The organism is Campylobacter concisus, from assembly GCF_002913865.1.
Classification (GTDB): domain Bacteria; phylum Campylobacterota; class Campylobacteria; order Campylobacterales; family Campylobacteraceae; genus Campylobacter_A; species Campylobacter_A concisus_AM.
Window position 1 is genome coordinate 1 of record NZ_POYX01000152.1, and the last position, 55,092, is coordinate 55,092.

At 39.0% G+C, this 55,092-nt stretch carries 70 protein-coding genes (1 of these 70 only partly in view); 34 read left to right on the plus strand and 36 right to left on the minus strand.

What is annotated here, in order from left to right; translation table 11 throughout:
- Window positions 1-284: 284 nt before the first annotated feature.
- A complete protein-coding gene (locus tag CYP77_RS09390; protein WP_181001450.1) occupies window positions 285-1,484 on the plus strand; it encodes a tyrosine-type recombinase/integrase in 1,200 nt (399 codons plus the stop codon).
- Here CYP77_RS09390 and CYP77_RS09395 read toward each other — a convergent pair.
- The 23 genes from CYP77_RS09395 to CYP77_RS09505 all read right to left on the minus strand — a co-directional run bounded on the left by CYP77_RS09395 (window position 1,440) and on the right by CYP77_RS09505 (window position 14,219).
- Complete coding sequence (locus CYP77_RS09395; RefSeq protein WP_103567458.1) at window positions 1,440-1,649, minus strand: hypothetical protein; 210 nt, start codon at window positions 1,647-1,649, stop codon at window positions 1,440-1,442. The genes CYP77_RS09390 and CYP77_RS09395 overlap by 45 nt on opposite strands.
- 171 nt (window positions 1,650-1,820) lie before the next feature.
- On the minus strand, window positions 1,821-2,177 hold the full coding sequence (locus tag CYP77_RS09405; protein WP_103567456.1) for a YopX family protein: 357 nt from the start codon (window positions 2,175-2,177) through the stop codon (window positions 1,821-1,823).
- Window positions 2,177-2,692 carry a hypothetical protein gene (locus tag CYP77_RS09410; protein WP_103567455.1) on the minus strand — a complete coding sequence of 172 codons (516 nt, stop codon included), beginning with the start codon at window positions 2,690-2,692 and terminating at the stop codon, window positions 2,177-2,179. The genes CYP77_RS09405 and CYP77_RS09410 overlap by 1 nt, the downstream gene beginning before the upstream one ends.
- Window positions 2,683-3,174, minus strand: a complete 492-nt coding sequence (locus tag CYP77_RS09415; RefSeq protein ID WP_103567454.1) for a hypothetical protein — start codon at window positions 3,172-3,174, stop codon at window positions 2,683-2,685. Before CYP77_RS09415 ends, CYP77_RS09410 begins: the two co-directional genes overlap by 10 nt.
- A gap of 10 nt (window positions 3,175-3,184) precedes the next feature.
- Entirely contained in the window at window positions 3,185-3,679 is a 495-nt protein-coding gene (locus CYP77_RS09420; RefSeq protein WP_103567453.1) for a hypothetical protein, read from the minus strand.
- Between the two features lie 11 nt (window positions 3,680-3,690).
- Window positions 3,691-4,140, minus strand: coding sequence for a hypothetical protein (locus tag CYP77_RS09425; RefSeq protein WP_103567452.1), 450 nt, complete (start codon window positions 4,138-4,140; stop codon window positions 3,691-3,693).
- Window positions 4,127-4,375 (minus strand): hypothetical protein, encoded by a 249-nt coding sequence (locus tag CYP77_RS09430; protein WP_103567451.1) that lies wholly within the window; start codon window positions 4,373-4,375, stop codon window positions 4,127-4,129. Before CYP77_RS09430 ends, CYP77_RS09425 begins: the two co-directional genes overlap by 14 nt.
- Entirely contained in the window at window positions 4,375-4,497 is a 123-nt protein-coding gene (locus CYP77_RS10260) for a hypothetical protein (protein ID WP_258032401.1), read from the minus strand. Before CYP77_RS10260 ends, CYP77_RS09430 begins: the two co-directional genes overlap by 1 nt.
- Before the next feature lie 38 nt (window positions 4,498-4,535).
- Window positions 4,536-4,898, minus strand: coding sequence for a hypothetical protein (locus CYP77_RS09435; protein WP_103567450.1), 363 nt, complete (start codon window positions 4,896-4,898; stop codon window positions 4,536-4,538).
- Window positions 4,899-5,025: 127 nt separating this feature from the next.
- Window positions 5,026-5,493 (minus strand): single-stranded DNA-binding protein, encoded by a 468-nt coding sequence (gene ssb / locus CYP77_RS09440; protein ID WP_103567449.1) that lies wholly within the window; start codon window positions 5,491-5,493, stop codon window positions 5,026-5,028.
- Between the two features lie 58 nt (window positions 5,494-5,551).
- On the minus strand, window positions 5,552-5,851 hold the full coding sequence (locus CYP77_RS09445; RefSeq protein WP_103567448.1) for a hypothetical protein: 300 nt from the start codon (window positions 5,849-5,851) through the stop codon (window positions 5,552-5,554).
- Window positions 5,848-6,678 carry a lambda-exonuclease family protein gene (locus CYP77_RS09450; RefSeq protein WP_103567447.1) on the minus strand — a complete coding sequence of 277 codons (831 nt, stop codon included), beginning with the start codon at window positions 6,676-6,678 and terminating at the stop codon, window positions 5,848-5,850. The genes CYP77_RS09445 and CYP77_RS09450 overlap by 4 nt, the downstream gene beginning before the upstream one ends.
- 11 nt (window positions 6,679-6,689) lie before the next feature.
- On the minus strand, window positions 6,690-7,391 hold the full coding sequence (locus CYP77_RS09455; protein ID WP_103567446.1) for a phage antirepressor N-terminal domain-containing protein: 702 nt from the start codon (window positions 7,389-7,391) through the stop codon (window positions 6,690-6,692).
- A gap of 157 nt (window positions 7,392-7,548) precedes the next feature.
- A complete protein-coding gene (locus CYP77_RS09460; RefSeq protein ID WP_103567445.1) occupies window positions 7,549-7,986 on the minus strand; it encodes a hypothetical protein in 438 nt (145 codons plus the stop codon).
- A gap of 37 nt (window positions 7,987-8,023) precedes the next feature.
- Window positions 8,024-8,995, minus strand: a complete 972-nt coding sequence (locus CYP77_RS09465) for a RelA/SpoT domain-containing protein (RefSeq protein WP_103567444.1) — start codon at window positions 8,993-8,995, stop codon at window positions 8,024-8,026.
- 33 nt (window positions 8,996-9,028) lie between these two features.
- Entirely contained in the window at window positions 9,029-9,643 is a 615-nt protein-coding gene (locus CYP77_RS09470; RefSeq protein WP_181001449.1) for an ERF family protein, read from the minus strand.
- A 104-nt stretch (window positions 9,644-9,747) separates the two neighbouring features.
- Entirely contained in the window at window positions 9,748-10,095 is a 348-nt protein-coding gene (locus tag CYP77_RS09475) for a hypothetical protein (protein WP_103567443.1), read from the minus strand.
- A 103-nt stretch (window positions 10,096-10,198) separates the two neighbouring features.
- Window positions 10,199-10,435 (minus strand): hypothetical protein, encoded by a 237-nt coding sequence (locus tag CYP77_RS09480; RefSeq protein ID WP_103567442.1) that lies wholly within the window; start codon window positions 10,433-10,435, stop codon window positions 10,199-10,201.
- Window positions 10,436-10,960: 525 nt separating this feature from the next.
- Window positions 10,961-11,260, minus strand: a complete 300-nt coding sequence (locus CYP77_RS09485) for a hypothetical protein (protein WP_103567441.1) — start codon at window positions 11,258-11,260, stop codon at window positions 10,961-10,963.
- Window positions 11,261-11,328: 68 nt separating this feature from the next.
- Window positions 11,329-11,754, minus strand: a complete 426-nt coding sequence (locus tag CYP77_RS09490; RefSeq protein WP_258032400.1) for a thermonuclease family protein — start codon at window positions 11,752-11,754, stop codon at window positions 11,329-11,331.
- Window positions 11,755-11,762: 8 nt separating this feature from the next.
- Entirely contained in the window at window positions 11,763-12,272 is a 510-nt protein-coding gene (locus tag CYP77_RS09495) for a DUF4411 family protein (protein ID WP_103567440.1), read from the minus strand.
- Window positions 12,273-12,282: 10 nt separating this feature from the next.
- Window positions 12,283-13,422, minus strand: a complete 1,140-nt coding sequence (locus CYP77_RS09500) for an ImmA/IrrE family metallo-endopeptidase (protein ID WP_103567439.1) — start codon at window positions 13,420-13,422, stop codon at window positions 12,283-12,285.
- A gap of 125 nt (window positions 13,423-13,547) precedes the next feature.
- Complete coding sequence (locus CYP77_RS09505; RefSeq protein ID WP_103567438.1) at window positions 13,548-14,219, minus strand: XRE family transcriptional regulator; 672 nt, start codon at window positions 14,217-14,219, stop codon at window positions 13,548-13,550.
- 109 nt (window positions 14,220-14,328) lie between these two features.
- On the opposite strand from CYP77_RS09505, the gene CYP77_RS09510 reads away from it, so the two are divergent.
- On the plus strand, window positions 14,329-14,541 hold the full coding sequence (locus CYP77_RS09510) for a hypothetical protein (RefSeq protein WP_103567437.1): 213 nt from the start codon (window positions 14,329-14,331) through the stop codon (window positions 14,539-14,541).
- Here CYP77_RS09510 and CYP77_RS09515 read toward each other — a convergent pair whose 3' ends face one another.
- Window positions 14,542-14,862 (minus strand): hypothetical protein, encoded by a 321-nt coding sequence (locus CYP77_RS09515; protein ID WP_103567436.1) that lies wholly within the window; start codon window positions 14,860-14,862, stop codon window positions 14,542-14,544.
- 58 nt (window positions 14,863-14,920) lie between these two features.
- Between CYP77_RS09515 and CYP77_RS09520 the strand changes: the two genes are divergently transcribed.
- The 27 genes from CYP77_RS09520 (at window position 14,921) to CYP77_RS09650 (ending at window position 39,633) form a co-directional block, all read left to right on the plus strand.
- Window positions 14,921-15,190 (plus strand): hypothetical protein, encoded by a 270-nt coding sequence (locus CYP77_RS09520; RefSeq protein ID WP_103567435.1) that lies wholly within the window; start codon window positions 14,921-14,923, stop codon window positions 15,188-15,190.
- An 82-nt stretch (window positions 15,191-15,272) separates the two neighbouring features.
- Window positions 15,273-16,091 carry a helix-turn-helix domain-containing protein gene (locus CYP77_RS09525; RefSeq protein ID WP_103567434.1) on the plus strand — a complete coding sequence of 273 codons (819 nt, stop codon included), beginning with the start codon at window positions 15,273-15,275 and terminating at the stop codon, window positions 16,089-16,091.
- A complete protein-coding gene (locus CYP77_RS09530; RefSeq protein ID WP_103567433.1) occupies window positions 16,091-16,726 on the plus strand; it encodes a hypothetical protein in 636 nt (211 codons plus the stop codon). Before CYP77_RS09525 ends, CYP77_RS09530 begins: the two co-directional genes overlap by 1 nt.
- A gap of 99 nt (window positions 16,727-16,825) precedes the next feature.
- Complete coding sequence (locus tag CYP77_RS09535) at window positions 16,826-17,086, plus strand: hypothetical protein (protein WP_103567432.1); 261 nt, start codon at window positions 16,826-16,828, stop codon at window positions 17,084-17,086.
- Complete coding sequence (locus CYP77_RS09540; RefSeq protein WP_103567431.1) at window positions 17,055-17,435, plus strand: DUF1064 domain-containing protein; 381 nt, start codon at window positions 17,055-17,057, stop codon at window positions 17,433-17,435. Before CYP77_RS09535 ends, CYP77_RS09540 begins: the two co-directional genes overlap by 32 nt.
- The gene (locus CYP77_RS09545) at window positions 17,435-17,902 is read left to right on the plus strand and encodes a hypothetical protein (RefSeq protein WP_087582237.1); all 468 of its coding nucleotides are present in this window, start codon (window positions 17,435-17,437) and stop codon (window positions 17,900-17,902) included. Before CYP77_RS09540 ends, CYP77_RS09545 begins: the two co-directional genes overlap by 1 nt.
- Window positions 17,895-19,184, plus strand: a complete 1,290-nt coding sequence (locus CYP77_RS09550; RefSeq protein WP_103567430.1) for a phosphatase — start codon at window positions 17,895-17,897, stop codon at window positions 19,182-19,184. Before CYP77_RS09545 ends, CYP77_RS09550 begins: the two co-directional genes overlap by 8 nt.
- Window positions 19,181-19,480, plus strand: coding sequence for a hypothetical protein (locus CYP77_RS09555; RefSeq protein WP_141090853.1), 300 nt, complete (start codon window positions 19,181-19,183; stop codon window positions 19,478-19,480). The genes CYP77_RS09550 and CYP77_RS09555 overlap by 4 nt, the downstream gene beginning before the upstream one ends.
- Window positions 19,467-21,041, plus strand: a complete 1,575-nt coding sequence (locus CYP77_RS09560; RefSeq protein WP_181001448.1) for a portal protein — start codon at window positions 19,467-19,469, stop codon at window positions 21,039-21,041. Before CYP77_RS09555 ends, CYP77_RS09560 begins: the two co-directional genes overlap by 14 nt.
- A gap of 157 nt (window positions 21,042-21,198) precedes the next feature.
- Window positions 21,199-21,849: an HIT family hydrolase gene (locus tag CYP77_RS09565; protein WP_103567428.1), complete on the plus strand. Its 651-nt coding sequence runs from the start codon at window positions 21,199-21,201 to the stop codon at window positions 21,847-21,849.
- Window positions 21,850-21,859: 10 nt separating this feature from the next.
- A complete protein-coding gene (locus CYP77_RS09570) occupies window positions 21,860-22,216 on the plus strand; it encodes a hypothetical protein (RefSeq protein ID WP_181001447.1) in 357 nt (118 codons plus the stop codon).
- A 26-nt stretch (window positions 22,217-22,242) separates the two neighbouring features.
- Window positions 22,243-23,385, plus strand: coding sequence for a hypothetical protein (locus CYP77_RS09575; protein WP_103567427.1), 1,143 nt, complete (start codon window positions 22,243-22,245; stop codon window positions 23,383-23,385).
- A gap of 11 nt (window positions 23,386-23,396) precedes the next feature.
- On the plus strand, window positions 23,397-28,403 hold the full coding sequence (locus CYP77_RS09580) for an LPD23 domain-containing protein (protein ID WP_103567426.1): 5,007 nt from the start codon (window positions 23,397-23,399) through the stop codon (window positions 28,401-28,403).
- 131 nt (window positions 28,404-28,534) lie between these two features.
- A complete protein-coding gene (locus tag CYP77_RS09585) occupies window positions 28,535-29,518 on the plus strand; it encodes an SU10 major capsid protein (protein WP_103567425.1) in 984 nt (327 codons plus the stop codon).
- A gap of 2 nt (window positions 29,519-29,520) precedes the next feature.
- A complete protein-coding gene (locus CYP77_RS09590; RefSeq protein ID WP_103567424.1) occupies window positions 29,521-29,904 on the plus strand; it encodes a hypothetical protein in 384 nt (127 codons plus the stop codon).
- A 114-nt stretch (window positions 29,905-30,018) separates the two neighbouring features.
- A complete protein-coding gene (locus tag CYP77_RS09595; RefSeq protein WP_103567423.1) occupies window positions 30,019-31,701 on the plus strand; it encodes a hypothetical protein in 1,683 nt (560 codons plus the stop codon).
- Window positions 31,701-32,708: a hypothetical protein gene (locus tag CYP77_RS09600; RefSeq protein WP_103567422.1), complete on the plus strand. Its 1,008-nt coding sequence runs from the start codon at window positions 31,701-31,703 to the stop codon at window positions 32,706-32,708. Before CYP77_RS09595 ends, CYP77_RS09600 begins: the two co-directional genes overlap by 1 nt.
- Window positions 32,709-32,720: 12 nt before the next feature.
- Window positions 32,721-33,236 carry a hypothetical protein gene (locus tag CYP77_RS09605; RefSeq protein WP_103567421.1) on the plus strand — a complete coding sequence of 172 codons (516 nt, stop codon included), beginning with the start codon at window positions 32,721-32,723 and terminating at the stop codon, window positions 33,234-33,236.
- Complete coding sequence (locus tag CYP77_RS09610; RefSeq protein WP_103567420.1) at window positions 33,229-33,615, plus strand: DUF1353 domain-containing protein; 387 nt, start codon at window positions 33,229-33,231, stop codon at window positions 33,613-33,615. Before CYP77_RS09605 ends, CYP77_RS09610 begins: the two co-directional genes overlap by 8 nt.
- A gap of 61 nt (window positions 33,616-33,676) precedes the next feature.
- Window positions 33,677-33,955, plus strand: a complete 279-nt coding sequence (locus CYP77_RS09615) for a hypothetical protein (protein WP_103567419.1) — start codon at window positions 33,677-33,679, stop codon at window positions 33,953-33,955.
- Window positions 33,921-34,127: a hypothetical protein gene (locus tag CYP77_RS09620; protein WP_181001966.1), complete on the plus strand. Its 207-nt coding sequence runs from the start codon at window positions 33,921-33,923 to the stop codon at window positions 34,125-34,127. Before CYP77_RS09615 ends, CYP77_RS09620 begins: the two co-directional genes overlap by 35 nt.
- A gap of 143 nt (window positions 34,128-34,270) precedes the next feature.
- Window positions 34,271-34,639: a hypothetical protein gene (locus CYP77_RS09625; RefSeq protein WP_103567417.1), complete on the plus strand. Its 369-nt coding sequence runs from the start codon at window positions 34,271-34,273 to the stop codon at window positions 34,637-34,639.
- Window positions 34,636-35,196 (plus strand): putative peptidoglycan-binding domain-containing protein, encoded by a 561-nt coding sequence (locus CYP77_RS09630; protein WP_103567416.1) that lies wholly within the window; start codon window positions 34,636-34,638, stop codon window positions 35,194-35,196. The genes CYP77_RS09625 and CYP77_RS09630 overlap by 4 nt, the downstream gene beginning before the upstream one ends.
- Window positions 35,196-35,462, plus strand: coding sequence for a hypothetical protein (locus CYP77_RS09635; protein WP_103567415.1), 267 nt, complete (start codon window positions 35,196-35,198; stop codon window positions 35,460-35,462). Before CYP77_RS09630 ends, CYP77_RS09635 begins: the two co-directional genes overlap by 1 nt.
- Entirely contained in the window at window positions 35,452-36,102 is a 651-nt protein-coding gene (locus CYP77_RS09640; protein ID WP_103567414.1) for a hypothetical protein, read from the plus strand. Before CYP77_RS09635 ends, CYP77_RS09640 begins: the two co-directional genes overlap by 11 nt.
- Complete coding sequence (locus CYP77_RS09645) at window positions 36,099-37,925, plus strand: hypothetical protein (protein WP_103567413.1); 1,827 nt, start codon at window positions 36,099-36,101, stop codon at window positions 37,923-37,925. The genes CYP77_RS09640 and CYP77_RS09645 overlap by 4 nt, the downstream gene beginning before the upstream one ends.
- Before the next feature lie 367 nt (window positions 37,926-38,292).
- The gene (locus tag CYP77_RS09650; protein ID WP_103567412.1) at window positions 38,293-39,633 is read left to right on the plus strand and encodes an Ig-like domain-containing protein; all 1,341 of its coding nucleotides are present in this window, start codon (window positions 38,293-38,295) and stop codon (window positions 39,631-39,633) included.
- A gap of 45 nt (window positions 39,634-39,678) precedes the next feature.
- Here the strand turns inward: CYP77_RS09650 and CYP77_RS09655 are convergent, their stop codons facing one another.
- From CYP77_RS09655 to CYP77_RS09670, 4 genes are all read right to left on the minus strand, one after another.
- Entirely contained in the window at window positions 39,679-41,097 is a 1,419-nt protein-coding gene (locus CYP77_RS09655) for an alanine/glycine:cation symporter family protein (RefSeq protein WP_103567411.1), read from the minus strand.
- 88 nt (window positions 41,098-41,185) lie between these two features.
- Window positions 41,186-41,701 carry an ATP-dependent DNA helicase RuvA gene (locus CYP77_RS09660; protein WP_103567410.1) on the minus strand — a complete coding sequence of 172 codons (516 nt, stop codon included), beginning with the start codon at window positions 41,699-41,701 and terminating at the stop codon, window positions 41,186-41,188.
- A 40-nt stretch (window positions 41,702-41,741) separates the two neighbouring features.
- Window positions 41,742-42,908 (minus strand): replication-associated recombination protein A, encoded by a 1,167-nt coding sequence (locus tag CYP77_RS09665; RefSeq protein ID WP_258032402.1) that lies wholly within the window; start codon window positions 42,906-42,908, stop codon window positions 41,742-41,744.
- Window positions 42,909-42,928: 20 nt separating this feature from the next.
- The gene (locus CYP77_RS09670) at window positions 42,929-43,459 is read right to left on the minus strand and encodes a pyridoxamine 5'-phosphate oxidase family protein (protein WP_103567408.1); all 531 of its coding nucleotides are present in this window, start codon (window positions 43,457-43,459) and stop codon (window positions 42,929-42,931) included.
- Between the two features lie 79 nt (window positions 43,460-43,538).
- Here CYP77_RS09670 and CYP77_RS09675 point away from each other — a divergent pair, with 79 nt between their 5' ends.
- Window positions 43,539-43,832 carry a hypothetical protein gene (locus CYP77_RS09675; protein ID WP_103567407.1) on the plus strand — a complete coding sequence of 98 codons (294 nt, stop codon included), beginning with the start codon at window positions 43,539-43,541 and terminating at the stop codon, window positions 43,830-43,832.
- A 1-nt stretch (window position 43,833) separates the two neighbouring features.
- Here the strand turns inward: CYP77_RS09675 and ung are convergent, their stop codons facing one another.
- Complete coding sequence (ung, locus tag CYP77_RS09680) at window positions 43,834-44,526, minus strand: uracil-DNA glycosylase (RefSeq protein ID WP_103567406.1); 693 nt, start codon at window positions 44,524-44,526, stop codon at window positions 43,834-43,836.
- Window positions 44,527-44,589: 63 nt separating this feature from the next.
- Here ung and CYP77_RS09685 point away from each other — a divergent pair, with 63 nt between their 5' ends.
- From CYP77_RS09685 to infC, 3 genes are all read left to right on the plus strand, one after another.
- Window positions 44,590-45,165, plus strand: coding sequence for a YbaK/EbsC family protein (locus CYP77_RS09685; protein WP_103567405.1), 576 nt, complete (start codon window positions 44,590-44,592; stop codon window positions 45,163-45,165).
- Window positions 45,166-45,506: 341 nt separating this feature from the next.
- Window positions 45,507-47,327: a threonine--tRNA ligase gene (gene thrS / locus CYP77_RS09695; RefSeq protein WP_103567404.1), complete on the plus strand. Its 1,821-nt coding sequence runs from the start codon at window positions 45,507-45,509 to the stop codon at window positions 47,325-47,327.
- The gene (gene infC / locus CYP77_RS09700) at window positions 47,324-47,842 is read left to right on the plus strand and encodes a translation initiation factor IF-3 (RefSeq protein WP_009295104.1); all 519 of its coding nucleotides are present in this window, start codon (window positions 47,324-47,326) and stop codon (window positions 47,840-47,842) included. The genes thrS and infC overlap by 4 nt, the downstream gene beginning before the upstream one ends.
- 536 nt (window positions 47,843-48,378) lie before the next feature.
- Here infC and CYP77_RS10065 read toward each other — a convergent pair.
- The 4 genes from CYP77_RS10065 to CYP77_RS09715 all read right to left on the minus strand — a co-directional run bounded on the left by CYP77_RS10065 (window position 48,379) and on the right by CYP77_RS09715 (window position 51,815).
- Window positions 48,379-48,516 carry a hypothetical protein gene (locus tag CYP77_RS10065; RefSeq protein ID WP_181001446.1) on the minus strand — a complete coding sequence of 46 codons (138 nt, stop codon included), beginning with the start codon at window positions 48,514-48,516 and terminating at the stop codon, window positions 48,379-48,381.
- Window positions 48,517-49,003: 487 nt separating this feature from the next.
- Window positions 49,004-49,249 carry a hypothetical protein gene (locus CYP77_RS09705; protein ID WP_103599760.1) on the minus strand — a complete coding sequence of 82 codons (246 nt, stop codon included), beginning with the start codon at window positions 49,247-49,249 and terminating at the stop codon, window positions 49,004-49,006.
- 438 nt (window positions 49,250-49,687) lie between these two features.
- A complete protein-coding gene (gene gdhA / locus CYP77_RS09710) occupies window positions 49,688-51,046 on the minus strand; it encodes an NADP-specific glutamate dehydrogenase (RefSeq protein ID WP_103567402.1) in 1,359 nt (452 codons plus the stop codon).
- 196 nt (window positions 51,047-51,242) lie between these two features.
- Window positions 51,243-51,815, minus strand: coding sequence for an SMI1/KNR4 family protein (locus CYP77_RS09715; RefSeq protein ID WP_103567401.1), 573 nt, complete (start codon window positions 51,813-51,815; stop codon window positions 51,243-51,245).
- Window positions 51,816-51,914: 99 nt separating this feature from the next.
- On the opposite strand from CYP77_RS09715, the gene CYP77_RS09720 reads away from it, so the two are divergent.
- The gene (locus CYP77_RS09720; protein WP_103567400.1) at window positions 51,915-52,844 is read left to right on the plus strand and encodes a PQQ-binding-like beta-propeller repeat protein; all 930 of its coding nucleotides are present in this window, start codon (window positions 51,915-51,917) and stop codon (window positions 52,842-52,844) included.
- Window positions 52,845-52,884: 40 nt separating this feature from the next.
- Here the strand turns inward: CYP77_RS09720 and CYP77_RS09725 are convergent, their stop codons facing one another.
- From CYP77_RS09725 to CYP77_RS09735, 3 genes are all read right to left on the minus strand, one after another.
- Window positions 52,885-54,324 carry an acetyl-CoA carboxylase subunit A gene (locus tag CYP77_RS09725; protein ID WP_004317286.1) on the minus strand — a complete coding sequence of 480 codons (1,440 nt, stop codon included), beginning with the start codon at window positions 54,322-54,324 and terminating at the stop codon, window positions 52,885-52,887.
- A gap of 116 nt (window positions 54,325-54,440) precedes the next feature.
- The gene (locus CYP77_RS09730; RefSeq protein ID WP_021086664.1) at window positions 54,441-54,986 is read right to left on the minus strand and encodes a hypothetical protein; all 546 of its coding nucleotides are present in this window, start codon (window positions 54,984-54,986) and stop codon (window positions 54,441-54,443) included.
- 9 nt (window positions 54,987-54,995) lie between these two features.
- Window positions 54,996-55,092: the end of a CopD family protein gene (locus tag CYP77_RS09735; protein WP_004317437.1), read on the minus strand. Its footprint extends 338 nt past the window's final position; only the last 97 of its 435 coding nucleotides appear in the window; its start codon lies beyond the right edge, outside the window — the gene reads right to left on this strand; the stop codon is at window positions 54,996-54,998.

Consider the following 55,092-nt stretch of genomic DNA (forward strand, 5'->3'; position numbering starts at 1 on the left):
TAATTTTTTGTAAAATAAAAAGCGTGTTTAAAACCAAAAATGTATAAAAAAATGTATAACTAAAAAATCTAAAGTATTTATTTATAGGGCTATATAAAGATTTTTTTGGCGTCATTCGGGGCCACCACTCCTACTTTTTATATCAATTTATACTCATTTATTTTTATTTATAGAAGTCCTAAATTTAGCTTCTAAAAAGCATTTTTCAATTTATATTAATTTATAAATATTTATACTTATTTACAATCAAAGTGTATAACAAAATGTATAACCAAGGGATAAACATGCCTAAAATTTTAAACATCTCGCAGGTAAAAAAACTAACCCACGATGGCAAAAAGCTTAAAAATCACTCCATTGATAGCACTTGCTCGCTTTACCTTGCTTGTTTTGACAATGGCACTAAAATTTATAAGATGCGCACAAAAAGTGGCTACATAACGATAGGGCGGTATGAGGATATAAGCTTAGCAGAAGCAAGGGATATGGCAAAGAGCATGCGAAAAGAAAAGCTTGGCTTAGTAGTAAAGAGCAAAGCCCTTGGCGAGTGCTTTTATGAGTGGCTAGACATAAAGATACCGCACATTGATGACGAAAAGACAAGACAGAAACGTCGTAAGCAGATAAATAGGGTAAATAAGCACATTTTAAAGCCACTTGGTAGCAAAAATATCAGTGAGATAACAAAGCAGGATATTTTGGATGCGACTAAGGGTGTGAGCTTGGAGAGTTCAAAGAAAATTTTAACAACGCTAAGATATGTTTTTAAATTTGCTAGGGGAAATGGTTTTGTAAAGGATATTAGCTTTTTGCTTGAAATAATAGAGGACAAAAGAGATATTTTTGTAAATAAAAAGGTTGAGCATAGAAAGGGTATAACAAGCGAGCTTAGGTTAAAAGAGATAATCACCTGCGTCCATAAAGCAAGGATAAACCAAGTGGTTAAAAATATGTTTTTCTTTAACCTTTTAACCGCACAGCGACCCCACCAAATAAGAGAGCTTACGTGGGATAGGGTAGATTTGCAAAAAGGGCTTATCTACTTTTACGAAGAGCAAAACAAGACTGGACTAAATGTGAGACTGCCGCTATCAAAGCAAGCGATAGAAATTTTAAATTTTCAGCGTGCTATTAATGATAACGGCAAGGCAGTCTTTAAATCCCCTTTTAACTCACGTGTTAGCGGTCAAGCCTTTTGCGATGCTGTGCTTTTAAAGACGCTAAAAAGTATCGGCATAAACGACCTTCACGCACACGGCTTTCGCGCTACTTTTGCTACCTTTGCGATCCGCGCAAATGAGGGCAACAAAGCGATGTTTGAAAAAAGAGTGATAGATGAGATATTGCTTCACACGGTAGGCAGTGACGTGGATAAGGCTTATTTTAGGGATTTTAACACGAGTGAGCAACTTCGCGTTTTGCAATGGTGGGATAATTTTTTATTTGAGCTTTGCGGTTTTAAATTTTGCCAAATCAGCCTCTAACCAATCAAGCGGATAGCGGATAACGCCGTTCATCTCGATGTATCTGGGGACAAATTCATACTTATTTTTGTTTTTTGGCATACGCATAAGGGCTAAAATGTTGCTGTTTTTAGAATAACCCAAAAACTCCGTAGCCTCTTTTTGGTTTAATAGCCTTTGGTTCATTTTTTATCCTTAATATAATCTTTCAAATCTCGCAATGCGTGCCGTAAATAGCGGACATCACACTTAAATAAAAGAGCTTGTATTTGCTCAACCAAATTTATATTTTTATTGTGTGCCTCGCAAAATGCCTCTAGGCTTGCAAGGGCTGCTAAATGTTTATCTTTTTCTGGGCTACTCATCTAAAAGCTCCTTATTCTCGTGGATATTGCCAATAATAGAAGCTTCTTGGTTAAAAGCAAAAAGGTCAAACTCTTCCGTACCTTCCACGATGCACCTAAACATTGCTAAATCATCAGCCCAATAAACTTCAGCAATTACATTATTACCCCAAGTGAGAATATCACCTGCGTAAATTCTTTTGCCGTCTTTGTCTTTTAAGCCAGTATCTTGCATAACATCATAAAAGTTGGGTAAATCTAGTATTACTCCAAAAGACGATATATTAACAGGATAGTTATCATAAGTGTGCTCTGCGTCATATATCATTCTCTTTTCTTCTTTATCCCAAACTCTATATCTTGGTCTCATTAGTTCTCCTTCCTTAAGCCTTTTCTAAGAGCATCCAAAATCATATAGCTAAGGTCTAAGTTATCTTCATTAATTCCTTTCAGAGTTGAGGCTTCTACCCTAGAAAATGCCACCTCCTTAATTCTATCCCTGATGGCTTCCTCGTTCTCTTTTAGTAGCTCTTTAACTAGGTTGTTGATATATGAAGCTCTTTCATAGGTAGCTGGGTAGTAACATCTATCAAAAGATGTAGGCTCAATCTGCCACCCAAACAGCGAGTGACTAGATACAAACTCCATATCATTAACCAACTTTCTTAGTGTGTGAAGAGCTTTATCAACTGCTTCAGGGTTCTCTTGAAAGATTACCTTTAGAAACTCTCCTGATACTGAGCCATAAACAGCTTCAGAGATAAAGTCACTTATACTCTTGAAGCTACTTAGCTGTTTCATTACATAGTCTTTTACACTCTGTTCGCATATATCTTTAATATCACTCTCAGAGATATAGTCTTCTACGTTTATTGTTAGTTCCACGAGTTCTCCTTTAGCTTAAATCCAAAGCTATACACTGGCTTCCACATAAGTACATCATTATATGATGCAAGCTCCTTGTTTATATCGCTCATAGTAATCCTAGTAGGGTATAAATGAACCTCCTTAGAGATAAAGTCATATATCTCAAAGAACCATAAGACATCTCTTTCTGATATATACTCTTTCTCAACTTCTTCTATGGGACGCCTGCTTGTGTTATTAAACAAGTAATACCCTTGCTTAACCTCCGTAATCTCATAGGTAGTAATACCTGCTGTATTTACATCCCCTATGAAAACAAGGACATCTCCTACCTTAAACTTAGGTGCAGTTTCTTTAGGCTTTATTCTATATCTACCCTCTTCTAAATCCCATATATTATGTATTTTATCAAACCAGTTATTATGGAATTTACTAAAGTATTCTATGGGCTTACCCTCTGCATAAGCCTTAATAACTTCTAGTTTCTCTTCTAGTGTCATCTTATTCTCCTTATTGTTTCTTACTTAGTGCAAAACCTAGAGCATACAAAGGTCTCAAAGTGTCATGCTCACACTCATACTTAAACCTATCGCTAGCCTCAGAAAGAGCAAATCTTCTGTCTGTTATCATTCTCCACGTCTGTGCTGAAGCGTCGTATGTCTCAAAATACCATAGAACATCATCAACATAGGTATAGTACTTATGTAGTTCTTTTATTGAGACATCCCAGCAATCATCAAGCAGAGCTATTCCATCTGTAATGCTCGTTAGCTCCAACCTCATAGGGCTCTCTTTTCCCTCTGATCTTTTATCAACTAACTTATCTCCTATCTTAAACTCAGGTGTAGGAGCAGGCTTAATACGATACTGCTCTAATTCAAAGTTCCAAGCATCTACACCTACTGGTCGCCACGCTTCTACTCCATCATACTCATAAAGACGTTCTACTATCTCTTTGTTATGGTAAGCGGTAATTATCTTTATCTTTTCTTCCAGTGTCATCATCATATACCCTTTCAAATATTCTCAATATAAAAATAAGCCAGCGTTTGGCTATCCTCTGCCTCTTTGCGGTATTTTGTATCGCAACTCTTGTTCGATATGTAGGCGATTTTCTCTTTATTGCACGCATAAAAATCAGCCAGTATCGGAGCCAGCCTTTGCCCCTTGCGTTCGTTTGGTGCTAAGCGCAAATAAAGCAGATCACACGCTAATTGTGGGGCGGTTGTGCTAAAGTTTTGCTTGGTAATGCTCGCCTTGTTATCCAAAGCGTTTATTTGAGTTTCTATCCGCCTTTTAAACGCGTGATAGTGTCCGACTATCGGCGCCATCGCCTCGATCAACTCATTGATAAATTTGCTCGCTTTTTTGTTTATAAATAATCCTAGCTTCTCAGTGCTATCCATTTGCAAAAAGCTATACGCCATTACAAAAATGGCTGCGTCTTTTAGCTCAGCTGTTGTCATCGCTCACTCCATTTAGATTTTTGCCTTTGAGTATTTGTAGCACGTCTTGCTTTGAAAATTTAGAGCTTGGACTTAGCTCGATTTTACTAAGCCAATAGCGATCTAGTTTTTCGCAGTAGTATTTCATCGCTTTATTAAAGCTCATACGAGATGGTAGTCGCCCACATATCACAAAAACGCCATTTTTCATTTGCATTTTTTCTTTTTCTCTTACAATCTTTTCGCCGTAAGTCATCACACTGCCTTTAGTCCATTGATGTTAAATAGTTGTTTTAAAATCTCAACGTCATAGGTATTTACCCTGCCATATCTTGGGTCGATCACCGCACCCATAAAAGCACCCTGCTCGTCGTTCATCTTTTTAGCCTTTTGCCTAAGCTTGGGGTATGATACCACTAGACAGAATAATCAAATTCAAAAACCACCCATTGCCCGTCTTTGCGCTCATAGGCGATATACCCGTAATAACTACACTCACACATCCCGCCTCTTTGCCACACCAGGCAATCGTCTTGGCGCTCAAAAAGATACTTTTCGCCGAACAAATTTCGGCCCAGCAAGTCGCAAGTGTAAAATTCCTTGCCGTCTTTTTCAATCTTCTCAAATTCTGCTAACCCATAATAAATAGCTTCATTTCTACCTATCATATCCGTCAAGTCGTCAATAGAGTATTCGCTCATACCACGATGATTTTTGAGTAGATCACTAAAATTCTTTCTTGTTTTTCGCCTAATTTTTTCAGATATTCCCAAAAACATTATTTTCTTTTCCTTTTAATATTTTTACTCGTCAAACAAAATTAACCAGCAAAAAGCCCTAAAAATTGGCTTTTGCATGGCTGTATTAAGTTTATACTAAGCCAACTATCAAACAACCGTCAAACAATTAAAATGGTATTTCGTTAGTGCCGTCGTCTATCTCATCGCTATCATATTCAGGATATTGTGGCTCGCTATATTGCTGGCGTTGAGGCTGTTTTTGCTGTGGGCGCTGATTTAAATAGCCGCCTTGCTGATAGCCTTGATTGTTTTGTTTTGCGTCGCCAAGCATTTCCATGCTCTCAACGGCGATAGAGTGTTTTGAGCGATTTTGTCCGTTATTGTCTTGCCATTGCTCAAACTTCAAATATCCTTCAACGGCTAGCTTTGAGCCTTTGCCGAGATATTGATTGGCTATTTCCGCTTGTTTGCCGAAAAACGTTATGTCTATAAAGCAAGTTTCCTCTCTTTTTTCGCCGTTTAGTGTGTATTTTCTAGTTACAGCAATGGCAGTTTTGCCTATCGCCATTTGGCTTTGTGTATATCTTAGCTCTATATCACGAGCTAAGTGTCCTATCATTATTATTTTGTTCATTGTTTTATCCTTTATGTAGTCGTGTTTTTCAACTGTCAAATAAAATTTGACAGTTGGGCTATTTCATCTCTTTTAGGTAGTTTGCTTCGTGGTGGTTTTCGCTCATAAGGCGCTCAATAAAGGCAATATGGCTTAAAACTTCCTCATTGTTTAGTTGTGTATAGCTTAGGGGCTTGCCCTCTTTATCCTTTGGGTAGTCGGTATCAAGGCGTTTTAATACTTGTTTTAGGGTATCAAACGCCAAATAAAATGGGCGTATAGCTACGCGGAGTTCTCTAATCTCTAAATAACGCAACGCCCAAAGCTCTTTTAAAACGACGCCGTGCATAAAACGGCTAAACTCGTTTCTAATTTTCACATTCTAACCGCCCAGCTTGAGCTTTCAGGGCGGATAAACTCGCTTGGCACGTCGTAGCCCATAAACTCGCAGTAGCTCTTATAATCAGGTTGCGCTTTGCGGTTGATCTTATATACGCTTAGCCCAAAGTGCGCCTGCTCCCTGCCGTCCGCTTTTTCGATAGCTTTGGTTTTTAGTTCGGCTATCTTTGCCTCTAGCTCACTTTTTTGTGCGTTTAGCTCGCTTAGTTCGCTTGCAAGCTCAAGCCACTCATTGTTTGCCTCATCATCTTGCAAATACTCCTTTTCAAAAGTGTTCCAAGCATTTTTTAGCTCATTGATCGCCTTTTTGTTTGGCAAAATCTCACAAGTGACTGCCTCTAGCTCAAAGTCATCATTTAGGTGTCCGACGGCAAAGATGCACTTTTTAGCTTCACTCACATATAGTTGGTGTTGGACTTGATAGTAGTATTTTTTACTAGGCACTCCGCACTCTTTTACTTGTTTATATTCGGCATCACTAAATTTTATCTCGCAGATCACGTCCGCCATAATATCTAGCCCATCAAGGCTTGCAGAAAATCTTGTGTCCTTGTCGCTTTGCATTACGGCTGGTAAAAAATCATAGTGCATTGTTTTGTTTATCCATGCTCTAAGATCAGGCTCGTAGTTTTTGCCATTTTTCATAGCTTGATTTTCAAAAACGGCTTTTTGCCCTTTCTTGATCTGGGCTAATACATAGGGCTTATTAAAGCCCACGCCCATAACGTCGCCAGCCTCACTAGCGTTAAATTTACTCCTGCGGTACTCTAGCCATTCAGGCGTGTTTTGCTCGATACTAATAAACATTACTTGCTCCTTTATTTATTGTTTTTTACAAAATAATCGTCTCCGTCAGCATACGCCATAACTGCACCTATGGCTGTATAGCTTTTTTCTAACTCTTTTTGTATCTTTGCTAAATTTAATATGATCGTTTCGTCTTTGCTTTGCGAAAGCTTTTTGTATCTCTCTTTGTAGTAGTCACGCTCTGCCTTTATCTGTGCATATATAGGATCGCTTGGGCGTGGGTTACTCGCCTTTTCTAGCTCGTGCTTTAGAACAACTATCTTGTCATTATGCTGTTTTAGCTGGCTTTTGTAGCCGTTTATCTCTCTTTTGTGGCGTTTTGCGTTGTCGATCAAGACGGCGTTAAGGTCGGCAATTCTATTTACATAGTGGCTAAATTTAGTTGCATTAAAATAGTCAAACAAAACCTTAAAGCACTCATTTTTATAGATAAGTAATTTTGATTTTATTTTAGGGCTTACCTTGTTTGGGTTGATTGAAAATAGCCAACCGTTAATCTTTTCAACTGGAATACATAAGGCAACTTGAACACCGCCATTTGTTTCAATTTTAAAAGATTTTGAGCAAAAACTTTCATCGCCTAAAATTTTCTCATATTGTGTTTTAAAATCTATTCCAATATTTTTGCATAGATTTTTTACACTAACATATTGACCTTGCTCGTCAAAAACTTGTATAACATCTGTATTAAAAGAAAAATTTGTAAGTTCCATGATAAAAACCTTTTGATTTTTGTAATTTGCAAATTATTGATGAAATAATATTGTATTTTACAAAATAAGTCAAGAGATTTTTATGTAATTTAATAAAGAAATAGATTTTATATATTGTTAATTACAAAAAATAAAAGGGGTGGGGTTATCCCCATACCTATTGTTGGATAGCCTTTCGTATTGCATCTCTCAAAGATTGATAATCTGACAATTCATCCCGCAGGCACTCTATCTCATATAGCATTTTAATCGAATTAATTACTTGCTGTGTTACTTTACCTGTCGATGAGGCGGATCTTAAACTACTCTCAGCTACTCCTATTTTTTCGGCTAGCGTTTTAAAAGAGTAGCCTAAAATTTGGCAGGCGTTTTTTATGACTTCCTTACTGTCATCATTATCTGGCACCCAACTCTTATCAATATCAACAAGGCTTTCTCGCGAATGGAGAAGAGTTACTAAAACTCCCCACAAATGAATATCTACTTCAAATATTTCATCTTGATACTTTTCCAATATAGACATATTGTCGCTATTCCCTAAGGATAGCTCATTGCTTAGTTTTTCAAAAACACTCATTTCTTTTTCTTCTGCCATTATAAGTCCTTATTTTTGATACATGTTTTAAATAAAATCATTTTAACCTATCCTCTACCTCTTTTATAAAATTTTTAGCGTCCAAAAAGTAGTTTGGGTATGCTTTACGTAGCTTATTTATACTATCTACACTTACTAAAACACTTTCTTTATTTTCGTCCGTCTCTAGTGCTTGGTACATATCTTTAGCTTGATTAAGCCCGCTTTGCAAAAATGGGATAATTTTTAGTAGCCTTGAATTGTAATCAAGAGAGATAAGGTATAGAGTATCTCGTTTATCGTCTTTCAACTTGTCGGCTACTACATTAAGCCCCGCCAGTAAAGCTAAGATATTATGCTGTGCGTCAAGTTCTTTTATCTCTTTTACGTATTCGCTTTTTGGCTCGTTGTTTAAAATTTCGCCGCAAAGCCAAAAGAAGCGTTTAAAATGCTCGTCGCCATAGCCAGCCTTAATGTTGGTAGAGCTTTTTAGCGCTAATATCTCAACCGCGGTAGCCCAGTAGTGATGTAAAAGAGTTCTAAGCTGTAGTTCAACTTTATAGCCAACTATCCCCTCAATACTACCTTGGTACTCAAAAACTAAATGATAGCTGCGGTATCCATCAGCCTTAGGCTCGTTAATATAGTCAAATTCTTTGTCTTTTATTTTTAACACGCATCTTTTACTAGTATAAACTTTTTTAATATTTTTTAAAAAGTCAAAAACTTCTGCGTTGGTCTTAAAAACCGCCCTAACACCTGCAATATCTTGCATTCTATCAAGCTTAGTCTGATTTCCACTTCTTCTTAGCTTGCCCCTTATTGAGCTTAGCCTTTTAAGACGCCTAGCGATAAATAAAGGCTTTGGCATTTTTTTAGAGATAGTATTTACTAGTGTGGTCATTATCGGCACATGATTGGCTCTAAACGTAGAGATAATATTTAGGTCATCTCTTGTCTGGGTATTTTCTCGAAGCTTATCGCCAGCAGTTCTAATGCTATTTTTTGATAATGCTTTAACTTCCGCCATAATGTCTCCTTTAAAAGCTAGATTATACAAAATTTACGCCGTTTTCTTGCTTTCGGCTTTTATCTTTTCAAGCTTAGCTAGTAGCGCCGCTTTAGCCTTATTGTAAGGCACTTGCGAAAAAGATTTAACCTTATAATATGCCGTTAGCTTCTCTATATCTGAGTTTGTTACCTCGCAAAGTTGCGTTAGATCGCTTAATTGTTCTGGCGTCATATATGCACTTTTGCCTTTTTGCTCGATTTTTGGCTCGTCTGCATGTGTATTTGTAGCGTCGGCGTCTTTTGTGTCATCAATCGCAAATAAGCCGTTTAGCGCGTATTTTCTAGCGTAGCTTGATGTAGCGCCAGTTATTTGCGCTTCGTCCATACCTTTTTTTGTCAAAGGCTCTCTTGCATAGGCGCTTACACTTATTTCGCCCTTGTCACACACAAATTTAGCCGTAGCTTTTACGTATATGCGGTCAGCTACAATGGTTATCTCGTCGCTTAGTAGCGTGCAAAAATTATGCTTTGCCTCAAGCTCTTTTAGCGCCTCTAGTATATCCTCGCAAGAGCGGTATTTATACCCGCCAAACTTATTTTCTTGCGTTTTAGGGGCTTTTAACTCCGTTTGCACCTTATTTAATAGCTCTATCACTTCCTTATCCATTTTTTAACCTTTTTTAACGTATTTATCTTTTATGTTAAAAATTTCTCAATTTTTTAACAATTTCTAAAAACTCGCCTATTGTCATATTTGGCTTGCCGTAGAACTCAACAAGCCTCTTTAGTGTTGAGTAACGCATCTCTTTGGGCCTCCTCTCGTAGTTTTTTGAGTGTTTGTTTGTAAGTATTTGTGTAGCTCATAAAGCTATCTTTGCTAAATCCTGCTTCAATGCAATACACATAAATAAGCGCCGAATACGCAAAAATATCATCTTTGCAATGCTCGATAAGCAGATCAACTATTTCGCCGCTGTTTTCGCCAAGGGCATTTTTAAAGGTGTAGTGGTGGAGGTTATACACCGCCAAAATATCACTTATTAGCTCGTCGTATTCTTGCTCGAAATTTATATTTTCTACGTCGTTTTCGGCACATGCTAAGTCATAGCTCAAGCTCATTTTTAACTCCTTTTGATGTTTAAATAGGCGATATTTTTTATCTCGCCGCCATTGCTGAAAACTATGCGAAAAAATCTAATTATCTTTCTCATTTTTAAGCTCATTAAACTATCTCATAAACATACTCAGCTTTAAAGCTGGCTAGTTGTTTTTTACTTAGTTTTACTGGGTTTAGTTTTTTATCTTTTACCGCTAACAGCATAAGCGCATATTTGTGGATATAAAGCACTAGCCCCAATGTGTCAAAATAAACCTCGTAGGTGTAAAAATTTGGCTCTCTTGTAGAGTATCTAGTGCATCCGTCAAACGTTACTTTTAAATATTTTTGTCTGTTTCTCATCTCTAGCTCCTTTTTCTAATAGAAACCTTGCTCGCCACCGCCGACTGATGTTAAAAATTAATTTAGCTTGCAAAAGCAACTTTTAAAGGAAAAATTTTTATATGAAAAATTGTTGGCAGACTTTCGCCTACCCTAAGCAAGCAAGGTTTTTATTAGAAAAAGTGGTGTTTTTCGTTTTATTGATAACCCTGTGAAAAACTATCCTAAATCAGGGCTAATACCGAATAGCGACGTTTCGGCTCGCTATATCCGCTTCAGATTGAAACGTGATTAACCTGCAACTCGCAGGAGGCTCACTCTGTCAGCTTACGCTTGAAGCCTATCTTTTGTTTTGATGAGAGAATATTACCAAAGGTTATATTAAATATAACTTAATGTTATTTAAAATATTACTTAAAGTTATGTAATTTAATTATAATTATTTTTTTGAAAAGAAATAGTTGTTTTAAAAAGTAGACTGGAGAGCAAATATAAATTTGTGTGAATAGTCAGGGGGGGGGTAGTAGCGTTAGTATGGTATGGGTGCTATCTTATATCATATAGCTCGCCATCAATATACATTTTATATAAAAATGTTCCATTATATTTGGTGCCAAAGATTATAGCTTCTGGCATATAAGAGTATGTATACCCATAGTCTAAGCAAGTAACATAAGTGCCGTCTGTAAAAACTATTTTTCTATCATAATCGCAGCCTTCAAAGTTACCATTGACTGTTTTTATATCAACAATAGTATAACCTACTAATTTATGCGCAAAATCTTCAAAATCTCGCCCAATAGCAAAACAAGATATAAGTAGAACCAAAAGAAAGACTTTTTTCATTTTCAACTCCTTTTTAAAAATTATTACATTGTAATTATGGCAAATTTTAAAATAAAAGTGTGTAAAAATTAACGTTTTCTCAACTGCCATGGCGGGGTAGGGTCATTACTCTGCCAAAGCCCTCGCTTGTTTTTACGTGCTGCACTTTCGTGATCTACATACATTCTTGAGTATTTTACATAAGCCCAAGCGTAGCCATTTAGCACCATTTGAGCGTTTATATCTTGTCCTTTGAAATGGATAATGCCTAGCGTGCGTTTATATCTATCTTTGCCTTTTGGCTCTACTTCTACCACTTGTCCTGCGATCAGGCTGGCTAAAAATTGTTTTGATTTTTGTCCGTAGTCTTGCTTTTTCTCTGGAGCGTCAATGCCATATAGTCTGACCTTTGTTTGCTCTTTGCCACTTAGCACAGCTATCGTGTCGCCGTCAGATATTTTTACGACTTTGGCTGAAAAGGCAAAGAGAGGGCAGGCTATAATAAAGACAGCCAAAAATTTAGTTATTGGTGACAGAGATTTATCCCTAAATTTCTCAACATAGAAAAAGGGGTAATATATGGGATATTATAATGGTTACAAACATTAGGAATTTTTATTTTTGTTGAATTTTGCCCAGACAATGTTTCGTTGGTTACTATTGTCATCCCATGGGTTAATGCTGTTGAAATTATCCAAGAGTCCGCCACACTGGCAAAGTTGTTAATATTTTCTTGACTAAATCTATTAGGGAAATTTTGTGTATTAATATCGGTCAATATTTGCCCAAAATTCTCTTGTATTTCTCTACTATTTTCAACTATTTTGATGTTGCTTATATTATTATGAAGCCATTGTTTTAATGGATCGTCATCAGAAACCCCACTTGTTATTTCATCTACAATGCTACGTGCTACACATATACTATTATCTAAACTTTTTGTTATTAAAAATTCCCAAAAGCCTGGGCAAAAATCAAGTGGATAGTAATTTTTTGCCGCGGTTATAAAAACATTAGTGTCTAATATATACATCTTGTTTTTCTCATCTTAATATCCCAAATTCTTTGCCAACTTTTTCTATAATATCAAACTTTTTATAATCAAATAACCTCACGGCATTTGTATAACTTTCTTTATTATTTAACACCGCATCGACAACAGCAAAAGCAAAAAGATCACCATTTCTAGATCTAACCAGCTTTTGAGGTGGAGCAAACCCCTTTTCTTTATTAGAGTATATACTTATTTCATCAAATTTATTTATTTCCTCGCTGTAGAGATTAGTATAAACATCATAGGGTATTAACCCTAGTGCTCGTATTCTATTGAGGATAGCTAGGGTGCTTACTGAAAAAAAATCTGCCATATTACTTAACCCATCAATGTCACTTTTTTTAAACATACTTCTTATTTCTGGCTCAGGCATCAATACTTTTGCAGCTACCTCATTGCACTTTAATTCAACCATGGTTGCATTTTCTTGTTTTAAATCAGATATTCCGCTTTGCCCTATCCACAAATGAGCTAGTTCATGTATAAGAGTAAAAATTTGAGCCGCTTTGCTATCATTGGAGTTTATAAAAACCAGAGGGGCAATATCATCATATATAGCAAACCCCCTAAATTCAGATAAATTAAGAGATTTTTTTGTTGCCCCTAGACTTTTATTTTTCATTACAAGAATATTTAGTTTTTCAGCTTTTTTTATAAAATGTTTTAATACATCTTCTTTCTTTCTATTTTTAGCTATTACAGTATCAGCTTCTAATTTTTTTATAATGTCGAGAGCTATATCATCCGAGCTACTATCTATTGAAAACTTGCCAACGACACGATCAATATGGATGCTATTTTCTATGACATATTCTTTAAACCACTCTTGTTTAAATTTAGTGTTGCTTATAAGTGTTTTTAATTCTAAAGAATGTTCAGGGTTTGAAGTATTGCCGATTGTTCTTAAATCTGGGATTATTTCTTTCTCTTTAGGTGGTTCTTTGAGCCATAAATAGCCAAAAGGAATTTGTAGCGTTTTAGCAATATCGACAGCTTGCTTAAACGTCGGTCTTGCCTCGCCACTTATCCATTTTGCCGCTTTTTCATGTACGTTTTCTACACTAACGCCAGCTCTATTAATAGCCCATTCTAATATACTAGGAGTTATAAATGCTTCTTGTTTTCCCATTTTTCTATTCTTGCCACCAAAATATCCTAATTTCTTATTTTAGCAGAAAATAACTTTTTTTTATAATTAAAAAAAGCGCACCATTTTACTATTTGATCCCATAATCCTCAAACGTTAGACTTTTATTATATTCTCTTAGAGTTTATGGCGTAACAACCAACAACACGCCCTAAAATTTCGACGTTTAACTCTTCCTCGATAATTATTGGCTCGTAGTCCTTATTATCACTTATTAACGCCAATGTAGGACGTTTTTTTATTCTTTTTATAAAAATTTCGTTTTCATATTTACAAACATAAATAGCGCCCTCTATTTGGTTTATGTCATCACAAAAAACAACCAAGTCACTTTCTTTAATAGTCGGCTCCATTGAGTTACCGAAACAAGGAACAATGCCTAGTTTTGCGTGCGGACTAACATTAAACATAATTTTTAAATCGTTTGGATTAAAAGGCAGCAATTCAGGTTCGCCAAAATCGTCGTTTTCAGCGCCACGACCTGCAGAAACTACGCCGTCTTTATAAAAAGGGATATACACAGTTTTGGCACTGCTAGAAGAGATATTATCTGTATATTTATGGGCTTCTGTTGGTTTTTCTATGGTGTCGTCTAGCCAATAAGCGATCGGATAGCCTGAAAATTTAGCCAGTGGCAATAAATGTTTTTTTGTCCTCTTTTCTCCAGCTAACCACTGGCTAACTAAAGGCTGTGAAATGCCTAAAATATCGGCAAATTGTATAGTATTTATACCTTTTTCTTTTAGTAAATCTGACAATTTATCTTTAAATTCTTTCATTTTTTACCCCTTCGCAAGATATAACTTTGCGTAATATTTTATAACTAAAATCATTAAAAATCAAATAACCTTAAGTTATATTTTATATAACAGATAGTAATATAAGGTTATGAAACAGACAGAATATAGAAAAAAGATTAGAAAATGGCTTGGTAAATTTTACAAGTCAGCTGGGACTTGCAATACATACGCGTGTGGATCAAACAACAAAAAACCTAATGGGGATGTGAGATACGCAGCTTTGCAAGAGTTGGGACACCCCTTTTATGCTTGGGGCGACAAGCTAAATGCATACATTTTAGAGGTAGAAAAAAATGGCTAACTACAATCTTTTTTCTAACATTAAGCACTTATGGTCGCCCTTGCATTTGCTTTTTTTGAAAAAAGGACAATCAATGCGAGCTATCTTTGCATTTTTAAAAAGAACATTTACATCGACTTTAAATTTAGTGTCGTTTTCGTCTTCTAGGACACAAACAAATTCTTTTTCAGTCCAAAAAGGTTTAGTGCCAAAATGTCTATTTATCAAAACGCCACAAACAACACCTGATAAAAAAATAGAGCCAATAATAAGAACAATGGATAAGAGAGTAAAGCCATTAAGGATAAGCACTTTAAGGAGTGTATCTAGTGTTTCAAACATCAATAGTCCTTTTGGGGATTATAGCACAAACAAAGAAGCAAACGAGAAAGGATGTTGAATGGTCGCGAATAACAGCCTAGAGGCATATAACAAACTAAAACCAGAGCTAAGTGGCAAACGTAGAGCCGTATATGAAATGTTTTGTGAGCATAAAGAGGGTGCGACAAGGCAAGAAATTTCACGCTGGTATAACGTAGCGATTAATAGCGTTTGCGGCCGTGTTAATGAGTTAATAGAGCGCGGCTACCTGATAGAGGTTGGATCAAAAAAAGATGTGATAAGCGGATGTAGCACTTCAATATTAAAACCCACAGAAAGGATAGCGTGATGAGCAATCAAACGTGCCTTATACTTATTATTTTTGCGTTACTAGTGCTTGATGCATTTATCGAAACGTGGAGGGGGTTTAAATGAGTGATAATTTACAAAATGGATATGCGATTTGCTTTAACTCTTGGCTATTTGATGAAAGAATACAAAACGAGCTTAGGCTCTTGCTTTTAATCTCTTCATTATCGGCGAAAGAGGGGTACTGCTACGCCAATAATGACTACTTAGCAGGCAAACTAAATAAAACATCGGTTTGGATTTCAAGTGCTATTTCTAAATTAAAAAAATATGGCTACATTGAAGTTGAGTTACAGAAATTTGGAGCAGTGGTAACAAACAGAAAAATTAAACTACTTGCCCTAAATAACGAGGAACAACCGCCGTTAAAAAATCCTTTAACCGCCGATAAAGAAAATCTAAACGCCGTTAAAGAAAATTTTAACGGCGATGCAGAAAATTTTGAACCGCCATATAATGTTTGCGCGCGTAATAATAATACAAGCCAAGAAAATTACAAGCTATTAAAATTACAAGCTAATAATAACCCCCTACCCCCTAAGGACATTTTGCTACCTGATTTCATTGATCCAAACCTATGGCAAAAATATCTAGCCTACAAGAAAGAGCGACGAGAGAAACTAAGCACTAAGGGTATCGAGATGAAATTTAGCGAGTGGGCTAAATGGGCAAGCGAGGGCATAGACGTTAATGCCTGCATACGAGAAGCAATGGCGAACGAGTGGCAAGGGGTTTTTAAGCCAAAGCCTAGCTACAAGACACAAAACGGCTTAAGCCTAAGCGTGGAGGACGTAAGACGCTTTGGTGGCGATGTGAGCTACTACTTAGAGAGCACAAGAGAAACGAACGCCATAGCAAATCAAAACAAGGAGCCGTTTTAATGAACCGCATACAAACGATCAAAGAAGCGCTTGGCGTAAATGAAACCCAAGCACTAATTACAGCAGAGCTACTTAAACCACTAAAAGATGAGGATATTATCCCATTTTTTGCGTATAGGACAAATTTTATCCAACCGAAGCAGTCAAGCGAGCTAATCACAAAAAACGCCGTAGCAGCTTTTAGAAAACAAAGGGCACTAGAGGCGATCAGAGATGACAAATTTAGCTTTAAAAATATCGAGCAGTTGGTAGAGTTTGTAAAAACTTTTTTTCGCAATGAGAGGCTTTGCTATGGAGCAACCTACAAAGATTTTGTGATCATCGGCGTAGATGAATATGGCAACCTAATCAACCACTACCACATTAACCAAGCAGGCAAGCCAGTACAGCTAAGCAGTGATGACGAGGCAGAGGTTTATGCGTGGCTCTTTAAAAATCAAAAGCGCATCGGCGTAATCAAATACATAAGCGAAAGAGAAATAAAAGAGAAAGAGCAGGCAAAAATAGAGGCGGCGAATAATGCAAATTTACTCCCAGCTGACCCAGACGCGCCGATAAAAATGAGCGATGAGGCAAGAGCAAGGCTAAGGCTTGGACTATCTGCCATTGTGGTAAATATCGCAAAGAGAGCGTGAAATGAAAGCCGTATATATCACGATAACCGAAAGCGGAGTGTTTGAAGTAATGAGAAAGTGGAATGAGAAGCATAAGGGCGACGAAACAAGGGAGCTATTTTGAGATTAACTAAAAGCAAAAATAGAGCCTACCAACTAAGACTACTTGAAGCATACCCACTTTGTCAAATATGTGAGGAGCAACAAAGCATAGAGTGCCACCACGTAAGATATGGCAGGTTTGGAGCAGATAAGGACGACAGCAAACAAATAGCCGTTTGTAGAGAGTGTCATCAATGGTGCCACGCACACAAACACGAGAGTATAGAAAAATACGAGGAGGTAGCTGATGAGAATTGGCAACGTTTTGGTGAACGTTAGGAACAAATATGGCAACAAAAAAACCAAGGGCTTTGATAGTGCTAAGGAATGGCGCAGAAACCAAGAGCTAGAAGCCTTACAAAGAGCTGGAGAGATAAGCGAATTAAATCGCCAAGTGCCGTTTGTGCTAATGCCTAGCTACACCATAGCAGACGAAACAACAAGACAAGGTTTTAGAACCGTGCGTGAGATCAGATACATAGCAGATTTTACATACCGCTTAAAAAATGGCAAGAGGATAATAGAGGACGTAAAGGGAATGCAGACGGAAGTTTTTAAGATAAAGCGAAAACTGCTAGAGAGAAAAATAGCCCTTGGAGTAATAGAGGGCGAGTTTAGGATTTATTAATGGCAAAGATAAGCGACAAGACAAAAGAAGCGATCATAGCCGAGTATCAATTAGGGGCTAGCAAGAAAAGTTTAGCCTTCAAATATGACGTAAGTATAGGTGCAGTTTTTAAAATTTGCAACGGCATAAGCCAGGCAGATGCTGAATTAGTGAAACAACAAGTGGCGATAAATACGGCTTTAGCCAACGAAAATGAAACAAAAGTGAAAGCGTTTCACGAAATAGTAGATGAAAAGACTAAACACCTGATCTATTTTCAAAACGCAGCGCTCAGAAATCAAAAGAAAGCTGATGAGATGCTAGAGATGAGCGATAGGATAGCAGACGTTGAAGCCCATAGCAGGATCACGGCTAGAAACAAAGAGACTGTGTTAGGGCGTGAGGCTGATACGGTGATAAACAATGCAAACGTGCAAAGCGAGCAAAAGATAATCATTGAGCGAAAGGAACTAAAAGGCGATGAGTGAAACTGCGCTTTGCCTAACCTATACGCCGTGGCAAAAGGAAGTCTTTTTTGAGAATACCGCACGCTTTACTACAATAGAAAAAGGTCGGCGTGTAGGATTTACCAAGGGGATAGCAAACGCCACAATCGAGTGGCTTTTAGAGGGTAAAAAAGTGCTTTGGGTAGATACTATCACATCAAACCTACAAAGATATTATGAACGCTATTTTTTGCCTGAATTAAAAGCTCTACCAAAAGAGCTGTATAAATTTCACGCACAAGATAAAAAGCTAAGTATTGGCGAGGGCTACCTTGATATGAGAAGCGCAGAACGCCCAGAAAATATCGAGGGCTTTGGCTACGACATAGTGATCCTAAACGAAGCTGGCATTATCTTAAAAGATGCCTATCTTTGGGATAACGCCATAAGGGCAATGTTGCTAGATAACCCAAAATCAAGAGCGTTTATAGGCGGCGTGCCAAAAGGGAAAAACCGCTTTTATGACCTTGCCAAACGTGGAATGAGTGGCGAGAAAGACTGGGTAAATTTTCAAATATCAAGTTTTAATAATCCGCTACTAAAAAAAGAGCAGATAGATGAAATGGTGGCGGAGCTTGGCGGTATAGATAGCGACGTAGTACGCCAAGAGATATACGGCGAGTTTTTAGATACTACCTCAAACGTGCTTTTTAATCTTGCCCTAATTGAAAACGCATTTAGCACGCAGATGCCAAATGAAAAAGTCAGCATTGTTTGGGGGCTAGACGTGGCACGTGAGGGTGACGATGAAAGCGTGCTTTGTATTAGACAAGGATATGGTGTTACAAACTTTTACACATTTAGGCTTGATAGCGTGACGGCTTTAGCAAGAGAGATTTTTGGCATTTATGAGAGAAGTGAAGAGAAGCCAGACGCTATTTTTATTGATAGTGTTGGTGTGGGTGCTGGGGTATTTGATACCTTAGTGGATTTTGGCTTGCGTGGGATAGTCAGAGAGGCAAAATTTTCATACAAGGCAACAAATGAGAAGCTTTACGCCAACAAGAGAGCGGAAGCATATTTTACACTCAAAGAGAAATTTAGGCTACTTAGCATCGTGCCAAACGACAAGCTAAAAAAACAGCTTAGTACCATTAGTTTTTACTATGACAAGAAAGAGCGCTATTTGCTCTTGCCAAAAGAGAATATCAAAAAAGAGTTTGGCTTTAGCCCTGACTTGGCGGATGCTTTAGCATTGACCTTTTTTGATCCACTACCGGCAAAGACTAACACAATCAACTACGATGACGGAGGCGTTTGGTGAAAGAGTGTCAAAATTGGGTAGATTTGAGAAAACAAATCGAGTATATTTCAGAAAATATCGACGTAAGTTTAATTAGAAAGGTGGCAACACTTGATGATGAGGCTTTGCGTCTTTGTTTTTGTGTGATGATTTGTGAGTGGCTTAAGGGGGTAAAATTTATCCCTACAAAACAAGCTAGAGTAAAACTTGCAACGGCTCTAAAAGAAAAAGGGGTTGATAAAAAACGAGTGAAAGAGCTAACAAATGTCAGCAGAAGCACAATTTACAGAGTAGGACACGAAAATGACGAACGATGAGAGAATAAGCTACCTCGAGGAGTTAGTGCAAACAGCATACAATGGCTATGCGGAATATAAGCCGTTTTTTGACAAGCTAAATGATGCGTATTTGCTTGTGTTAGAAAGCGAGCAGTATAACAGCCTCAAAGAGAGAAATAAAAGCAAAAACTACATACCAAAGCTCAACTCAAAAGCAAAAAGGATATATGACGGCCTAACCGAAACATATTTCAACAATGACACATTTGCAAAGCTAGAGCCATACATAAACTCAACGCATGATGTGATCGACAAGTGGCAAGAGGCGCTAAATTTCTATTGCGACAAGATAAATTTGTATAAGATTTTTTCGCCTATCTTTTTAAAAGCTGCTTTCTCGGCAAGCTCGGTAGTAAAAGTGTTTTGGGCAAAAGATGAAGCAAAGATAGAGGAAGTGGATATAAACGACATCTATTTTGACCCTGATGCCAAAAATACAGATGACATCCGCTATATCGTGCATAGAATTTACCTCACGACAAACGACATCAAAAAGTTAATCAAGAATAAAACTTTTAAACAAATTGATCTAAGCGAGAACAGACCTTATGAGAGAATTTGCCTAAATGAAATTTATGAACTAAATGATGAGAAATGGAGCGTTAGCACGCTTTACAATAGCGAACTACTAAGAGATAAAGTAGAACTAAAAGACGGACAGCCATTTATTTTTGGCTATATGCTGCCACAAACAAAACGCAATACTGATCAAACTTTTGTTTGTGCTTATGGTGAGCCAGCTCTTGCCTCGCTTTTGCCTTTGCAAGATGAACTAAATGCGATCAGAAATTCAATCACAGATGTAACAAGAAACCAAGCAACACCAAAGATCATTTTTGACCGAAGTGCGAGCATATCAAGAGCTGATTTAGAGCGCCCAAGCGGTGCGATTTTCGCTGATAGACCAGCAGACATCAAGATAGTACCGCCTGGCGACATCAACGCTTCAATGGCTACACTTCAAGTGATCGAGCAAGAGATGAGCGAAGTAAGCGGAGTAAGCCCACAACAAAACGGAGCACCAACAACTAGGCAGGAAACAGCGACAATGGCGTCAATTATGGCAAATGAAGGTAGCGTAAGGCTTCAAGGGTATATAAGAACCTACAATGAGACCTTTTTTGAGCCTATATTTGAGCGCCTTGCATTTCTTGTTTGGAAATATGGTGATCCAGTATTTTTTGCAGGGTTTAATCGTGGTGAAATACCGAGCTTTAACATCAATCTAAACACTGGCATAGGCGCACTAAACAAAGAGGTGCAGAAAAAAAGCCTAATGGACGCTAGCCAAGTAATAGCAGCTCAATTTGGTATGTGCTTACAACTTCAAGACGGCGAGGGTGCAAATAGAATGAAAGAAGCAAACGAGAAAATCCTATTAGAGTTATTGCCACTATATGGCATAAAAGACCCAGAGAATTTTATCGGAAAGGAGAGTGAGCTTGCTAAACAACTTAAGCCACAGGCTATTTTGCCAAGCGTGGCAAGCCTTGACGCAGAAGCAGGAGCTTTACCAGCTGACGCAATGCCAAGCGTTTAGGGGTTTTTCAGAATATCTATTAGGGCTTTATGCGGCAAGTGTGACCGCTAGCCAAAATGAAAAGAACAGCGATGAAATGAGGTTAAGGGCGATCGAGAGCATAAAAACACTTGAAAGTCTTTTAAGTTTTTTTGAAAATTACAAAGAGGAGTAATAAATGACAGAGCAAGAAGCACTAAATGAATTAGTAAGTATCGTAAATGGTGACGAGCAGGTAGAGCCTGAAACAAACGAAGTGGCGCAAGAACCACAAGAACAGCCAGCAGAGCAACCAATAGTAGCAGAAGAGCCAAAAAAAGAGGAGCTTAATATCGAGGCTATCAAGCAAGCAATGGCTGAAGCGCTAGCAGCAAAAGAGCAACCGCAAGAGCCATCACAACCACAGCTTGCCCCTGAAAAACAAGCACTACTTGACAGTTTAGGTCTTGGAAATCTTGACGCCTTAAAAGCTCAAATGGATCAAATCTCGCAAGCTCAAGCAGCGCAAGCTGAGGAAGCTAGAAGGCAAGCAGTCTTTGACAAAAACCTAGCAGAGTTTAAAAAAGACTACCCAACAATACGTCCTGATGATCTAGCCCAGTTTGCAAAAGCTCACGGCATGAGTGATCTACTTGGTGAAAATTATGTTGGCTGGAAAGCAGTCGCAATGGGAATGATCAATGTGGCAAAAAGCAAAGAAAAGCCAGACGAAATTTTAAGTGGCTCAAATGCGAGCAGTGAGCTATCGGCGTTTGATAGAGCAAAAAAAGGCGAGAACGTGAGCGATGTGGAATATGGCGCAGAACTTTTGAAGCTAGCAGGACTATAAGGAGGAAAAAATGGCAGGACTTTTTGACGACTGGGGTGGAAGCAATATAACACAAGCAATTGGGGGCGTGGCTAGCGGAAAAAATAATGGTGGCGGTAGTAGCGGTGGCTTTTTAAGTTGGCTTGGTGGTGACGCAGGTGGCACACCTAACTGGCTAACAGCATTAGGAACTGGTGGCGCGCTATGGAGCGCTTATAATCAAAACAAAGCAGCGAAACAAGCGTTTAAACTAAATAAAGATGCTTACGACTTTAACAAAATGCTTTCACAAAGGCAATTACAAAGAGAAAATCAGGCAAATCAAAATTTAGTCAATGCTTGGAACGCATCAAACTTTCATAAACAACAAGAGGATGAGGCTTATTAATTTAAGCCTCACAAAAAGGAGCAAAAATGCCATATTTTAACCCAAATAAAGTAGATTTTAACTACAACACCAACACAATAGACGCAGTGGGTGCAACTGGTAGAGCGTTATGGGATATTTACCAAGATAGCGTAAGAAACAACTTCACAAAACAAAGGCTAGCGGAAGAGAATAGATCAAATTTAGCACAAGAGAGCTACAACAATAAACTTTTTGACGCAAACGAAGCGTGGAGGCAAAATCAAATAGAGAACCAAGAGAAAGATAGAGCGTGGAAAATGAACACTGACGCCAGAGATTTTGCGCTCAAAGAAAAACAAATTAACGCTCAAATAGACGCAAACAATGAAAGTAGAGCCTTTAACCAATGGTATAAAAACCAAATGCTACTAGATAGACAAGCAGCAAGGCAGGCGTCGCAGGAGCAAAAAGATATAGACCTAAAAATAAAAATGCAAGCAAACGAAGATGAAGTTGTCGCACTTGCAGAGGCAAATTCAGATAACGCCTATTTGGCAGGACAATATGGGGCTCTAAACCCAGACGGAACGATAGATAAAGATAAATTTGTAAAAACAATGGTGGCTCAATATAAGACAAACCCAAAAGCCGCTGTTACAGCGGTAAATAAAGCACTGGCTGAGAAAAAAGCACTAGATGCGAACCTCGCACAAAGCAACACCATAAAAACAATAGCAGCACTAAAAGAACAACTAAATCAAATCCCAGAGGATAAAAAACTAGATGACTATGATGGCTGGTTTGATAGAGTTGGCGACAATATAAATGCGTTAATGGGAAGAGGAACAGATAAGAAGGCAGCCGAAGCTATCTTAGCAACATTAAACAACTTAGGGTTTCAAAACATGAGGGTTGGTAGAGCTGACGCTGAAAGAAAAGATTTTGACAAGAAATTTAAAGTAGAGCTTGATAGTGTCATTGCCGATAACGACAAGTTTTCTCAAGCTAAAAAACTACAAGGGATAACAATACCTGCTGGCATAAAAGAGCTGGAGCTAAAAAGGGATAGTGTAAGCAACCAATATGCAAAACAGCAGTGGCAAAAAGAAATAGATGAGGCTAATAAAGTAAATAAGAGATTAGACAAGTTTTTTAGTAAAAGTGCTAACGCAAGCACTAAAAATTATAACAATGTGACTGAATATTAAAAGGACAAAAAATGCAATTTAATCAACCAAAAAACTATGATACTTTTACAAATGATAAAAAGGCGCTAGGGATAAACGCTAAGGCGAATGAGCTAAAGCGCTCTATGACAAACTATTTTAGCGACCCAGACGATCGCTATGACAACCGCATAAGGGAAGCCAACGCTGATAATAACGCAGAAATGGTGGATGCAATAAATAGTATCAGGGCGCAATTTGACGCACAAGTGCCACTTACACAAAAGGTTTTTGGCGACAAAGAAGTAGTAGAGCAAAAAGGGGTTGATGCATTAAAACAAATATCAGCTGAGTTAAAAAGACAAGGCAAAGGCAGTCTTGTCAATGCTGACGGCAATGTCCTTTTTAAAAACAAAGCTGGTGAGCTTGTAGATTTAGACCAAGGAATATTAAAAGACCTTTGGCATAGCACAAAAGCCAATAAAGGAGCTATTGTGGCAGGCGTAGGTGGAGCGCTTTTAGCTCCATTAACTGGCGGAACAAGCCTATTACCAGTAATAGCAGGTGGGGCAGTTGGCTCTGCGCTTGGTGCAGCAGGAGACTATATATACAACGCAAATGATACTGGGCAAAACGTAGATACTGGAACACTAGCAAATTTGGCACTAGAAAACGCAGGGCTTAGTGTGTTAGGCGATGGCGTAGGTTATGCAGTGGCTAAAGGCGGTAAAGCACTAATAAATAAAGCAGGCGATGTAATTAACAAGAGCAAAACATTAAAAGATAGCTTTGGCAATGAGATAAAAGACGTAGATATAAAACAAAAAATTACAAATGCAATAAATAATACCCCGCTAGTAGGTGATGTGACAAGCTCAAATCACGCACCAGCAATGGGAGATATAACAAGGAGTATTAAAGCAGCAGATGCAGTCTTGTCGCCTGAAGAGCTGGCTGAAAAAGAGGCTTATTTAGCCAACAATAAAATAGAGCTAAATGATATAAACACTTTAGGGCTGAAAGCAAAGGCTTATGCAGATGATTATGCTAATAGAACAAGTAGCCCTTGGGTAAAAGATAAAGTCACAAAGGCTGGCGAATACGTAGAGAATAAAGCCAAAGGCACACTTGACCCACAAATCACAAAAGAGCAAGAGATCGCACTAAATAATGCCTTTGCTGACCCTAGCGAAATGAAAACTATTGCTGATGTAATAGGTAGCGATGACTTGGTGCGAAATAAAGCTATAAAAATAATTGATGACCAAGCACAAAAGAGATTAGAAGCAGCTGGAATTGATAAAAACTTTAGGATCAACCCAGAGAGTTTTAGAAAACTAGATGATACCGATAAAGCATTTGTTAGTGATATTTTGGGTAGTTATGTAAACGCCACAAAAAGCGACTATAACCAAGTAGTAGATGCCTTCAAGCAAGTGGCAGGCAATAGCCCACTACAAATAGATAAAAAAGGGCTAGACGATGCGATAAATAGCATTGTGGCTAATTATGCAAAAGTAGAAGATAGAGATAAAATGCGTATAGCCTTAGATCAAATGGCGCAAGAGGGCTTTAATATTAATAAGGCGTTTGATGTTAGGCGTTATCTAAATAAAGCAATAAGAAACTCAGACTACACTGGCGAGCAACAAGCTAGAGCCTTAAAAGAAGTGTTAGATGATAGCATGTTTAAGTCTCTTGGTGATGACAGGGGCGAGCTTAGGGCATTACTAAAAGAGCAGGACGAAAAATATGCTCAAATGAAAGCCTTAAAAGATACAAAGATTTTCAATAAGGGCAATGATCTATTGAGCGACGATTTTAACTTTGATAAAGTCGGTGATTTGATCAATAAAAATAATGACGTTTGGGCTAAAACAACCAAAGGGCTCAATAAAGAGCAAATAGCAGAAGTAGAAAAAGCCTACATAAGGAGTGCAATAAAAGACGAGCTAGTTGATCTTGGCATGAATAGAAAAGGGTTTAATCCTATTGCGGTAGCAGAAAAACTAAGCGACGCTAAATTTGTAAGTGACGAAGCGAAAACTTTACAAAAAGCACTATTTGATGACGCAAAATTTCGCCCAAACACAAAAGGCATAATTGACGCAATAGATGCAGGGCTAAAGACAAAAAGCCAAGGTGGAAGTATAGCCACAAGCTTTAGTGGCAAAGTAGCTATGGCATTTGTAGCAAGAAGTTTTGAACGCTTGGCAAAACATATCCCACTAATAGGCAAACAAGCAGGTAAAAAGAATTTATATGCTGAAGCATTTTTAAAAGCAAAAACTACGTCTGACGCCTTAACCGATATAATGAAAAACGAAGCTATACCAATAAAAGATAGGTTTGATTTACTTACTCAGGCACAAAGTAAAGAGATAAGGAGTTTAATTGATGATTTTATGGCTAAAAAAGAGCAGGCTAAAAGTGATCTAATAAAAATGGACACCGCAGAAGGCAACTCTAAAAACACAGAGATAAAAGGCGATGGCTTCATCGCCAAAGAAAGCCCAGCGCCAAAGAGTGATTTAAATGTAAAAATGGACTTAGCCCCAAATGTAAGAGATTTATCAAAGATAACAACTGAAGAAATAAGCGCTGATTTAGATTATCTAGCTAGCAAGCACCCAGAAATGTTTAGTAAGCCAAGCGATGTTTTTAGGCTGATTAGAGAGATCAAAAATGAACCAACGCATTTTTTTAATAATAACAGACTTGATTATGCGTTAATAGTCAAAAGGGTTGGCGACAATAAAATAGGCAAGTTGGCAGTTGATAAAGAAAGTGGAGAAGTAAAACATGCGACAAAAGTAAAAGAAAAAGATATAAAACGCCTTGATAGGATTAGCAGAGAAAATTCTAAAGATGCTGGCATTATCCAAACTTTCATCCAGCCAGGCAGCAAATCAAATAGCGAGCTTGGGCTGCCAAATGAGATTATACCAAAACAAACACAAGAATTAGATAAAACTTTTAAAAACCAAAAAGACAAAAATACTAAAACTATCAATGCAAGCCCACATATCGCAAGTGGCTTTCTTGGCGGCACAGCAAACGGCACAGCAAACGGCACAGATGAAAACGGCAATGTAATAAGACCTGAAGAGTTTGCAAAAGGCTTTATTTATGCATTGTTTGGGTCAAAATTTAGTGCTTCAGCGGTTAAACGCATAAGCCCAGAGCTTTATAATTCTATTGTTGGGCTTGGCAAAAAGATGCCACAAATGGCAAAAGATAATCCAAAATTATTAACTAAAATTTATGGATCAGCGAAGAACAATAGTATAAATTCTTTTGCAGGAGAAAAAGCACTTAATGCTAGTGCTAATAAACTCTCAAAAGCCAAAGCTATGCTAGAAAAAGGCGAAGATGAAGTTAAAATTTGGCAAAGCACTGGGTGGTATAAAGACAAGGACGGAGCGTGGAAGTTTGAGATAGATGATAACCCAGCTAAAATCAAAAATCAAAACGCAGATAAGTTAGGCGACCTGCTAGAGCATAAAGAACTATTTAAGGCATATCCTGAGTTAAAGGATATAAACGTAGTAAAAATAAAAGATGAACTTTATAATAAAAACTTAAAGGATTGGCACAAAGAGAGCTCCCCACTAACTAAAAACACAGATGGAACGCCAAAAATTTTTTATCATGGGACTAAAAAATCAAATATAAGCGAGTTTGACCAAAAGTTTGATAAAAGTAAGTGGGGGTTTTTCTTTACAACTGATAAAGGGTTGAGCGAGGAATATTCAAAAGGGCGATATGGGCTAAAAGAACCAAATAGCGGAGTTATGGAGGTATATATAAATGCCAAAAAGCCTTTTGATTTAAGGGAAGAAATTACAAAGGATACTGCTAATAAATATCAAGCATTGCTTGGGAATTTAGCAAAAAGAGACGACTTAAAAAACGGTGTTGGGAAAAGTCTTTATGAATATATAAAAAATACCAGCCTAAAACAATATGATACAAAGGCAAAAGCATTTAAAGATAAATTGCAAAATGCAGGATATGATAGCATTATATTAGACGATAACGTAATAGTTGCATTTAACCCAAACCAAATAAAACATGTAAAAAACAATGGAAATTTTAATAAAGAAAATGACATTTATTCATTAGGGGATAAAGGCTATTACGACCCAGTTAAAAAAGAAATTGGTCTTAGAGAAGTAGCAGATAAATCTACCTTAATGCACGAAATCCAACACGCCATACAAGATATTGAAGGGTTTGCAAAAGGAAGCAATGCAAATGATAAAAAATATGCTCTATATCATGGTGAAGCTGAAGCGAGGAATGTACAAAATAGGCTCGACTTAAATAAAAAAGGCAGAGCTCATCCGCATGAGACTTTTGACGTAAATCCAAACGAGACATTTGTAAGTAGAGAAGACGGCGTAAATTTTAGTCAAAAATTGCCTGAGTTAAAAGAAAAACGAGGCATCTATAATGTCACATATAATGGCAAATTTTCAACTCCAGTTTATAAGGATTTAGAGGATGTAGAGGGAGCGGTAAGATATGCGATAGGAAATAAAAACAAAGGGGCTAAACATATCGAGATAAAGCATTTAGAAGACACAACAAAGGAAGGTTATGTTACGAAGCAAGAACTATTAAATATGGGCGAGAATATGCGTAAATTTATAAAAGAATATAAAGAACCATTTATAAATGATCGCAAAGCAAGGCTTTATGAATGGGAAGATAAAGACGGCGTGAGATTTAGACTTGTCATAAATGACATAAAGGATAAAAACGGAGGAAGCGGGATACACTCCGCAATTACTTCAACCTCCGCTAATGACGATATTATAACCTTTTATTCTGATAGAAATCTAAAAGAGCCGATGAAGTTTGAGAACCCAAAACTTAAACTACTTGATGCGATAGACAATAGTAGCGACAAAGTTGGTGCAGTTAAAAAAATATTGCTCAATAAACATATAAGCGACGGCGTAAAAGCTAAAGCGGTAAATAGACTAACTAAAAATAAAATTAGTCAAGGTGTAAAAACTAACTACATTTCTACTAAAAACTCCAAGAATAATTAAAAAGCCCTATCTTTTAGGGCTCACTCTTTTTAAAAACACTAAATTTTCTCTTTGATTTTCTCAAAATTGGGTAGATTTGACACAGCTACAAATGATAAATTGCCATTAAATTGCATAAAAGGAGCAAAGAAATGGCAATAACAACTACTGGGTTTCAAGCCCCAGCAACAAAAAGAGAAGGGCTAAAGCCTTCGGTATATGACAAAATAATTTTAATAGGTGCTGACGAGACGCCTATACTTAAACTAATTGGCACTTCAAGTGTTAAAGGTATAGAGCACTCTTGGCTAACTGACAGCTTAGCTGCCCCAAAGAAAAACGCACAGCTAGAGATTTCTGACTTTGACGATCAGATCAAATCAAGCGTGCAAAAGACTTCAAACGCAGTGCAAATTTTCACTTCAAACGTTAGTGTTTCAAGAAGTATGCAAGCAGTGGCAACTTATGGCGGTAAAGAGCTAGAGCGCGAGACGGCTAAAAGAGCAAAAGAGCATAAGCTAGATATGGAGTATGCTATCTTTGGTTTAGGCCGTGATGCTGATGTTAAAAAGAGCGTGTTTAAAGCACCGACTGTTAGAACGGATGCAACAGCTGGCGAAATGGCAGGCTTATTTTACTTCTTGGCTAAGGGTGCGGCTGCATTTGCAAGTGGTAAGCGTGGCAATGTTGTAGCATTTGATAGCTCAGGCGATTGGAAAGGTACTCCATCAGCACTAACTGAAACTGTGCTATCACAACTACTTCAAAACATTTGGGATGCAGGCACAACTCCAAAAGATGTATTCATTGGCGCTGATCTAAAGCCAGCTATTAACAAAATAGCTACTAGACAATTTGGTAACGAGAAAAACATCAACTCTAGCGTTGTTAGCCTTGACACTGATTTTGGTAGGGTAAATTTTAGACTTCACCGCTTCTTAAGCCCTAAATACGGCTTAGGTGATTGTATCATTGCGGGCGACTTTGACTACATGAAAAATGGACTACTTGTACCAACCGAGCTAAAAGACGTGACTACTTCAAAAACAGCTATCCAAAAGAGATACTACACAGAAAGTTGTATCGAAGTAAGAAACGCAGACGCATTTGCAATAGGCGTTGGTTTAAAGGCCTAGTAATGCTTTGCGCTGAAGCCAAAAAACATTTGAGCTTTAAAACGACAGCAGGGGTTAAGCTCCCTGCTGATGATATGCTTGGCTCACTATTTTTAGAAGCTATGCTTTTTTGCTGTGATAAGTGCGTGCCTAACGTCCTTATTAGGCGAGTGGGTAGTGAAGAGACGCCATATAGAAATTTAAAAGAAGATACTTTTATTTGCGTGCCAGATATACCAAATTTTAGCAATCCAAAAGAGCACCTACAAATAGATGAAGCTTTGAGCTATGCAGTGATTAACTACGTAGCCTTTTTAATAAACAAAGACACTTATTATCGCACATTAGCACTTGAAGCGATAGCAGACTACAATGCAAACGAAATGAGCGACTATGACCGAATATGATCTCTATAAGGTTTTAAAAAACGCAAAAGATTTAAGCAAAATAGATCTCTTGCGTTTTTTTAAAGAATTTGCAGAAAGAATAAAAAAGATAAAAGACACAGCAAAGGCTAAAAAATGGTAACAATAGAAGAATTGAAGCTTGGGAATAAGACATTAGAAGCACTTAAATTTTTGCTTTTGCAGATCAATGAGCTTGATGTGATCCTCAATGAACTTAATTTTGAAGAGCTAAGAGAGGCTAATAACCAAGCCAAAACGCAGATAGAAGTATTAAATAACATAAAAACAGTAGTGTTAAACACCGAAAAATCAATAGAGCAGGTAAAAGCCTCAATCGATAGTAGAAGCGAGGAAATAAATACTACCAAACGAGAAATAGAAGATGCAAAAACAAACATTATAAAAGCCAAAGATGATACCATTCTAATATATGAAAATATTTCAAGTAAAAGCGAAAGAATAGAGCAAAAATATAATGAGATTGGTGAGATAAAAAAAGGGGTCGATAGGAAGTTTGATGATATAAAAACCATAGAAGAACAAAGCCGAGATATGGCTAACGAAATAACTAATAATAAAAATATTATACTGAAAAAAATAGATGAAAATATAAATACTTTAAATAATACTATTTCTAAGATCAATATTTTAAAAAATGAGACTTTACAAGAGATAGCTACAACAAAAGCTGGTATAGATACAAAAGCCAATGAAGCCCTTAATACAGCTACATCATCTCTAAATGAGATTAAGACTATCCTTAATGACTTTAAAGGCAAACAAACGGAGCTAAATGCTCTTAAGGCAAGCCTAGAGACCCTAAAAAGTAGCCTAGAGAACCTAAACAAATCAGGGCTTATTAATGACACCCAAGCAGGTATAGCTCAAACTTACTCTAGCAATAAGATTAATAACCTATTGCAAGGGGTGCTAAGAGAGAGCGACGCAGCTGAGAGTAATGCTAATGGTAAGCTTGTAAAAAGAAACGCTCAAGGCAACATCTATGCTACTAACATCTATCTCAATGCAACAACAAAAGCTGAAGTGAGCGATATAAAGAACTCTTTATCTACTGACAAGTGGAGATTTATTGTAAGAGATACAGAAGAAGGTTTGCTTAGGTCGATGTCCATTAAAGACTTTATGAGCTCCCAACTTGCTGATATGAATACAGCCTTAGGAAGTAAGGTAGATTACAGCAAAGCCAATCAGCCTAATGGCTATCCACAGCTTGACGCTAATAGCAGGATAAGCACAGCCCAACTACCAACAGAGATAAATGCTACAACTCTTAATGGGCAACCTGACACTTACTATGCATCTTCTCGTTATGTTGCTAATATAGAGCAGTCTTTACGCACTCTCATAGGACAGACAGCTGGGAGGATAGACAATAAGTTAGATACTTCAAAGGTAATGGAAGGCAATACAGGGGTAATAAAAACAAGTGCTTTACCTGATACCCTTGTATATGTATCCCCTTCAACAAGGGAAATACCTCTGTCTGTTATGCCTCTAAAAGATACTATGTCAAGGGTCAATGGGAGCAACCTTAACCTTAACAATGAGTGGAGCAAGCACTATGTAATGAATTTTACTACTAGAAATACCTTTCAGATATATGGGCTTGATAAACATATAGGGCAAACAGGAGTTATTGTGATGAAAGGTGCTAAAAACATAACAGGATGGGGGAGTAATATGGTTTGGCGAGAAGTGCCAACTGATTTAAAAGACACCGAAGTATTTGCCTACTTTGTGGCTTCAGCAACTGAAGTATATATGGGGAGGGCATAATGAGCTTTATGATAGGTTGTGGGAGTACTTCTAAAAAATACTTAGAGGTAAAAAGCTTTGATGAAGAGACTACCTTTAGAGGTATTGATTTTGAGAAGGCTATCACAAATGATACATTAATAATAAAGACCCCTCCGTTGTTAGTGGAACAAGAACAAGAGGGAATTCTTATAGGGGTAATGGAAATTAGCTTAATAAGCGAGCAAGTATTCTTTATAGAGTTCTACTCTAAAGCGAGAGGGGATAGGTATGGGAGATGTGTATTTAAATATAATATAGGGGGCAGTGGCAGGCAAATGCAGTACGTAGCTAAGCCTGATAGTTATGATTATCCTAACCCTGCTTTTACTTCAAATATAAAGCAGTTTGATATAGGCATATCAATAGAGCCTATGCCATCTCTTGGTAATAATAGTGGGGGGATAAAACTTACACTCCCTTATGGCTTCATACAGCAATACGCTGACACTATTATTCGCTTTGGTAAAACTAGAATAATGCGTGCAAGGAACATCTATGTAGATTTGAGGCAGGATAGTTATAGCGATGTTACCTTTTCTTACTCTAAAGAAGATTTGATACAGCTTTGTGGAGATAGCACTTCATATGAGTTTCAGTTACCTTATACCTTGTTAAAAGATGGTAATGGCTTGGTGTTTGGAGAGGGCGTTCTGTATTATAATCGACGCATACTATATGGAGATAATCCTAAAGCTATATCTTTATTACCAACAATAGATAGCACAAAGCACACTGCGAAGTATCTGTGTCCGTCAGGAATGACTATGTTGGAGGCTTCTTCAAGGAAGGCAGTGCCAGCAGGGACAGAGCTAAGCCCTACAAAAAGTTATGATATGTCAAAGAGAGTGCCTAATGGGGACACCTTAACCATAAACTATGTTTATACAGGTTCAGGTATAACCAAGGTATTTATGCAGTTTAGTTCCCCACTTAGTAAGTGGATTGGCAAAGATATAACCTTTGTATTTGTAAAAAGAGTTGTTTAAAGGAGAAAGCTAATGAAGCTATATAACTTAAAAGATGAGCTTGTAGAAGACGTACCATATATAGTATCAGATAAAGGCACATTCTATACAAAGTTTCTAACTGAAGAAGAACTCAAAGAGCTAGGGTATCTAAAAGTAATCTATGAGGACTACCCTACAAACACAGATGAGTTTAAAAAGGTGGTGCAGATTAGTGAAGTCAAAGGAGACGCTTACGTAATATCTTATGAGATAGTAAGCAAGAACCTAGAGGAACTTACAGCACTTTTTAAAGAAAAAACCCAGCAACTCCTAGACGCTAAGGCAAGAGAGAAAGGCTATGACGACATCCTCTCTGCTTGCTCTTATGCAGGCTATGACAATGACTTTAGAGCAGAAGGAGAAGCCTTTGGTATTTGGAGAGCTAAGGTGTGGAAGTACGGCTATGGCTTACTAAATGCTATTGCTGAGGGTAAGCATAAGATGCCTAAGAGTTTTGATGAGATTTTAGCAGAGATGCCAACATTTGAGGAGGTGCATAATGGCTGAGAAGTTACAAAGAATAGTAGTTAAGCCCTTTGGTAAGGATAACTTTGAGACAGCTAGTCCGTTTAAGTATAAAGACATAGACATACCTGTGGGCTACATAACAGACGGAGCAAGTATCCCTAGAATATTTTGGTGGATGTTTGAGCCTTATAGTCCTGAGTATCTAACGGCTTCTGTGATACACGATTACTTAACAGATGATGCGTTAAGACTTTATATAAAGCTAGGTAACAATAGTGATTTTAAAGTAGCTGATGATACCTTTAGGGAACTCTTGGAGCTCTTAGGCGTATCTAAATGGAAGATACTGCTTTTCTATTACAGCGTAAGAGCCTATCACATAATCAAATATGGGAGAGATACAAGTGCTAAGTCCTAGTTTATATTTAAGTGGCTTTTTGCTGCTTATTACTTTGTTTCTAGGGTATAGGTATCAAAGCTTGGATAATGAACTTAGCGTTACAAGAGCTAATCTAAAGGCTAGCGATGATATGAATTTAAAGCTAAAGGATGAGATAAACGAGCAAGATAGGCTTATCTCTCTAAAGCTCGACACCATTGAGAAGGTTAGTAGGCAAAAACAAATAATAGAAATAAAGGCTAGTAAAGTCAAAGAAAGGGTGCAAAATGAGGACAAAAAGGATATGTCTAATGCTCTTGACATCAGTGTTTCTTATGTGCTTGATGGGCTGCGAAAGCAAGCAGGTAGTGCTAAATAAGTATGACAAGATACCAAGCTACCTTCTTGAAGCTCCTATGATAGCAGATAGAAATGTAACAAACCAAAGCGAAGCAGGAGTGCTGCTAATAGATGTTTATAGTGGTTATGAGAAGTGTATAGGACAGCTAGAGGACATAAAAAAGTATGAAGCAAAAAGAGATAAACAATAAAAACATAAGGGTGTGTAAATGGAACGAATAATAAAGAGAACAAAAGCCTTTTGGCTAAATAAAATGGTTGTAGTAGAAATAATATTATCCGTCCTAATAATGTATGTTTTTACCTATAAATTTTAAAAAAAAGGGGCTAGGTAATGGATGATCTTATGGATAGGCTAGGCTTTTATTTTTGGGTGATAATAGTTGGCTTCGTAGGCGGTGTGTTAAGCATTGCAGGGGGTAACGCCAAGGTTGCAAGCGATGGTAAGGCTATCATAAATTTTTTCGTTGGCACTATTAGCTCGACTTTTATATGCTGGGTAGCTTACGAGACGGCATTTTATTTCACAGAAAAAGGGAGCTTTAGTCTCGCAGTCGGTGGCTTTTTTGCATGGAGAGGCACAGCTTGGGTTAGTGCCGTGATCGACAAAGCAATAGACAAAAAGATAGACCACTTAAGTGATAACAACTATGACTATACGCCAAGACCGCCTCGCGACTACGATATAGGAGATGAAAAATGAACTACACAAACTACACACAAGCTTTTAATCTTTTAATGAGCTTAGAATTTAGTCGCCCTGAAAATGCCTTGCATAAAAATCCAACGGAAAATGGGCTAACTTTTATGGGTGTTTATGAAACAGCTAACCCAAACTGGCAAGGCTGGGGGCAAGTTAGGGCGGCAATCAACGCATACGGCGATCTTAAAAAGGCTAGCATTGCTTTATATAACGATGATGCGCTCGTAAATTTAGTGGCAAGTTTTTACAAGAAAACATACTGGGACGCTCTATGCCTAGATGATGCCAATAGCCAGCTAAAAGCAAATGAGCTTTTTTGCTTTGCGGTCAATGTCGGAGTAAAAAGTGCCGTGCGTGTGCTTCAAAATATGCTAGGGCTTACAATCGACGGCATAATGGGGGCAAATACACTAAAAGCGCTAAATGCTTATGATACGGTGGCATTTGATAGTGATTTTGATAGGGCAGAGATCGCCTATTATCGAAATTTAATAAGAAAAAACCCACGCCTTGGTGTATATGAGCAAGGTTGGGAGAATAGAGCGAGGAGCGTATAATGGCTGAAAGAAATTTAGGCGACGAGATCGACGAAATAAAAACACAACTACAAACAATTATGAATAAGATCAGTAGCTTTGAAGATGAAACTAGATCGTTACGAAGTTTTACAAACGACCTAAACAACACAATCAACAGCTTTTCATCAAGGATTAAACGAATAGAGACAAATGGATTAAAAAGTGCCGTAAGCGACTTGCGCGATGATCTTGATTTGCAAAGAATAAAAGTAACTAGACTGGAGAGAAAAGACAATGGATTTTAAAAACGCATATTTAGAAAGAACAAGAGAGCTATTAAAACTAAGCATCGGAGCGGACACACCATATCAAGAAACACTAAAATATCTTGATGATTGTTTTGAGAAATACGAGATACCAAATCAACACAGAATAAACGTGCTTTCTCAAATGTTGCCGCTAATCACGACGCAATTTACTATTACGGCTATGCAAACTGGGCTTGAGCTAACACAACAAGACCTAAGCTTTGAGTTGTCACTAAAAAACCTTGAAAAACAAGCAGCTGCAATGGATGCAAACATTGAGGGTATAAAAGAACAAACAAGAAACACTAAACTAAAAAATGATGAGCTAGAGGCTCAAGCAGCGGACAAACTAGAAAATTTAAAGGAGCAAAACAATCTTTTACGCGCTCAAATAGCAAAACTTGCAAAAGAGCAAGCGCTAGCAGAAAGCCAACAACGAGCAGTAGATAGGCAAGTAATCGACAATAGGATTATTAAATCAATGTCAGTGCTTGGCAACTTCATCGCAGAAAATCAAGCTGGCGGTATGATAGTGCCGTCTGATATGACAAAGTATTTGTTTAATATGGTGCATGCGCTAATTAAAAACGATATAACGATCGATGAAAACAAAAACTTCACGATGACAAAGAAATGATCGGCTTAAGCGATATATTAAATTTAACAAACTCAGATACTGGCGATGACTATGAGTTTATGGCTGGCGGGCAGTTTGATTTTTACCAGGCAGGCAGCCTTGGCTACTCTGCTTTTAACACACCTTCGCCTGATCTAAGGAGCTTTTTTATCGCACAAGCTGGCAATTTAAGTGGCGCACTAATTGGGCTAAATGAGGATTTTGCCGAATACGTGCTAATGCCGATGATAGTCGCTATAAACCAGCCTGATTATGATACGAGCATAAATTTACTTATTGATAGCGTGGAAGCGGTAACAAAAATAAAATTTTCTACTCCTAAAAGCTCAAATAGGGATAACCGCTTTGGCAGGATAGACGGCAACGGCTTTGCTAGTTTGCAAAGAGGCGACTACGCAAGCCTAAAAGAATTCGTAAGTGAGCTAAGAAACGACAGCTATGCCGAAAATCTAGCTGAGGACGTTGGCAGAATGTATGGTGGTGTAGTAGGTCAAGCTTTGGCTGGCATGCTATATGATGGCATTGTGAATGGACGCTTCAACGCGATGAATGTAGCCGAGGCGATGTACCAAAATATGAAAAGTACGCTAACCTCAGTTGCTATCCAGAACACACTTTCAGCACTTGGCACGACCATATCCCCGCTTGGTATAGCTCCGATAGCTGGGCTAATCAACGCCCTTGTAACAGAAGTTTTTGAGATGGCGGTAGGGCTTGATAATAGTTTTGGTTTTGGTGGTGATCTTAATGCAGTAGTAGGCAATACAGCATTTTATGATCGCCCTATGAGTTTTGGTGAGTTTATGCAAGATACGTTTAGCGGGTGGTTTGGTATCCCTGACGCAGTGATAGGTCAAACTGACTACAACGGCAACATAACTGGCGTAAGAGTTGGCAAACAATTATATGGGTATAAAATGGAACAAACATTTAATGATGCACTACACGGCAGACCTGGCACTAAAATGCTAACTAGCCTTGACCCAGCAAGAGCAGCGATGCAAAATTTCGCACGTAATAAACTAGACAGCATAAGATCGCAAAGCTCACTAATGACAAATATGCGCATGGATAGTCTAGGCAGGCTAAACTACGAGATAAACACTCGCACATCGCTACAAAATGCAGGGTTTGACACAACATTATCAGATGTGGCATTTAGTGCGACACAGCAGATAACAAAATCACTGCTTGATAAAGTAGTAGCTTTTGATTTGAATGCTTTTAATATCGCACCAGCTGGAGCGTCTGAAAGTGGTCATGCTAACGCTAGCACAACAGCAGAAAATACATATAGCGGCTCAGATGCTTGGGCTGCAACGGCAACAAAGTTGGCTTCAATAATGAAGAGTGGCCGTGAGGGGCTGGGGGTGTCGGTTGATAAACACGGCAATTTTAGCTTTTCAAATACCCCAGCAGGCAATATGGTAGAAGCAATGGGTCTAGTCGGTTTTGGTGGGGCAAAAATAGACTATGGGCTAGCGATGAGAGTAGCGGCTGAACTCGCAAAACAAAAAACAGCTATTGAAGCCAAAAAGGCGGAGGTAGCAAGGCAAAAAGAGCATAATGGCGGAGGTGGTGGCGTAGGTAGCGCTAGCCATACTGCTTTTGATGATAGAGATTTTGGCGACAAATTTTCTGGTAGAGATTGGGGCGGATCAAATAAACAAGCAGGCGGACGCAGTGCCGCTAGTAGAGAAAGACAAGCCAATAAAAATGGGGGCGGTCACAGCAGAGGGTCGAGAGATTATAGCGGTAGCAGAGCTGGGGGCAGAAGTGCAAGAAGTAGAGAAAGGCAGGCCAACAAAAACGGACGAAGATAATTTTTTGTAAAATAAAAAGCGTGTTTAAAACCAAAAATGTATAAAAAAATGTATAACTAAAAAATCTAAAGTATTTATTTATAGGGCTATATAAAGATTTTTTTGGCGTCATTCGGGGCCACCATTTCTATATCAAATTTCCCAAAACGTAAAATCAAATAAATAAAATTTAGAAACATTTTTTGTAATTCTACTGTTTTTAAATTTTAAATTAAATCCCTAAAATACGGCAAGCTATTACTAAATTTAACTCTAAAATTTATAACTTCACATTTCTAAAATGTCACAACTGTACCAAAGTACAATAGCTATAAAATAAATTTTTTACTTATAATTGACAACATAAAATACGCAAAGGGGAAAAAATATGAGTAAAGTTAAAGGACTAATAAAATCAATAATCGGCACAGATGCCATCGTCGCAGTTGATGCTAATGGAAATCAAAGGTCTCTAAAGGCTGGTGACGTGATCTATGACAACGAGGTCATAAAAGAGCAAGATGGCGTAAAGGTTGAGTTGCAACCTCTTAATAGTGAAAATGAAAAAGCTGGCGATGAGACCAGTAAAGAGATCGCCTCACTTCAGGAGCAACTATTGAATGGTAAGAACATCACTGATCTTGAAGAGACTGCAGCTGGTGGTAACGCCTCAGCAGGTGGTAGCAATAGTGGAGATGGTGTTAGTCTCGGTGCTGCTAGCTTTGCAAATGGCGGTCACTACTCAAACATCAATGCAAATTTTGAAAACCTAAGCTCTCAAGCAAACGCTAGTGCAGAGGCTTTTGCAAATGTAAGCGGTGGCGCAAGCGAGGAGGACTTTAGTCTTGATACACTTGCAGCTGCGATAGATAATGCATATAACAATATATTGCCACAGACACTAGAAGTATCTGTTACGGCAGTGGATGATAACGTAGTTACTGGAAATACAGACGAATCAGTAAGCAGCCATATCGATGTTGGGGATAATATCCTAGAACACAGCGTATCTGAAAGAACAGGTCTGCATATCACAAACGACAACACTCCAACACTTAGTGGCAAAGCTACTGCTAATGCAACTATTAGCGTATTTGACGGCGAGGGCGAGAGCGCACCACTACTTGGCACAACAACTACCGATGCAGACGGAAACTGGTCATATACTCCAACTTCGCCTTTAGCTGACGGCGATCATAAATTTACTATCGAAGCTAGCAAAGTAGCTGCAAATGGCGAAGAGCTAAAAGCTACAAGCACACAAGATTTAACTATTGATACAGTAAATAATCAACTAAGTATTGATAGTATCAAGGTTGATCACTTTGACGATTTAAGAGACTTCCACATGTTTAGATATCCTGATAGTATAACTACTCATATAGATGATAGCACTCTTATCAATAGCCCAAATGACCTTGACTGGACACCAACTATAACTGGTAAGGCTGAAGCCTTTGCTGATGTTAATCTTGAAATCTGGATGAAGCCAGGTATTTGGGAATGGAATACTGCTCCTGATAGATTGATTACTACGATATCAGCTAAGGCCGATGCAAATGGTAACTGGAAAGCTGAGGATATAGACTTTAAAGGCAAGGCATATTTTGACCATGCTTATGAAATCAAAGCTGTTTCTAGCGTTGATGAGGCAGGAAATGTTGCTGATTTAAGCACTCCTACCACATTTTATTTTCCAGTACCAACACCACCAGAAGATCACCTATAATATTAAATTTAATGTGGAGAGAGCTCTCTCCACGTACTCTTAAATTTACTTCAAATACTCTTTTACGTCGTACTCTTTGCCAGCGTTGTGATCTTTTAAAAGTTTAGCCACAACTGGGCTTAGAAGGATAATGGCGATCAAATTTGGCACAACCATAAGACCGTTAAACATATCGGCTAAACTCCAGACAAAATCAACCTTTTGCAAGCTGCCTAAAAAGACAAAAACAACAACTAAAATTTTAAAAATTTTAACCGCCCTTGCGCCAAAAAGGTAGCGCACATTGATCTCAGCAAAGTAGTACCATCCAATGATCGTCGTAAATGCGAAGAAAAATAGGCAGATCGCCACAAAGCTATAACCGCCAGTTTTGCCAAAGATGTGCGACGAAAACGCCTCTTGCACCAAGGTGATGCCAGTAAAGACTGCCTTGCCGTTTTCAAAGCTGATGACGTTTGCGGTTAGCACCACAAAAACGGTTATATTTAAGATGACAAAGGTGTCTATAAAGACGCTCATTATGCCAAGGACGGCTTGATCGACTGGGTGTTTGACGTTTGCAGCAGCGTGTGCGTGTGGAGTTGAGCCCATGCCAGCTTCGTTGCTAAAAAGACCCCTTGCGATGCCGTATCTCATAGCAGCTGCGATGCTAGCTCCAGTGGCCCCACCCCAGGCAGCCGAAGGATCAAACGCAGCTTTAAATATTAGCGAGATCGCTTCTGGGATTTGGTGAAAATTTAAAGCGATGATAACCACGCCAACGATGATGTAAAGTAGCGCCATTAGCGGCACGATCTTTTCAGCGACCCTTGCTATTGCCTTTACGCCGCCTATGAAAATTAGCGCGCAAATGAGAGCCAAAAACGCCCCCGTTAGCCACTGCGGTATGCCAAAAGCGCCGCTAAAGCCGTCTGATATGGAGTTTGCTTGAACCATGTTGCCGATAAAGCCAAGTGCGATGATGATAGCGATAGCGAAAAATCCAGCTAGAAATTTCGCCCACTTTCCATTTAAGCCGCGGCTTATGTAAAAGGCTGGACCGCCTATTGTGTGGCCGCTGTCGTCCTTCGTGCGGTAAATTTGAGCGAGGCAAATTTCAGCGAAATTTGTAGCCATGCCCAAAAAGGCTGCGCACCACATCCAAAAAATGGCTCCAGGACCGCCCATGATAAGAGCTGTCGTCGCACCCACGAGGTTTCCAGTGCCAACTTGCGCGGCGATAGCGGTTGCTACTGCTTGAAACGAGCTCATACCAGCCTTGCCAGCAGCCTCGCCGTGAAGCGAGAAATTTCCAAAAAGCTTGCCTAAACCCATTTTAAATTTAAAAATTTGAACAAAGCCAAGTCTAATGGTGAAAAATAGTCCAGTACCGCAAAGTAGGGCGATAAGGAAGTATGGGCCCCAAAGAAATGAATTTATACTTTCAACGCAGTTATTTAAAATTTCAGCAAAATTCGTAGGCATTTTTTAACTTTCGTGATTGATTTGGATTTGAGAAGTATATTTGAATAAATATAAAATTTAAATTAATAGCTAAAAAATCATAGCCTAGCTAAATTTTTACAAGAGAGCCCTGCAAAACCATGCTTGAGTAGTAGTAAAAGCTGTAAAATAGCCTATCGTCATAGCTTAGCTCGTCTTGATCCACGATCTCAAGATACTTTGGCTCTAGCATTTGCTCCATCTTTACAAGCGGCTTTGCATGATCTATTTGCTCCACTTTCTCGCAAATTTCAAGCATAAATTTAAAAAAGACTTCAAGCTTACGTGAGATAAATTTAGCTGCTTCGCCTTTTTCGCCTAGCGCACTTTTGTAAATTCTCACCAAAAAAACGAGCGCAAAGGGCGTTGCGTGCCAAAATGTCTCTTGATATTCACACTCACCAAAGATTTCATCAAGTAGCTCGCTAAGCTCTTTTTCATCAAATTTAGACTTTTTCACAGCCTTTGTAAGTGTGTTTAAAATTTGTGCAAAAAGCTCCGCCGTGCCGTAACTACAGCTTAGCCTATCCCACGGCACGTCTTTTATCTTTAAATTTGCGATATATGTTAAATTTTGCTCGACCATGCGCGTACCTTTTTAAATTTCGAAAGAGTAAAGCCTAAATTTAGCCCTTTGACCTAATTTTTTCTAACCACTCATTTAGCGTTTTTTCAAAGCCTATGCCCTTACTTTTGTAAAAAACGAGCGGTTTTTCTAGGTATTTTTGCTCGACCCAGCCGCCAAAATCATGCGGATAAAGGTAGTCTTTGCTCTCTTTTGTGTGGTTTTTAAGATATGGCGGGATCTTTAAAATTTCTTCGCTTTGCACGTATCTTAGAGCGGCATTTATCGCGTTGTAGCTGGAGTTTGACTTTGGCGAGCTAGCTAGATAGACGGCGCACTGAACCAGTATGATCCTAGCCTCTGGAAAGCCTATCTCTTTTACGATGCTTAGCGTGCTGGCAGCTAAATTTAGCGCATTTGGGTTTGCATTGCCGATGTCTTCGCTGGCAAATATCGCCATCCTTCTAGCGATGAAATCAGCGCTCTCGCCAGAGTCTATGAGCCTTGCGAGATAGTATATGACGGCGTTTTCGTCGCTTCCGCGCAGACTTTTTATAAAAGCGCTTGCTAGCTCGTAGTGCGTGTCGTCCTCTTTTGCTCCCTCTTTTAGGGCGTTTTGGCGAAGTGTTTTTAAATTTTCTAGGCTCACATTTTTATCAAGCGTGACGGCAAATTCGAGTAAATTTAGCATAGCTCTTGCGTCGCCGCCGCTACTTTTAAAAAGATACTCCTTCGCCTCCTCGTCAATGCTAAATGAAATTTGCTCCCTGATCTTGCCAAGAAGCTCCTCAAAATCGCCACTGCTAAGCGGTCTAAACTCAAAGAGCATCGAGCGGCTCCTGATGCCTGAGCTTAGCGTGAAAAAGGGATTCTCCGTGCTAGCGCCGATAACTAGGGCTTTGTAGTTTTCCATGGGAATGAGCAGTGCTTCTTGCTGGGTTTTGCTAAGCCTGTGGATCTCGTCTATGAAAAAGAGTGGCTTATTTAGGGCGTTTTCGTAGTTTTTTAAAATTTTGCGAAAGTCATCTATCTTTAAATTTCCGCCGTCAAACTCGTAAAAGTCGTAGTTTGCCCCGCTTGCGACTGCCCTTGCAAAGCTCGTCTTGCCACAGCCTGCTGGACCATAAAATATGGAGTGCGGTATCTTGCTTGTGGCTATAAATTTTAAAAAAGCCGCTTTAACCGCCTTTTGACCGCAAATTTCATCTAAATTTTTTGGTCTAAACATCAGTGCAAGTGAGCTCAAATTTACCCCTTTACCGCTTTTGGCAAAATTTTGGCCTTCGCGCTAAGGCTATCTATCTTTAGCTCGTAAATTTTCATGTTTTTTAGCCCATACTCGGCCGCCACGTCAAAGGTGCTCATCGCGTAGGCGGTGTATTTTTGGCTGAGAATTTTTAAAATTTCATATCTTTTGGCCTCGTCTGTCACTTCGTAGGCTCTCGTTTTTGCGATGGCGCTTTTGTACTCAGTCGTAAAGACCTTGCCGCCAAGCGCCTTGCCATCGTCTTTTATCATTTCTAGCTCGCTATCATTTAGGTGCGGGACTTTATTAAAGCTAACGCAGACAAACTCCACTTTTCGCCCATTTTGAAGCAGCTTTGCCTTGCTACCAGCGCTCGCTCCATGCACAAAAATGCTCTCACCAACTCTAACTGGCGAGATAGGCACGCTAAAAATTTCTCCCTCATCATCCACGCATGAGATCACGCTGTATTCGCAGTTATCGATGATCTCAAGCGCCTCGTCAGGACTTAGTTCTCTATCTTTTCGTCTCATTTTTCATCCTTTTTTTGCAAAATATTTTAAAATTTAAGTGCTTAAAGGCTAGTATAACGCAAAAATTTTAAGGAAAAGTATGAAAAAATTTGCCATTTTTGCCCTTTTACTGGGTGTAAATTTATTTGGTGCAAGCGAGGTTTGCAAGGAGTATGTCAAGCAAAGCAGGCTCTATCTTGACGAGCTTTATGCCAAAGAGAGCAAGAAGCTTGCGGGTGATGAGAAGGCGCTAAGGCTTTTTGAGCTTAAATTTGATGAGTTTAAGCAAAGACAAAGCGGTCAAGAGGCGATGATAATGCAAAATAACGATGAGAAATTTTGCAAAAGCGAGCTTGAAAAGGTAAATAAGCTTCTTAGTGAGCTTAAAAAATAGCTCAAATTTTAGCGTTTAAGTCCCATTCGATGGGCGTTTTGCCGTGGTTTGCTAGGTAGATATTTGCCTTTGAAAAGTGCCTGCAGCCAAAAAACGCCCCACGAGCTAGCGGACTTGGGTGGGCTGCCTCTAAAATGAGGTGCTTGCTAGCGTCTATTAGCGGCGCTTTTGCCTTGGCTGGGTTGCCCCAGAGCATAAAAACTACGTTTTGTAAATTTTCACTTATCTTTCTTATGACGGCGTCTGTAAAGCCCTGCCAGCCAAAGCTAGCGTGAGAATTTGCCGCTCCAGCACTTACGCTAAGGGTAGAGTTTAGAAGCAGCACGCCTTGCTTTGCCCACTTTGTAAGATCACCGCTATTTGGCTCTTTTATGCCAAGATCGGCGTAAATTTCTTTGTAGATATTCACAAGGCTTGGCGGCACGCGCACACCACTTGGCACTGAAAAGCTTAGCCCCATGGCTTGATTTGCGCCGTGATATGGGTCTTGGCCAAGGATGACGACCTTTACGGCGTGAAATGGTGTTAGGTTAAATGCGTTAAATATAAGCCCGCTTGGTGGATAGACGACGCCAGCGCTCTTTGCTTTTAAGAAATTCTCTTTGATGCGAGCGAAATTTTCGCTCAAAAACTCATCTTTTAGCACCTCTTTCCAGCTTGGCTCGATCTTTACATCGTCTAAATTTATCTGCATTTTCCTGCCCTTTTTTGGTTTTAGCGCTATAATTTTAACTAAATTTATCCAAAGGAAAGAGCTGTGTCAGAGCAAATTTTTAATAAAATCCACGATCTACTTAGCAAAAATGGGGCTAAATTTAGAGTGATAGAGCATGAGAGCGCTAGGACTTCAGAGGAGGTCGCTAAGATAAGAGGCACGAAGATGAGTCAGGGCGCAAAGGCGCTGGTCTGCTCTATAAAAGGCGTTGATGAAGCTAAATTTAGAGAAATTTTTAAAGATGAAAATGTGCTAGATGGCTACTTGCTAGATGATGAAAAGCCAGCGATGAAGGCTGGTAAAATTTACTTGCTCGCGGTCTTGCCAGCTGACGAGCAGGCTGATCTTGACGCGCTTACGCAAAAATTTGACGGTAAAAGAGCAAGCCTTGCTAGTCCAGAGGAGGTCACAGTGCTGGCTGATTGCGTATTTGGCTCGGTTCCGCCATTTAGCTTTCATAAAAATTTGCACCTTGTTGTGGATGAGAGTTTGCTAGAGCGAAACGAGGAGATCGCCTTTAATGCTGGGCTTCTTGATAGATCTATCGTTTTAAACGCAAAAGACTACGCTAGGATAGTAAAGCCGGTGTTTGTTAAATTTGCAAAAGAAAAGTGCTAGGCTAACCACTTCCTAGCACTAAATTTGTCGGGAGAAAAATGAATTTAAGTAATGCAAAGACGAGAAATTGCTAAATTCATTTCAAGAGCAAATATTATCAGGGATAATCTTAAAATATAATAAATTATATTGATAAAATATGAATATTTTAGGGCTTCTTACATTTATATATAAAAATATATATTTTAAAAGTCAAAAATTTTGGCTCAAATTTTACTAAATTTAAAAAGAATTTATAAAAATTTGCTTAGCAATTATTAAGTTTAGCTTAAAGCCCATTTCGATAAAATCCTTAATCGTTCTTTTATCGTAAAAAAGACAATTTGATATAAGGAAAAACAATGAGCGATATCATCGCATACAAACTAAATGGCGAAATAGTCGATACTCAAAGTATCGCAGGGCGTGAGAGTAGTGCTGAGCCTATCTATTTTGACAACTCAAAAGAGGCACTACACGTTATCAGACACTCCTGTGCGCACCTAATGGCACAAGCTATCAAATCACTCTATCCAAAGGCGAAATTCTTTGTCGGACCAAACGTAGAAGATGGATTTTATTATGATTTTAGAGTTGATGATGAGGGCACGAAACTAGGCGAGAGCGATCTAGCAGCGATCGAAGATAAGATGAAAGAGCTTGCTGAGAAGAAATTTGACATAGTTAAAACCTGCTCAACCAAAGCTAATATGAGTGAGAAATTTAAAAACGACGACCTAAAACAAGAGGTCTTAAAAAGAATTCCAGATGGCGAAGTGAGTAGCTACGCACAAGGCGATTTTGAAGATCTTTGCCGCGGACCACATGTGCCAAATACTAAATTTTTAAAATTCTTCAAGCTTACACGCGTGGCTGGTGCGTATCTTGGCGGCGATGAGAGCCGTGAGATGCTAACTAGAATTTACGGCACAGCTTACGCAGACAAAGAGAGCCTAAAAGAGCACATCCGCATCATCGAAGAGGCTAAAAAGCGCGATCACAGAAAGCTTGGCGTCGAGATGAAGTTATTTACATTTGATGACGAAGTGGGCGGTGGTTTGCCGATATGGCTACCAAATGGCGGACGCTTAAGATCAAAACTAGAGCAGCTATTATACAAAGCTCACCGCGACCGCGGCTACGAGCCAGTGCGAGGTCCTGAGCTTTTAAAGGCTGATGTGTGGAGAAGAAGCGGCCACTACGCAAACTACAAAGAAAATATGTACTTTACAACGATCGATGAGACAGAGTATGGCATCAAGCCGATGAACTGCGTTGGCCACATCAAAGTCTATCAAAGCGATATCCGCTCTTACCGCGACTTGCCGCTTAAATTTTTCGAGTATGGCGTCGTTCACCGCCATGAGAAAAGCGGCGTACTTCACGGACTTTTCAGAGTTCGCGAATTTGCACAAGATGACTCACATATCTTTTGTATGCCAAGCCAGATCAAAGAAAATATCTTAGAAATTTTAAAATTTGCTGGCACGATAATGGAAAATTTTGGCTTTCATTACGAGATGGAGATTTCAACCAAGCCAGCCAAAGCTATCGGCGGCGATGAAATTTGGGATACAGCTACAAAAGCGCTAAAAGAAGCTCTTGATGAAAATGGCTTTAAATACGGCATCGACGAGGGCGGCGGCGCATTTTATGGACCAAAGATCGACATTAAGATCACCGACGCACTTAAGAGAAAGTGGCAGTGTGGCACGATACAAGTCGATTTTAACTTGCCAGAGCGCTTTGATCTAGGCTACATCGACGCAAATAACGAAAGACAGCGCCCTGTAATGCTTCACAGAGCATTGCTTGGCAGTTTTGAGAGATTTATAGGAATTTTACTTGAGCACACTGCTGGCGAGCTACCATTTTTCATAGCTCCTACGCAAGTCGTCATCGTGCCTATTAGCGACGCGCATTTAGACTATGCAAAAGAAATTTCACGCGAGCTAAGAAAGATCAACGTCGATAGCGAGATCGCAAGTAAAAATGAGAGTTTAAATAAGAGAATAAGAACGGCAGAAAAACAAAGGGTGCCTATGATAGTCGTGCTAGGAGATAACGAAGTAGCGAACAAAAGCGTTGCGCTGCGCGACAGACAGGCTAGGACGCAGAGCGATATGAGCTTGGCGGAATTTATAAATTTAACGAAGGAGAAACTTAGTGAGGTACATTTTTGAGTAAGGAAAATGAAGTATTGCTCAATGAGGACATAAGGGCGAGAGAGGTAAGATGTGTAGGGGATGATGGCACGGCATATGGTGTCATCTCAAGAGATGAGGCTTTAGAGATCTCAAATAAGCTTGGGCTTGATCTAGTGCTTATAGCGCCAGATGCGAAGCCGCCAGTTTGCAAGATAATGGACTATGGTAAATTCCGCTATCAGCAAGAGAAAAAGCAAAAAGAGGCCAAGAAAAAGCAAAAAACCATCGAGATAAAAGAGATAAAACTCTCTGTCAAGATCGCCCAAAACGATATAAACTATAAGGTTAAACACGCAAGCGAGTTTTTGCAAGATGGCAAACACGTTAAATTTCGTGTATTTTTAAAGGGTCGCGAGATGAGTACTCCAGAGGCTGGCGTAGCCATGCTTGAGAAGGTCTGGGAGATGATCAAAGATGAAGCTGACCGCGACAAAGAGCCTATAATAGAAGGTCGTTATGTAAATATGCTTGTAACTCCAAAAAAGGGTTAAAATCTCACAAAGAGCAGGCTAGGGCTTGCTCTTTTTCACTAAATTTTTAATACAAAAACTTACAAATAACTATTTCTCAAAAATTCTATCATTTTTATATCTGCTAAATTTACGCAAGGGCGTTTGCGGTTGATGTGGCTTGTGGTTAAATTTTGTAGGATGAATTTAGACGCGGCTTAAATTTAGTAAATTTTGATTTTTGCTTACTGGAATTTATTCACTTTGTTATCGCTCGTATGTGTGCTGTGCTAAAACTTCGTGTGAGTTTGTAAATTTAAATTGCTTGTGCGAGTGTTTTAAACTAAATTTTGCCTAATATCTAGCTAAATTTGGCAAGAAACTTGATTATTTGTAGCTTAAATTTATCAAATTCTAAATTCCCTTGTTTGAGTTTGATTATCTTGCTGTCACTCACAAAAGCGCTGTGCTAAAAACTTCTTGCGACTTTTAAATTTTGTTTTATATATGCTTGAGTGAGAGTTTTTAAGCTAAATTTTGCCTATGAGCTAGCTAAATTTGGCAAAGAAAGTATCGCTTTAATAAATGCTTTTTACAAAAGAATTTTGACCACTATTTGGTTTTATGTGGTAGCCAAATTTGGCAAGAGATTCGCTTCTTTGTAGCTTAAATTTAGTAAATTTTAACTTTAACTTATCAGGATTTGCCACCGCCATTTTTATATCCTTTAAATTGGTGCTGTGCTGAAATTTGACAGGGTAAAGCTACCTTGTTGGAGTGAATTTGATAACCATATTGTGAGTTTATAAATTTATGGTGCGTGTGCGAATGTCGTGAGCTAAATTTCATCTGATAGGTTGCTAAACTTGACGAGAGAAATATAACTTTAATAAAGTGCCCTTTGCAAATCTTTTGACCGCTTTTATTTTATTTGGAGCTAAATTTGGCAAGAAATTTCTTTGTTTATAGCTTAAATTTATAAAATTTTAATTTTTGCTTACTGGAATTTACTCTATTTTTTTTACTGCCATTTAAGTAGGTAATTTACTGAAATTTGGCTGGGTGAGAGCCGCATACTAGAGTAAAAATGAAAGCTTCTTTTGAGTAAATTCGATATTTGTAGTGTTTATGCGAGCGTTTTGAGCCAATTTTTGCTAAATTTATAAGTTAAATTTGGTTTTCTTGTAAAAATGCGAGCAGTTTTTATCGCTTTAAAATGCTTTTTGCAAAGGATTTGACTGCTTTTGTTTTATGCGGTAGTAAAATTTGATAAGAGAAATTTAGGTATGGCTTAAATTTATAAAATTTAATTATCTCTTGCCAAAAATGAAACTCTTTGTCGTCTGGTTGGTTAAAATTTAGGATTTGCTCGGTTGGTAGTAGGACTTCATTGTTTAGCCTTACTATGTCGAAGTTGCAAGTGCCATGAAATTTTTGCTCGTAACGCATTTGCTGCAAATTTCTTCATCGCCAAGTAGCCACGCATAGACAGCACAACTCTATGTAATCAAGCAAAAACATCAACGGATCATCCGCAGTAAAAACCATCGAATTTAAAGGACAAACCTCGCCATACCAACATTTGCCACTATATTAGCTTTTTTAACAAAATTTATACCAAAAGCTCTAAAAAAGTGGTCTGCTCGCCACCCTAATGAAATTTAGCCAAGCTTCAAATTCGCATCTGCCACGCCAGCAAAAATTTTTTAAAACGAACGCTAAATATACGCCGCATAAAATGCTTCAAACTAGCGTAAATTTGATAGCTTGCTAGTAAAATTTGCCATATAAAAGGCAAAACCCTTTTTTGGCTAAAAACCATAGCCTGCCTCGTATCGATTTACGCCCAAATTTAACTTGGACGTAAATTTACAAAGCAAAATTGGCCTACACATATCCTTGATCTATCATCGCGTCAGCCACTTTTCTAAAGCCAGCGATATTTGAGCCAAGCACTAGGTTGCCCTCATCGCCAAACTCTTTACTTGTTTCGTAGCTTAGTTCAAAGATGTGGTTCATGATGCCATGAAGTCTGCGATCGACCTCCTCAAAGCTCCACGAAGTCATGCCAGCATTTTGCATCATCTCAAGACCACTTGTTCCCACGCCACCCGCGTTTGCTGCTTTTGCTGGAGCAAAGTGAAAGTCTTTTTGTGCAAGCATGAAATTTATCGCATCAAGCGTGCTTGGCATGTTCGCGCCCTCAGCCACGAAGCGGCAGCCATTTGTGTAAAGCACTTTTATATCGGCTAGGTGAAGCTCATTTTGTGTCGCACACGGGAAGGCTCCGTCGCATGGCACGTCCCAGACACCGTTTCTGCCCTCTTTGTATTCGCTCACGCTTACGTATTTTGCATTTGGTCTAAATTTGGTGTATTCGCTAAGGCGAGCGCGTTTTACTTCTTTTAGCTCTTTAAGTACCGCTAGATCGATGCCTTCAGCGTCATAGACATATCCGTTTGAGTCAGATACTGTGATAGGCAGTGCGCCTGCTTGATAGAGCTTTTCGACTGTGTAGATGGCGACATTTCCGCTACCGCTGATGCTGCATTTTTTGCCCTCTAGATCAAGTCCAGCTTTTTTTAGCATGTTTTGAGTGAAATATACTAGTCCGTATCCAGTGGCCTCTGTGCGCGCTAGGCTGCCGCCCCAGTTTAGCCCTTTGCCAGTTAGGATGCCATCAAACCTGCCAGTTAGCTTTTTATACTGGCCAAACATATAGCCGATCTCTCTAGCGCCCACGCCGATGTCGCCTGCTGGCACATCCACGGTGTTGCCGATGTGGCGATATAGCTCGCTCATAAATGCTTGACAAAAGCGCATTATCTCGCCCTCGCTCTTGCCCTTTGGATCAAAGGTGCTACCGCCTTTTGCGCCGCCGATATTTACGCCAGTGAGCGAGTTTTTGAAAATTTGCTCAAATCCAAGAAATTTTAGCACGCCAAGATCGACGCTTGGGTGGAGCCTTAGACCGCCCTTGTATGGGCCAACGGCTGAGTTAAACTGCACGCGGTAGCCGTTATTTACCTTTGGTCTGCCATCGTCGCCTGTGTATGTCACGCGAAAGATCACCGTGCGCTCAGGGATGACGATGCGCTCTAGGATCGCGTGTTTTTGGTATTTGCTCTCTCTTTTGATAAGCGGCTCTAGGCTGTTTAAAACCTCAGTCGCAGCTTGGACAAAGACGCCTTGACCTGGGTTGGTCTTCTTTATCCACTCCATCGTTTGTTCGATGTACTCGCTCATTTTTGCTCCTTTTTCTTTTTTTTGTAGTTAAATATTAACTCGGCTAGAAAAAATTTTTATTTAAAGATATTTTAATATTTTTATTTTGGGCAATGAGTGTTACATATTGAAACTAAATTTATAAAAAGTGGTTTTTGCTTTGGTTGCTAGGATAAATTTACAAAAGAGAATTTAGGCTAAGTGGAGCCCAAATTTACTAAATTTGCGCCATCTCTTGCCAAAAATCAAGTGCTACGTCGTCTGCTTGGACAAAATTTAGGAAATGCTCGGCTGATGGCATGGCTTCGTCATTTAGCCTTGCTATATAGGTGCTGGCAAGCGCTATGAAAAATTTTTCAAAGTCATTCGCAACGCGTCTGCTGCAAAGCTTTTTATCTCCAAGTAGCCACGCATAGACCGCACCACTCGTGCAATCAAGCAAAAATATCCACGGATCTCCCACGGCAAAAACTATCAAATTTGCTGGGCGAGCTTCACCTTGCCACCATTTGCCACCAAACTTATCTACGCTATTTAGCCGCACTAGCTCGCTCGCGTAGTCGCCTCTGGAGCCAAAACTGACATTGCAAATTTCAAACTCTCCAAGCTTAAATTTGCTTAAAAGCTCTGTAAATTTGGCTGGGAAATTTACACTAAGGCTCTTTTGTGCTTGCATAAATGCCAAAGCATCCTTTTGTGGCAAAAGTCTCATACCACTCATGCCATCTTGCTCTAGCGGCAAGAAAATTTGATCTAGTTTTCTAGCGATCTCATCTAGTTTTAAAAACATATCGCTCCTTAAATTTGCTAAATTTGGCAAATTTTATCAAATTTAGCCTAGTGCGCTTTTAAATTTGGGTTATAATCGCCATAAATTTAAGGAGCTAGCGTGGTTAGATCATATCCTCTTGATATGCCTGGCGTGGAGTTTCGCGGACACGGCGTAACCGGCATTTACGAGATGAATGGGCGCATTGCATTTGTGCATTTTGCTTTTGGGGCGCCTAGCGAGCTAGAGATAGCTCAAAAACTAACGCCAAACTACGTGCTACTAGATACATTTTCACGCGACTTTAGCGAGCATAAAAGATCAACGCTTACCTACAAACAAAGCGAAATTTTTATAGCCAGCAATGCGCGTTGCTACCCAGAAAATGGCTACTTCGTGCTAAATACTAGATACTACAAGGGCTACATAAACTCCCCGGCAAAGCTTATAAAGATAAGTGATGGGCTGATGAGCGAGCTCGGCGTTGCTAAGGAGCCTGTAAAAGAGATATATAACGACGCTAAAACGTATGAATTTGATGGTTTTTGCGTGCGAATGAGCTCGCCATTTATGATGGAGTGTAAAGAAATTTTGGGCGGCATGGCAATCAACATCGAAGCAAAAGATGAAAATTTAGACGCAAGCGTGCCGCCCAAAGAGCAGGGCGCAAGGATAGGCAAGAGCATCTGGCGGCTAAAGCTTGGCGCATATCTCTACACGCCAGTTTGCCTGCGTGATGGGGTGCTTTACTTTGGCACTGCTGGCAAGGGCGGAGATCTATACGCCGTGGATGCAAAAAGTGGCGAAGTGATGTTTAAGTTTAAAACCAGCGGCACGGAGCATTTTGTTTGGGTCGAGAGTCAAATTTTGCTCGCAAACCGTAAAAATAAGCCAGTTTTGATAAGCGCTAAAGATGGCTTGCTATTAAAAGAGATAGAGTTTGAGAAATTTAGCCTTGGCGCAGATCAGCTCATGCTAGTAAGTGGTGGCAGGCTCTACGCTGTGGCAAATGACGGAGCTAAAATTTACGCAGTTTGCGCGGAAATTTAGCCTTGGCGAAATTTATCGCCAAAGCCATAATGAGATAAATTTATCTCTTCTTTTTATATCTTTTTATCGCCTCTACGATGACCTCTTCTAGGTCGTCATTTGGCTCTTTGTTCATATCATCATAGGTGTTTTCAAGGATAGTTTTTAAGTTTTTCTCAACGTAGCTAGTATCGAAAAATCCCCTTCTAAATTCCTTGCTCTTGCTGATCGTTAGCAAAAATGGGATGATCGTTCGCACGCCCTCGATGGTAAATTCTTCAAGTGCTCTTTCAAGCTTATTTACCGCTAGATCATAATCAGTCGCCTTGACGATCAGCTTTGCGATAAGTGAGTCGTAAAATGGCGGTATGGTGTAGTCCTTATAGACGTGGCTATCGACGCGTACAGATGGGCCAAGAGCTGGGTAGTAGCCCTCGATCGTGCCTGGTGCTGGGATGAAATTTTCCCAGACATTTTCAGCCGTGATCCTTGCTTCTATCGCGTAGCCGCGCGGTTTGATGTCGCTTTGCTCGATCTCTAAAATTTCACCCGCTGCGATCCTTATCTGCCTAACGACAAGATCATGTCCTGTGATCTCTTCAGTGATGCCGTGCTCCACTTGGATACGGGTGTTCATCTCCATGAAGTAAAAGTTATTGTAGTCATCTAGCAAAAACTCGATCGTTCCGACGTTTGAATAGCCCACAGCCTTTGCAGCAGCCACTGCGGTCACACCCATGATCTTTCTTAAATTTTCGCTAATCGATGGACAAGGTGCGATCTCGATGATCTTTTGGTGACGCCTTTGGATAGAGCAGTCACGCTCGCAAAGGTGGATGATGTTGCCGTAGTTATCGCCTAAAATTTGAAACTCGATGTGGCGAGGATTGACGACAAGCTTCTCCATAAAAACTTCGTCGTTGTTAAAGTATGCTTTTGCCTCTCTGGTGCACGACTCAAAGGCATCTTGCATATCTTCTTCTTGCCAGACCTCTCTGATGCCACGGCCGCCACCGCCACCGCTTGCTTTTAAGATGACAGGGTAGCCGATGCGTCTGGCGTGCTCTTTTATGGCGTCCATGCTCTCATCATTTAGCTTTTCGGTACCTGGCACTATCGGTATGCCGTTTTTCTTCATCAGATATCTAGCGATGTTTTTATCGCCCATTTTCTTGATGACTTCAGCTTTTGGACCGATGAAGATGAGCCCAGCGTCCTCAACCGCCTTTGCAAATTCGTAGTTTTCGCTCAAAAAGCCGTATCCTGGGTGAATGGCGTCAGCCCCGCACTCTTTAGCAAGCTTTACGATCGCTTTGGCGTCAAGATAGCCTTTGATCGGATCTTCGCCCACTTGATAGGCCTCATCAGCGATCCTGACGTGTAAGCACTCGCTGTCTGGTGCTGTGTAAATTCCTACGCTTTGGATGTGTAAATCCCTACAAGCTCTGACTATCCTAACTGCGATCTCACCACGATTTGCGATAAGAATTTTATGTATCATAGGCTATCCTTTTTGAGTTTTTCTTATCATATAACTATTCGTTTTATTTTTAGATAAATTTGTTAAGTCTGGTTTTAAAATTTGAGTGCAAAGGCTAAATTTACACTCAAATTTCTTTATTTGCTGATGATTTGGGGGAAAGGTGTGGCTAGGGCTTTTTTGCTAAAATCTTGCGACTCGATCGTGAAATTTGTAGCAAATCTTTGAATGCCCTCTTTTTTATAAGCACGCCTTTGGATGGTAAAAAGGACTAAATTTCCGCCTTGTTTGGTGTAGCGATATATCGAGTGCTCGGCTGTTGGCACGCCATTTAGGTTTGAAAATATCGTGATATCAAGATAAATTTCATTTGCCAGCGAGCCCTTTTTATAAGCCACTTTTAGTCCTTTTGCTTTTAGCTCTTTTAGATCATTTATCTTTTGCTCGACCGCTTGCTCTGGCGTAGCGTCAAATTTAAGGGTATTTAGCGAGAGCATGTAGCTAAAACTATCTATCTTCTCGCCAGGGAGCAAGTACTCCTGCGTGAATAAATTTGGCACAGGTTTGGCTGAGCCTGCTAGCGAGTAGAGTCTGTTGTCAAATTTTATCTGCATCGGCTCAAAATACTGAGTAGCTGCGAGCAAGAGCGCTGGCAAAGCGATAAATGCTAAAAATTTCTTCATCAAATTCCTTTAAAATGGATTTACTATCATGACCCAGATGATGATGAGCATCGCGATAGTTGGCACTTCGTTGTAAGCTCTAAAGAAGATGCCACTTTTGTTACAG

Excerpts from the sequence above, each read along its gene's own strand:
- CYP77_RS09390 (WP_181001450.1), top strand. The coding sequence starts at position 285 with ATGCCTAAAATTTTAAACATCTCGCAGGTAAAAAAACTAACCCACGAT.
- CYP77_RS09395 (WP_103567458.1), bottom strand. The coding sequence starts at position 1,649 with ATGAACCAAAGGCTATTAAACCAAAAAGAGGCTACGGAGTTTTTGGGT.
- CYP77_RS09405 (WP_103567456.1), bottom strand. The coding sequence starts at position 2,177 with ATGAGACCAAGATATAGAGTTTGGGATAAAGAAGAAAAGAGAATGATA.
- CYP77_RS09415 (WP_103567454.1), bottom strand. The coding sequence starts at position 3,174 with ATGACACTAGAAGAGAAACTAGAAGTTATTAAGGCTTATGCAGAGGGT.
- CYP77_RS09420 (WP_103567453.1), bottom strand. The coding sequence starts at position 3,679 with ATGATGACACTGGAAGAAAAGATAAAGATAATTACCGCTTACCATAAC.
- CYP77_RS09425 (WP_103567452.1), bottom strand. The coding sequence starts at position 4,140 with ATGACAACAGCTGAGCTAAAAGACGCAGCCATTTTTGTAATGGCGTAT.
- CYP77_RS09430 (WP_103567451.1), bottom strand. The coding sequence starts at position 4,375 with ATGACTTACGGCGAAAAGATTGTAAGAGAAAAAGAAAAAATGCAAATG.
- CYP77_RS10260 (WP_258032401.1), bottom strand. The coding sequence starts at position 4,497 with ATGAACGACGAGCAGGGTGCTTTTATGGGTGCGGTGATCGACCCAAGA.
- CYP77_RS09435 (WP_103567450.1), bottom strand. The coding sequence starts at position 4,898 with ATGTTTTTGGGAATATCTGAAAAAATTAGGCGAAAAACAAGAAAGAAT.
- ssb (WP_103567449.1), bottom strand. The coding sequence starts at position 5,493 with ATGAACAAAATAATAATGATAGGACACTTAGCTCGTGATATAGAGCTA.
- CYP77_RS09450 (WP_103567447.1), bottom strand. The coding sequence starts at position 6,678 with ATGTTTATTAGTATCGAGCAAAACACGCCTGAATGGCTAGAGTACCGC.
- CYP77_RS09455 (WP_103567446.1), bottom strand. The coding sequence starts at position 7,391 with ATGGAACTTACAAATTTTTCTTTTAATACAGATGTTATACAAGTTTTT.
- CYP77_RS09460 (WP_103567445.1), bottom strand. The coding sequence starts at position 7,986 with ATGGCAGAAGAAAAAGAAATGAGTGTTTTTGAAAAACTAAGCAATGAG.
- CYP77_RS09465 (WP_103567444.1), bottom strand. The coding sequence starts at position 8,995 with ATGGCGGAAGTTAAAGCATTATCAAAAAATAGCATTAGAACTGCTGGC.
- CYP77_RS09470 (WP_181001449.1), bottom strand. The coding sequence starts at position 9,643 with ATGGATAAGGAAGTGATAGAGCTATTAAATAAGGTGCAAACGGAGTTA.
- CYP77_RS09475 (WP_103567443.1), bottom strand. The coding sequence starts at position 10,095 with ATGAGCTTGAGCTATGACTTAGCATGTGCCGAAAACGACGTAGAAAAT.
- CYP77_RS09480 (WP_103567442.1), bottom strand. The coding sequence starts at position 10,435 with ATGAGAAACAGACAAAAATATTTAAAAGTAACGTTTGACGGATGCACT.
- CYP77_RS09485 (WP_103567441.1), bottom strand. The coding sequence starts at position 11,260 with ATGAAAAAAGTCTTTCTTTTGGTTCTACTTATATCTTGTTTTGCTATT.
- CYP77_RS09495 (WP_103567440.1), bottom strand. The coding sequence starts at position 12,272 with ATGTATATATTAGACACTAATGTTTTTATAACCGCGGCAAAAAATTAC.
- CYP77_RS09500 (WP_103567439.1), bottom strand. The coding sequence starts at position 13,422 with ATGGGAAAACAAGAAGCATTTATAACTCCTAGTATATTAGAATGGGCT.
- CYP77_RS09505 (WP_103567438.1), bottom strand. The coding sequence starts at position 14,219 with ATGAAAGAATTTAAAGATAAATTGTCAGATTTACTAAAAGAAAAAGGT.
- CYP77_RS09510 (WP_103567437.1), top strand. The coding sequence starts at position 14,329 with ATGAAACAGACAGAATATAGAAAAAAGATTAGAAAATGGCTTGGTAAA.
- CYP77_RS09515 (WP_103567436.1), bottom strand. The coding sequence starts at position 14,862 with ATGTTTGAAACACTAGATACACTCCTTAAAGTGCTTATCCTTAATGGC.
- CYP77_RS09520 (WP_103567435.1), top strand. The coding sequence starts at position 14,921 with ATGGTCGCGAATAACAGCCTAGAGGCATATAACAAACTAAAACCAGAG.
- CYP77_RS09525 (WP_103567434.1), top strand. The coding sequence starts at position 15,273 with ATGAGTGATAATTTACAAAATGGATATGCGATTTGCTTTAACTCTTGG.
- CYP77_RS09530 (WP_103567433.1), top strand. The coding sequence starts at position 16,091 with ATGAACCGCATACAAACGATCAAAGAAGCGCTTGGCGTAAATGAAACC.
- CYP77_RS09540 (WP_103567431.1), top strand. The coding sequence starts at position 17,055 with ATGAGAATTGGCAACGTTTTGGTGAACGTTAGGAACAAATATGGCAAC.
- CYP77_RS09545 (WP_087582237.1), top strand. The coding sequence starts at position 17,435 with ATGGCAAAGATAAGCGACAAGACAAAAGAAGCGATCATAGCCGAGTAT.
- CYP77_RS09550 (WP_103567430.1), top strand. The coding sequence starts at position 17,895 with ATGAGTGAAACTGCGCTTTGCCTAACCTATACGCCGTGGCAAAAGGAA.
- CYP77_RS09560 (WP_181001448.1), top strand. The coding sequence starts at position 19,467 with ATGACGAACGATGAGAGAATAAGCTACCTCGAGGAGTTAGTGCAAACA.
- CYP77_RS09565 (WP_103567428.1), top strand. The coding sequence starts at position 21,199 with ATGACAGAGCAAGAAGCACTAAATGAATTAGTAAGTATCGTAAATGGT.
- CYP77_RS09570 (WP_181001447.1), top strand. The coding sequence starts at position 21,860 with ATGGCAGGACTTTTTGACGACTGGGGTGGAAGCAATATAACACAAGCA.
- CYP77_RS09575 (WP_103567427.1), top strand. The coding sequence starts at position 22,243 with ATGCCATATTTTAACCCAAATAAAGTAGATTTTAACTACAACACCAAC.
- CYP77_RS09580 (WP_103567426.1), top strand. The coding sequence starts at position 23,397 with ATGCAATTTAATCAACCAAAAAACTATGATACTTTTACAAATGATAAA.
- CYP77_RS09585 (WP_103567425.1), top strand. The coding sequence starts at position 28,535 with ATGGCAATAACAACTACTGGGTTTCAAGCCCCAGCAACAAAAAGAGAA.
- CYP77_RS09590 (WP_103567424.1), top strand. The coding sequence starts at position 29,521 with ATGCTTTGCGCTGAAGCCAAAAAACATTTGAGCTTTAAAACGACAGCA.
- CYP77_RS09595 (WP_103567423.1), top strand. The coding sequence starts at position 30,019 with ATGGTAACAATAGAAGAATTGAAGCTTGGGAATAAGACATTAGAAGCA.
- CYP77_RS09600 (WP_103567422.1), top strand. The coding sequence starts at position 31,701 with ATGAGCTTTATGATAGGTTGTGGGAGTACTTCTAAAAAATACTTAGAG.
- CYP77_RS09605 (WP_103567421.1), top strand. The coding sequence starts at position 32,721 with ATGAAGCTATATAACTTAAAAGATGAGCTTGTAGAAGACGTACCATAT.
- CYP77_RS09610 (WP_103567420.1), top strand. The coding sequence starts at position 33,229 with ATGGCTGAGAAGTTACAAAGAATAGTAGTTAAGCCCTTTGGTAAGGAT.
- CYP77_RS09620 (WP_181001966.1), top strand. The coding sequence starts at position 33,921 with ATGGGCTGCGAAAGCAAGCAGGTAGTGCTAAATAAGTATGACAAGATA.
- CYP77_RS09625 (WP_103567417.1), top strand. The coding sequence starts at position 34,271 with ATGGATGATCTTATGGATAGGCTAGGCTTTTATTTTTGGGTGATAATA.
- CYP77_RS09630 (WP_103567416.1), top strand. The coding sequence starts at position 34,636 with ATGAACTACACAAACTACACACAAGCTTTTAATCTTTTAATGAGCTTA.
- CYP77_RS09635 (WP_103567415.1), top strand. The coding sequence starts at position 35,196 with ATGGCTGAAAGAAATTTAGGCGACGAGATCGACGAAATAAAAACACAA.
- CYP77_RS09640 (WP_103567414.1), top strand. The coding sequence starts at position 35,452 with ATGGATTTTAAAAACGCATATTTAGAAAGAACAAGAGAGCTATTAAAA.
- CYP77_RS09645 (WP_103567413.1), top strand. The coding sequence starts at position 36,099 with ATGATCGGCTTAAGCGATATATTAAATTTAACAAACTCAGATACTGGC.
- CYP77_RS09650 (WP_103567412.1), top strand. The coding sequence starts at position 38,293 with ATGAGTAAAGTTAAAGGACTAATAAAATCAATAATCGGCACAGATGCC.
- CYP77_RS09655 (WP_103567411.1), bottom strand. The coding sequence starts at position 41,097 with ATGCCTACGAATTTTGCTGAAATTTTAAATAACTGCGTTGAAAGTATA.
- CYP77_RS09660 (WP_103567410.1), bottom strand. The coding sequence starts at position 41,701 with ATGGTCGAGCAAAATTTAACATATATCGCAAATTTAAAGATAAAAGAC.
- CYP77_RS09665 (WP_258032402.1), bottom strand. The coding sequence starts at position 42,908 with ATGTTTAGACCAAAAAATTTAGATGAAATTTGCGGTCAAAAGGCGGTT.
- CYP77_RS09670 (WP_103567408.1), bottom strand. The coding sequence starts at position 43,459 with ATGAGACGAAAAGATAGAGAACTAAGTCCTGACGAGGCGCTTGAGATC.
- CYP77_RS09675 (WP_103567407.1), top strand. The coding sequence starts at position 43,539 with ATGAAAAAATTTGCCATTTTTGCCCTTTTACTGGGTGTAAATTTATTT.
- ung (WP_103567406.1), bottom strand. The coding sequence starts at position 44,526 with ATGCAGATAAATTTAGACGATGTAAAGATCGAGCCAAGCTGGAAAGAG.
- thrS (WP_103567404.1), top strand. The coding sequence starts at position 45,507 with ATGAGCGATATCATCGCATACAAACTAAATGGCGAAATAGTCGATACT.
- CYP77_RS10065 (WP_181001446.1), bottom strand. The coding sequence starts at position 48,516 with ATGGCGGTGGCAAATCCTGATAAGTTAAAGTTAAAATTTACTAAATTT.
- CYP77_RS09705 (WP_103599760.1), bottom strand. The coding sequence starts at position 49,249 with ATGCGTTACGAGCAAAAATTTCATGGCACTTGCAACTTCGACATAGTA.
- gdhA (WP_103567402.1), bottom strand. The coding sequence starts at position 51,046 with ATGAGCGAGTACATCGAACAAACGATGGAGTGGATAAAGAAGACCAAC.
- CYP77_RS09715 (WP_103567401.1), bottom strand. The coding sequence starts at position 51,815 with ATGTTTTTAAAACTAGATGAGATCGCTAGAAAACTAGATCAAATTTTC.
- CYP77_RS09725 (WP_004317286.1), bottom strand. The coding sequence starts at position 54,324 with ATGATACATAAAATTCTTATCGCAAATCGTGGTGAGATCGCAGTTAGG.
- CYP77_RS09730 (WP_021086664.1), bottom strand. The coding sequence starts at position 54,986 with ATGAAGAAATTTTTAGCATTTATCGCTTTGCCAGCGCTCTTGCTCGCA.